General features: G+C 43.9%; 44 protein-coding genes. 37 read left to right on the top strand and 7 right to left on the bottom strand.

Annotated features, from left to right (window positions below; genetic code table 11):
• Positions 1-204: 204 nt before the first annotated feature.
• The 8 genes from hutI (at position 205) to KDU71_RS19740 (ending at position 12698) form a co-directional block, all read left to right on the top strand.
• Complete coding sequence (gene hutI, locus KDU71_RS19775) at positions 205-1452, top strand: imidazolonepropionase (RefSeq protein ID WP_212192843.1); 1248 nt, start codon at positions 205-207, stop codon at positions 1450-1452.
• Between the two features lie 101 nt (positions 1453-1553).
• Complete coding sequence (gene ftcD, locus KDU71_RS19770) at positions 1554-3242, top strand: glutamate formimidoyltransferase (protein ID WP_212192842.1); 1689 nt, start codon at positions 1554-1556, stop codon at positions 3240-3242.
• 136 nt (positions 3243-3378) lie between these two features.
• A complete protein-coding gene (locus KDU71_RS19765; RefSeq protein ID WP_212192841.1) occupies positions 3379-3732 on the top strand; it encodes a hypothetical protein in 354 nt (117 codons plus the stop codon).
• 200 nt (positions 3733-3932) lie between these two features.
• Positions 3933-6731, top strand: coding sequence for a SprB repeat-containing protein (locus KDU71_RS19760; RefSeq protein WP_212192840.1), 2799 nt, complete (start codon positions 3933-3935; stop codon positions 6729-6731).
• Between the two features lie 213 nt (positions 6732-6944).
• Entirely contained in the window at positions 6945-7445 is a 501-nt protein-coding gene (locus tag KDU71_RS19755; RefSeq protein ID WP_212192839.1) for an outer membrane beta-barrel protein, read from the top strand.
• 168 nt (positions 7446-7613) lie between these two features.
• Positions 7614-9914 carry a glycoside hydrolase family 20 protein gene (locus KDU71_RS19750; RefSeq protein WP_212192838.1) on the top strand — a complete coding sequence of 767 codons (2301 nt, stop codon included), beginning with the start codon at positions 7614-7616 and terminating at the stop codon, positions 9912-9914.
• A gap of 191 nt (positions 9915-10105) precedes the next feature.
• Entirely contained in the window at positions 10106-11143 is a 1038-nt protein-coding gene (gene asnA, locus KDU71_RS19745; protein ID WP_212192837.1) for an aspartate--ammonia ligase, read from the top strand.
• A 145-nt stretch (positions 11144-11288) separates the two neighbouring features.
• On the top strand, positions 11289-12698 hold the full coding sequence (locus KDU71_RS19740) for a M64 family metallopeptidase (RefSeq protein ID WP_212192836.1): 1410 nt from the start codon (positions 11289-11291) through the stop codon (positions 12696-12698).
• 90 nt (positions 12699-12788) lie between these two features.
• Here the strand turns inward: KDU71_RS19740 and KDU71_RS19735 are convergent, their stop codons facing one another.
• The gene (locus KDU71_RS19735) at positions 12789-13994 is read right to left on the bottom strand and encodes a phytase (RefSeq protein ID WP_212192835.1); all 1206 of its coding nucleotides are present in this window, start codon (positions 13992-13994) and stop codon (positions 12789-12791) included.
• A gap of 2 nt (positions 13995-13996) precedes the next feature.
• A complete protein-coding gene (locus tag KDU71_RS19730) occupies positions 13997-16729 on the bottom strand; it encodes a TonB-dependent receptor (protein WP_212192834.1) in 2733 nt (910 codons plus the stop codon).
• A 244-nt stretch (positions 16730-16973) separates the two neighbouring features.
• On the opposite strand from KDU71_RS19730, the gene KDU71_RS19725 reads away from it, so the two are divergent.
• The 9 genes from KDU71_RS19725 to KDU71_RS19685 all read left to right on the top strand — a co-directional run bounded on the left by KDU71_RS19725 (position 16974) and on the right by KDU71_RS19685 (position 26352).
• Positions 16974-18194 carry a glycoside hydrolase family protein gene (locus tag KDU71_RS19725; protein ID WP_212192833.1) on the top strand — a complete coding sequence of 407 codons (1221 nt, stop codon included), beginning with the start codon at positions 16974-16976 and terminating at the stop codon, positions 18192-18194.
• Positions 18195-18288: 94 nt separating this feature from the next.
• The gene (locus KDU71_RS19720) at positions 18289-19698 is read left to right on the top strand and encodes an alpha/beta hydrolase (RefSeq protein WP_212192832.1); all 1410 of its coding nucleotides are present in this window, start codon (positions 18289-18291) and stop codon (positions 19696-19698) included.
• Positions 19695-20375, top strand: coding sequence for a deiodinase-like protein (locus KDU71_RS19715; protein ID WP_212192831.1), 681 nt, complete (start codon positions 19695-19697; stop codon positions 20373-20375). Before KDU71_RS19720 ends, KDU71_RS19715 begins: the two co-directional genes overlap by 4 nt.
• 6 nt (positions 20376-20381) lie before the next feature.
• Positions 20382-21161: a hypothetical protein gene (locus tag KDU71_RS19710; RefSeq protein ID WP_212192830.1), complete on the top strand. Its 780-nt coding sequence runs from the start codon at positions 20382-20384 to the stop codon at positions 21159-21161.
• Between the two features lie 11 nt (positions 21162-21172).
• Positions 21173-21814: a SanA/YdcF family protein gene (locus KDU71_RS19705; protein WP_244828614.1), complete on the top strand. Its 642-nt coding sequence runs from the start codon at positions 21173-21175 to the stop codon at positions 21812-21814.
• 20 nt (positions 21815-21834) lie between these two features.
• Positions 21835-22824 carry a TolB-like translocation protein gene (locus KDU71_RS19700; protein WP_212192829.1) on the top strand — a complete coding sequence of 330 codons (990 nt, stop codon included), beginning with the start codon at positions 21835-21837 and terminating at the stop codon, positions 22822-22824.
• Positions 22825-23270: 446 nt separating this feature from the next.
• Positions 23271-24416 (top strand): iron-containing alcohol dehydrogenase, encoded by a 1146-nt coding sequence (locus tag KDU71_RS19695; RefSeq protein WP_212192828.1) that lies wholly within the window; start codon positions 23271-23273, stop codon positions 24414-24416.
• A 307-nt stretch (positions 24417-24723) separates the two neighbouring features.
• Positions 24724-25272: an NAD-dependent epimerase/dehydratase family protein gene (locus KDU71_RS19690; protein ID WP_212192827.1), complete on the top strand. Its 549-nt coding sequence runs from the start codon at positions 24724-24726 to the stop codon at positions 25270-25272.
• A gap of 162 nt (positions 25273-25434) precedes the next feature.
• Positions 25435-26352, top strand: a complete 918-nt coding sequence (locus tag KDU71_RS19685) for a helix-turn-helix domain-containing protein (protein WP_244828612.1) — start codon at positions 25435-25437, stop codon at positions 26350-26352.
• Here KDU71_RS19685 and KDU71_RS19680 read toward each other — a convergent pair.
• Together KDU71_RS19680 and KDU71_RS19675 are read right to left on the bottom strand one after the other, a co-directional pair.
• A complete protein-coding gene (locus tag KDU71_RS19680; RefSeq protein WP_212192826.1) occupies positions 26349-27452 on the bottom strand; it encodes an acyltransferase family protein in 1104 nt (367 codons plus the stop codon). The two genes, KDU71_RS19685 and KDU71_RS19680, sit on opposite strands and share 4 nt — an antisense overlap.
• Positions 27453-27477: 25 nt before the next feature.
• Positions 27478-28056, bottom strand: a complete 579-nt coding sequence (locus KDU71_RS19675; RefSeq protein WP_212192825.1) for an ankyrin repeat domain-containing protein — start codon at positions 28054-28056, stop codon at positions 27478-27480.
• A gap of 330 nt (positions 28057-28386) precedes the next feature.
• On the opposite strand from KDU71_RS19675, the gene KDU71_RS19670 reads away from it, so the two are divergent.
• Positions 28387-30423 (top strand): helix-turn-helix domain-containing protein, encoded by a 2037-nt coding sequence (locus KDU71_RS19670; protein WP_212192824.1) that lies wholly within the window; start codon positions 28387-28389, stop codon positions 30421-30423.
• Positions 30424-30574: 151 nt separating this feature from the next.
• Here the strand turns inward: KDU71_RS19670 and KDU71_RS19665 are convergent, their stop codons facing one another.
• A complete protein-coding gene (locus KDU71_RS19665) occupies positions 30575-31414 on the bottom strand; it encodes a DUF4382 domain-containing protein (RefSeq protein WP_212192823.1) in 840 nt (279 codons plus the stop codon).
• A gap of 207 nt (positions 31415-31621) precedes the next feature.
• Here KDU71_RS19665 and KDU71_RS19660 point away from each other — a divergent pair, with 207 nt between their 5' ends.
• The gene (locus KDU71_RS19660) at positions 31622-32110 is read left to right on the top strand and encodes a hypothetical protein (RefSeq protein WP_212192822.1); all 489 of its coding nucleotides are present in this window, start codon (positions 31622-31624) and stop codon (positions 32108-32110) included.
• Positions 32111-32183: 73 nt separating this feature from the next.
• Here the strand turns inward: KDU71_RS19660 and KDU71_RS19655 are convergent, their stop codons facing one another.
• Positions 32184-32849, bottom strand: coding sequence for a Crp/Fnr family transcriptional regulator (locus tag KDU71_RS19655; RefSeq protein ID WP_212192821.1), 666 nt, complete (start codon positions 32847-32849; stop codon positions 32184-32186).
• 125 nt (positions 32850-32974) lie between these two features.
• On the opposite strand from KDU71_RS19655, the gene KDU71_RS19650 reads away from it, so the two are divergent.
• The 7 genes from KDU71_RS19650 to KDU71_RS19620 all read left to right on the top strand — a co-directional run bounded on the left by KDU71_RS19650 (position 32975) and on the right by KDU71_RS19620 (position 38618).
• A complete protein-coding gene (locus KDU71_RS19650; RefSeq protein WP_244828610.1) occupies positions 32975-33424 on the top strand; it encodes an OsmC family protein in 450 nt (149 codons plus the stop codon).
• Positions 33425-33951: 527 nt separating this feature from the next.
• Complete coding sequence (locus tag KDU71_RS19645; protein WP_212192820.1) at positions 33952-34626, top strand: hypothetical protein; 675 nt, start codon at positions 33952-33954, stop codon at positions 34624-34626.
• Between the two features lie 218 nt (positions 34627-34844).
• Entirely contained in the window at positions 34845-35336 is a 492-nt protein-coding gene (locus KDU71_RS19640; RefSeq protein WP_212192819.1) for a hypothetical protein, read from the top strand.
• A gap of 64 nt (positions 35337-35400) precedes the next feature.
• On the top strand, positions 35401-36102 hold the full coding sequence (locus tag KDU71_RS19635) for a Bax inhibitor-1/YccA family protein (protein WP_212192818.1): 702 nt from the start codon (positions 35401-35403) through the stop codon (positions 36100-36102).
• 99 nt (positions 36103-36201) lie between these two features.
• Positions 36202-37530 (top strand): rhomboid family intramembrane serine protease, encoded by a 1329-nt coding sequence (locus tag KDU71_RS19630; RefSeq protein WP_212192817.1) that lies wholly within the window; start codon positions 36202-36204, stop codon positions 37528-37530.
• A 32-nt stretch (positions 37531-37562) separates the two neighbouring features.
• Positions 37563-38075: a hypothetical protein gene (locus tag KDU71_RS19625; RefSeq protein ID WP_212192816.1), complete on the top strand. Its 513-nt coding sequence runs from the start codon at positions 37563-37565 to the stop codon at positions 38073-38075.
• Between the two features lie 12 nt (positions 38076-38087).
• Positions 38088-38618 (top strand): GNAT family N-acetyltransferase, encoded by a 531-nt coding sequence (locus KDU71_RS19620; RefSeq protein ID WP_212192815.1) that lies wholly within the window; start codon positions 38088-38090, stop codon positions 38616-38618.
• 16 nt (positions 38619-38634) lie between these two features.
• Here the strand turns inward: KDU71_RS19620 and KDU71_RS19615 are convergent, their stop codons facing one another.
• Positions 38635-39165: a hypothetical protein gene (locus tag KDU71_RS19615; RefSeq protein ID WP_212192814.1), complete on the bottom strand. Its 531-nt coding sequence runs from the start codon at positions 39163-39165 to the stop codon at positions 38635-38637.
• A gap of 236 nt (positions 39166-39401) precedes the next feature.
• Here KDU71_RS19615 and KDU71_RS19610 point away from each other — a divergent pair, with 236 nt between their 5' ends.
• The 11 genes from KDU71_RS19610 to KDU71_RS19560 all read left to right on the top strand — a co-directional run bounded on the left by KDU71_RS19610 (position 39402) and on the right by KDU71_RS19560 (position 49274).
• Positions 39402-39770 carry a DUF2200 domain-containing protein gene (locus KDU71_RS19610; RefSeq protein ID WP_212192813.1) on the top strand — a complete coding sequence of 123 codons (369 nt, stop codon included), beginning with the start codon at positions 39402-39404 and terminating at the stop codon, positions 39768-39770.
• A gap of 224 nt (positions 39771-39994) precedes the next feature.
• Positions 39995-40591 (top strand): outer membrane beta-barrel protein, encoded by a 597-nt coding sequence (locus KDU71_RS19605; RefSeq protein WP_212192812.1) that lies wholly within the window; start codon positions 39995-39997, stop codon positions 40589-40591.
• Between the two features lie 213 nt (positions 40592-40804).
• Entirely contained in the window at positions 40805-41134 is a 330-nt protein-coding gene (locus KDU71_RS19600; protein ID WP_212192811.1) for a DMT family transporter, read from the top strand.
• A 29-nt stretch (positions 41135-41163) separates the two neighbouring features.
• The gene (locus KDU71_RS19595) at positions 41164-41799 is read left to right on the top strand and encodes a hypothetical protein (protein WP_212192810.1); all 636 of its coding nucleotides are present in this window, start codon (positions 41164-41166) and stop codon (positions 41797-41799) included.
• Positions 41799-42575 carry a hypothetical protein gene (locus tag KDU71_RS19590; protein ID WP_212192809.1) on the top strand — a complete coding sequence of 259 codons (777 nt, stop codon included), beginning with the start codon at positions 41799-41801 and terminating at the stop codon, positions 42573-42575. Before KDU71_RS19595 ends, KDU71_RS19590 begins: the two co-directional genes overlap by 1 nt.
• Positions 42526-43029, top strand: a complete 504-nt coding sequence (locus KDU71_RS19585; RefSeq protein ID WP_212192808.1) for a hypothetical protein — start codon at positions 42526-42528, stop codon at positions 43027-43029. The genes KDU71_RS19590 and KDU71_RS19585 overlap by 50 nt, the downstream gene beginning before the upstream one ends.
• A gap of 226 nt (positions 43030-43255) precedes the next feature.
• Positions 43256-45508 carry a catalase/peroxidase HPI gene (gene katG, locus KDU71_RS19580; protein WP_317195175.1) on the top strand — a complete coding sequence of 751 codons (2253 nt, stop codon included), beginning with the start codon at positions 43256-43258 and terminating at the stop codon, positions 45506-45508.
• A 184-nt stretch (positions 45509-45692) separates the two neighbouring features.
• Positions 45693-46580 carry a LysR family transcriptional regulator gene (locus KDU71_RS19575; protein ID WP_212192807.1) on the top strand — a complete coding sequence of 296 codons (888 nt, stop codon included), beginning with the start codon at positions 45693-45695 and terminating at the stop codon, positions 46578-46580.
• Between the two features lie 72 nt (positions 46581-46652).
• Positions 46653-47576, top strand: a complete 924-nt coding sequence (locus KDU71_RS19570; protein ID WP_212192806.1) for a YeiH family protein — start codon at positions 46653-46655, stop codon at positions 47574-47576.
• A gap of 3 nt (positions 47577-47579) precedes the next feature.
• Positions 47580-48302, top strand: a complete 723-nt coding sequence (locus KDU71_RS19565; protein WP_212192805.1) for a sulfite exporter TauE/SafE family protein — start codon at positions 47580-47582, stop codon at positions 48300-48302.
• Positions 48303-48473: 171 nt separating this feature from the next.
• Complete coding sequence (locus tag KDU71_RS19560; RefSeq protein WP_212192804.1) at positions 48474-49274, top strand: YybH family protein; 801 nt, start codon at positions 48474-48476, stop codon at positions 49272-49274.
• Positions 49275-49885: the final 611 nt, after the last annotated feature.

The following is a 49885-nucleotide window of genomic DNA, read 5'->3' as shown; positions in this document are numbered from 1 at the left end:
CGAACTTCGGACTACGGACTCGGCCATCCGTCCCCGGTCTTCTTACCTCTCACTTCTCATCGCTTTTCTCTTTTTTCTTCTGCCTAACTACTGACCACTGACTAATCACTACTGACTTAAAAAAACCAATTGATTAAAATCATAGACATGCATGGCACAATTATTCTACTTTTAAATCCGTAAAAAGCAGATAAATCGTTTTACATGAAACAGCTACTAATCAAGAATATAAAACAACTGGTTCAGGTTGAAAAGGAGAACCAGCCCTATATTGCCGGTGCACAAATGGCCCAGCTACCATCCATTGATAATGCCTACCTGCTGATTAAAGGGGCTTACATCAGTGCGTATGGGCCCATGAGTGAACTCAACGAAGCGGCTTTGCCTGCCGATGTAGAGGTGATAGACGCCACCGACCGCCTGGTGCTGCCGGCCTGGTGCGACTCGCACACCCACCTGGTGTATCCCAAGAGCCGCGATGTGGAGTATGTGGATAAGATTAAAGGCCTGAGCTACGAAGAGATTGCTGCCCGTGGTGGTGGTATCCTTAATTCGGCCAAGCTGATGCAGACGGCCAGCGAGGACCAGCTGTTTGACGATGCCATGGTGCGCCTGCAGGAAATCATTACCTGGGGAACGGGTGCGGTGGAAATCAAAAGCGGTTATGGCCTTACACTGGATAGTGAGCTGAAGATGCTGCGCGTGATTAAACGTTTGAAGGAAGCCAGCCCGCTGACCATTAAATCAACCTTCCTGGGGGCGCACTCTATTCCTATGGAGTACCGTGGCCAGCAAGAGAAATATGTGGATTTGGTGATTAACGAGATGCTGCCTGCCGTGGCCAAAGAAAAGCTGGCCGACTACGTGGATGTGTTCTGCGATGTGGGTTTCTTCACGGTGGAAGATACCGACCGCATACTGAATGCGGCTGCTAAATATGGCCTCACGCCTAAGATACATGCCAATGAGCTGGACTACTCCGGCGGCATACAGGTGGGCGTTAAATACAACGCTCTTTCGGTGGATCACCTTGAGTTTACCGGCGAAGAAGAGATGAAAGCCCTGAAAGACTCAGGTACCATGCCTACCATATTGCCGGGTGCGGCTTTCTTCCTGAACATGGCCTATGCACCAGCGCGTCAGATGATGGCAGCCGGCCTGCCAGTAGCACTGGCGTCCGACTTTAACCCGGGCTCGTCGCCCTCGGGTAATATGCAGCTGATTATGGCCATGGGAAGCGTATTGTACCGCATGCTGCCCGAAGAGGTGATTCATGCCGTTACCAAAAACACGGCCTATGCCATGGGAGTTGATAAAGAGCTGGGTTCTATCTGCGTGGGTAAGAAAGCCAATGTGGTAATCACCAAGCCTATCCCGGGCATTGAGTACCTGCCTTATGCCTATGGCGAGAACAAGGTGGAGACGACGATATTGAATGGAGCTGTTAGCTGATAGCTGTTGGCCATTAGCTTTCTTCCGGACTTAATAAATAAAACAAGCACGGTGCACAAGGCACTGAGCACTATATATTAAATCGACAAAAACTAAATAACATGCAACAACTAATCGAATGCGTTCCTAATTTCAGTGAGGGATGCGATATGACCATCATCGATAAGATTACCGATGAGATAAAGAAGGTAGACGGCGTTAAGCTGATTGATGTGGACCCGGGCAAAGCCACTAACCGCACGGTAGTAACCATTGTGGGTACACCCGACGAGGTATGTGAGGCAGCTTTCCAGGCCGTGAAGAAAGCCCAGGAGCTGATTGACATGCGTCACCACAAAGGAGCGCACCCACGCTTTGGTGCTACCGATGTGTGTCCGCTGGTACCTGTTGCCAACATCACCATGGAAGAAACGGTTGAGTATGCTCATAAACTGGCTGAGCGCATTGGTACGGAGCTGAACATTCCTATCTACTGCTACGAATTTGCTGCTAAAGAAGATAAGCGCAAGAACCTGGCTACTTGTCGCGAAGGTGAATACGAAGCCATACCTAAGCGTATTGGTACCGCCGAATGGAAACCGGATTTTGGTCCTGCTGAGTGGAACGAGAGCGTGGCTAAATCAGGTGTAACAGCCGTTGGTGCCCGTAATTTCCTGATTGCTTATAACGTGAACCTGAACACCACTTCTACCCGTCGTGCCAACGCCATTGCATTTGACGTGCGCGAGCGTGGCCGTGTGAAGCGTGAAGGCAACCCTGTTACCGGTAAAATTGTGAAAGACGAAAACGGCAACCCGGTGAATGTACCAGGTATGCTGAAGTCGGTGAAAGGTATTGGCTGGTACATTGAAGAGTATGGTGTGGCGCAGATCTCCATGAACCTGACTGATATTACAGTAACATCGTTACACAAAGCATATGAGGCGGTTTACGAGCGTGCCAATGCACGTGGTATTCGTGTAACCGGTTCGGAAATGGTGGGCGTGGTGCCATTGCAGGCCATGCTGGATGCCGGTAAATACTTCCTGCGCAAGCAAGAGCGTTCAACAGGTATTCCTGAGCGTGAGATCATCAAGATTGCGGTTAAATCGATGGGTCTGGATGAGTTGTATCCATTCGATCCTGATAAGAAAATTATTGAGTACATCCTGAAAGAGGACAAGAAGCAGCTGATTGACATGAACCTGACTGAGTTTGCCGATGAGACGGCTTCTGAGTCTCCGGCTCCGGGTGGTGGTTCTATCTCGGCTTACGTGGGCTCATTGGGCGCTGCCCTGGGTACCATGGTGGCTAACCTGTCGGCGCACAAGCGTGGCTGGGACGAGCGTTGGGAAGAGTTCAGCAACTGGGCCGAGAAAGGCATGGCTGTGGAAAAAGAGCTGTTGAGCCTGGTGGATGAAGATACCAATGCCTTCAACCGCATTATGGATGCCTTTGGCCTGCCAAAATCAACCGATGCTGAGAAAGCAGCCCGTAAACAAGCCATTGACGATGCTACTAAATATGCCATTGAAGTGCCTTTCCGCGTGATGAAAGTGGCTTTCAAAGGTTTTGAAGTGATTCGTGCCATGGCTGAGGTGGGTAACCCTAACTCGGTAACCGACGCTGGTGTGGGTGCTTTATGTGCACGTACAGCTGTAATGGGTGCATTCCTGAATGTGAAAATCAATGCTGCCGGACTGGACGATAAAGCCTTTGTTGAAGGCATCCTGGCCGAAGGTAAAGCCATTGAAGACAAAGCTATTCAGGAAGAAAAAGAGATTCTGGAGATTGTAAATGGCAAAATTTAAGCTGAAAGCTGACTACTATTTACAGGACATAAAAAAACGGCTACCTTTGCGGTAGTCGTTTATAACTCAGGTGAACAGACGGAACATAACACGATAGGTAAAGAATCAACAATTAACTATTTAAAAACAAATCAGTATGAAACATTTATTTTTAATAGCTCTTTGTGTGAGCTTATTTACGAGTGTTACTTTCGCCCAGAGTTCAGATTCAAAGGTTGGTGTGGGTGACGTTTTCACCATTGGTGAAGTAGAAAATAACCACTACGAACACATTAACTTCCCTAAGAACAATTTCATTGTTAAAAAAGGGGGCGTGGCTGATTACCAGGCGCTGGTAGGCGAAAAGGTTGAAATCACATCGCTTAAAGAAAAGAAAGATGGTATGCTGGTAGCCACTATCAAACTGGCTTCTGACAAAAAATTCTTTATGAGCCATAAGTACCTTACTGTGGACATTAACGAGGCCATCAGCTCAAAAGAGTTATTGTAAGCTTACAATAAAACAAAAACCAACGGCTGCTAATTATATTAGTGGCCGTTTTTTTTGCCTGTATCCGTGGTTCCCCGTTCTTTCTAAATGACCTCTTTTCTCAGGCTTCAACCATTTTTTGATTAAGCCTAAATATTTCATGATAAACGCAACATTTGGCCTGATAAAAAGTATAAGCCATACACCCAAACACGTTACACATGAAATCTGGTTACATCAAAAGAAAACACAGTACATTGCTACTGTTTTTATTAGCCATATACCTACACACCCCTCTGTCAGTAGCATACGGACAATCGGCTGACGCCAATTGCGACGAGTGTTTCAATACTGAAATCATTTCCTTTAATGAGTCTGACAATTACCTGACTGTTGAGCTGCAAGTAAATGCCGATGGCTGCTCTGCTGCTCTATCGCACTTCACCGTTGAGATACCTTGTGGCACAGTGACTGAAGCAACCAATTCGGGCAACTGGCCGATGGAAATTAACAGCACTGATCCTACTACCAACATTTATGGCCTGAAGGTGGATGATATACAAGGTTTTGGTGAGGATGGGCAGGCCGCAGCATTCACACTGAAGTACACCATTCAGTACGATGATGATGCCTGCCTGGAGCAATTAAAAAGTAAGCTGTTTAAGGTAGCTTACAAAGCAGGTACCTGCATAGCTATTGACGAAGAAGAACTGGTCAGCAACAAGCTGCAAGCCAGCATTGATGCATCGCCGATTATTTGTTATGGCAGTAATGATGGACAGGCAACAGTGACCGTTACCAATGGCACACCGCCTTATGAGTGCGTCTGGAGCAATGGGGCAACAACTGAAACAATCAGCAACCTGTCGCCAGGTGCTTACACAGTCACCATTAGCGATGCGAATAATGAAACAGTCACACTGGAGGCCATTATTACACAACCAGAATCCCTCAAGGCCACTGCCCAAGTGATTAATACGACCTGCGGTCAGGCTGATGGCGCCATTAGCACGGAGGTCAGCGGCGGCATTGAGCCCTATAGCTTCTCATGGAATACAGGAGCCACAACAGCATCTATCGAAAACCTTAGTGAAGGCAGTTACACGCTGACACTGACAGATGCCAGCGGCTGTATAAAGACATTCAACTACACCATTGCAGCAGAAACAGATTTAAGGGCCAACATCAGTTCCAGCTATCTTGAGTGCTACGAGGAAGGAAAAGGCACTCTTACAGTAGAAGTGAGTGGCGGAACACCTCCCTATTCATACCTGTGGGACAATGGCGAAACAACGGCCACCATCAGCGAACTGAACAGTGGTACTCACCAGGTAACCATTACAGATGCCAATGGCTGTTCCATCACACAAAAAGGATATGTGGTTATCAAGAAACTGAATATTATCTCAAACGTTAATAACCCGGTATGCTACGGCGATAACAGTGGCTCTATCAGCATTGACATCACCAATGGTACCGAACCCTATGACATTGTTTGGGATAATGGCGAAACAACGGCCACCATTGATGGCCTGGCTGGTGATTGGTATTCGGTAACGGTTACCGATGCCATGGGATGCACGCGCAGTAAATACATCAAGGTGAGCGAGCCTGCTCAGATAAACTTAAGCGCACAGGTGAATCGCGTAAGCTGTGATGAAGCCGATTCATCAATGAGCGTTAGCCTTACGGCATCGGGTGGCACACCACCATACCAAATTTACCACAACAACGAGTTGGTGGACGAATTTGTGGTTGACAAAGCAGGCTACTATGAGTTTACAGCAGTGGATGCCAATGGCTGTAGCGTCACTCAACAAATCCTAATCGAACGTCCGGATACCGGACTGGATGCTACTGTCAATATTCAGCAACCAAGCTGTAGCGATGCCTTAGGAAGTGTTAGCATTAGCGTTGAACAGGGCACCGAGCCATTCAATGCCCTATGGTCGGATGGATACAGCGGGCTGCAACGTACTGAGCTGAAACCGGGTGAATACATCATTACCATAGAAGATGCTGCGGGTTGCTCTGTCAGCAAAGCAATAACCATTAACAAAGTTAATCAGCCAAGTGTCACCATTGTGGCACCACAACAGCAACCGGTATGCAACAGCACTGATAATACCTTATGGGCTGTAGTAGAGGGAGCAACGCAATACACCTGGTCAATCACTGACGCCAGCAACACCTGGACCATTCAGCAAGAGCAGATGGAAGAGCTGCTATACAGTGCCGGCGAAGGACAGGTCAGCATCAGCCTGTTGGTTGAGAACGCTGAAGGCTGTCAGGCACAGGATATGATTATTTTAAGCTGTACTGAAGCACCAACAGATGGCGGCGAAGAGGATAATGGCAACGAAGAGACAACAGACTGCGAAAACACCTGCTTTGACATACAAGCTGTTGAATGGACTAAAAACGACAATGGTTGCTATACCTACAAGGCGAAAGTTAGCACAGACGGTAGCTGTCAGCATGATCTATCGCATTTAACCATTCAGGTTGATAACGGCTATGTACAAACGGTGAATAACTCCAGCAACTGGACTACAGAGCTTAATTTAACAGATCCTACAACTGGTCTTTACGGTTTTAAGGTGGATGATATCACTGGCTTTGGCCATTCGACTGATGCATTTGAGCTTGAATTTACCATTTGCAACAGCAACGAACCACAGCTAGCCTTTATAGTAGCCTACAAAGCCGCACAGTGCATTATGCGCGACACTTTGCAATACAATGCGCCGGCTCAATCGCTATCATCGTTAAGCTATCCCAACCCCTTTGTGGATCAAACCAGCATTACCTTCACACCCGCAGAGGATGCCCACGCCATCCTTAACATCTATGGCGTTGGTGGCGAGCTGATTGATTGCATTTATGAAGGGCCTGTGAATGCCGATACCAAATACAACTTTGATTTCAGAAGCCGTTCAACTGGCAGCAACATCTATTTCTATCAACTGAAATGTGGCAACCAAATTATCAATGGTAAGCTAATACAAACGGGCTACTGATAAACTCATAATTGTAACATTATACCAAACGGTTACTTGCTTGCAGGTAACCGTTTCTTTTGAACCCTCGTTTATCATTGCTTCAAAGCTTATTTAATACAAGGGGTATTAATGCCTACACCACACATGTCTAAGGCCGTAGTAAGGAGAAATCAATATAATTATTTACATTTGACTTGTTATAAATAAACCTAAACAATAAAATTAATTAACATGAAAAAGAGCATTGTATTAGTTTTTGCCTTGATCCTTTCTTGCAACCTGTTTGCACAATCGTTTGACTCTTCAAAAATCAGAGCCGGAGCAGGATTAGTATATGCAAGTGAAATTGGCAATATTGGTATCACACTTAATGGTGTATATTCTTTTACAGACAAGTGGGAAGGTGCATTTGGCTACTCTCACATTTTTGAAAAAGACTATGTTAGCTACAACATCTTCGATTTTGATGCGCACTATGTATTTCATCAGCAGGATGATAAAATGAACTTCTATGGTATTGGTGGATTAAACATCACATCAGTAAAGGTTGATATTCCTGATTTAGGATTTGGCATTGGCGGTTCTGCCTCTGATTCAAGTGTTGGCATTAACCTGGGTGTTGGTATGAACTACAAGCTATCTGATAAATTAAACCTGGCTCCTGAAGCCCGTTTCACCATTGTTGAAGATACTTACTTCAGAATTGGTGCCAGCTTACAGTATATGTTCTAAGCAAGCATATCACCTAATATTATAGCGACTGCCGGTTAACCGGTGGTCGTTTTTTTATGTCATACTTATTCCGCTTAACGTCTGCCACAATAATTGAACAATTATCCCCCACTCCTGTCCAGATAATCAGACTGGTTTACTCTAATTTAGTTGCAAACAAACTCAGTTATGATTCAACTAAGAACACTTGTACCGTTTCTAATTATTTTACTGACCGCAGGCTGTCATCAAAAAGAAACAATATCCCCATCTGTTATTCCTGAACCTCTGCATGTAGCATTGAGTGGCAATAGTTCTTTTCTAATAAAACCGTCAACACCGGTTGTTATTGAGGATTCGAGTATGCTGCCAGCCGTTACTTTACTTAGCGAGATAAGCCATATTGACTTTAACCTTAGCTTTGGAGATCCGAAAGGCACCTCACATCCGGCCATTGTACTGGCTTTCGACCATCGCCTTGACAGCTTAAGCCAGGAAGGTTATGTACTGGACATCAACCAGCAAACACTAACAATTAAAGCTGCCGGGCCACAAGGTCTGTTTTATGCCGTTGAAACCATCAGGCAACTGCTGCCTGCTGATGTTGCTAATTCGGGCAGTGAATTGGCCCTGCCAGCGGGTCATATTATTGATCGTCCACGATTTGAGTGGCGCGGCATGCACCTGGATGTATCACGCCACTTTATGCCCACGGCATTTATTAAGAAATACATCGATTACCTGGCCATGCACAAACTTAACGTGTTTCACTGGCACCTGGTGGACGGTATCGGGTGGCGCATCGAAATCAAATCGCACCCCGAGCTGACAGATATTGGAGCCTGGCGTAAAGTAAAACCCAATCTTCAACCCTGGCAGGAATTTGAAGTTTGGCGCGATGGCGACGAAGCACCCAAATATGGTGGCTACTACACCCAGGATGAAATACGGGAAATAGTGGCTTATGCTGCCGAACGCTTTATTACAGTGGTACCGGAAATAGAACTTCCCGGTCATTCTGAGGTGGTTTTCCAGTGTTACCCACACTTATGTTGTAAAGATGCAACTGGTAAATTTATTAAAAACAGTGGCGTGTATTGTGCCAGCAACCCGGCTGCCTACCAATTGCTTGAAGATGTATTGGATGAAGTCATTGAGCTGTTTCCTTCCAATTACATACACATTGGTGGCGACGAAGTAAGCAAAACCAACTGGAACAATTGTCCCGACTGCCAACAGTTGATGCAACGCAAAGCTTATGATGCCTATGAGCTTCAGAGCCATTTTATCAATCACTTTGATACCTACCTGAAAAGCAAAGGTCGTCAACTTATAGGCTGGCACGAAATATTGGAAGGCGAATTATCGCCCACCGCTACAGTTATGTACTGGGGAGCCGAAACCGGTGTGACAGACTGTTTAAAAGAAGGGCACCCAACTGTTTTAACCACCGGCTCGCACCTGTATTTCGATCATTATCAGAGCCTGAGCAAACAGGAGCCTAAAGCCTTTGGCGGTTATGCTCCACTCAAAAAAGTGTATGATTACGAGCCTGTTCCTGATGGGCTGGACCAGAAACATCTTAACCAGCTGTTGGGTGTTCAGGCTAACATATGGACAGAATACATGCCCAACGAAAAACATGTGGAGTACATGCTGTTTCCACGCATCGCGGCTTTATCAGAAGTAGCCTGGCAAAAAAAGGGCACAAAAAACTGGGAGCATTTCAGGTACAAAATGAACCAAATGCTGAAGCACTATGAGGCCATGGATATTAACTATGCGTATAGCGCTTTGCGACCAACTGTTCAGGTTGAGCTGCTTAATGCGCAGCAACTAAAAGTAAGCCTTAGTACCGAATTGGAGGCTGATATCTATTACACCACAGATGGCACTGAACCCAATTCGGAGAGTGCTACTTTATACAAACAACCATTTATGCTCAGCGAGTCAGCCACTATCAAAACCATTGCCTACAAAGATGGCCAAGCAACAGGTAAAGCAGAGAGCCGGGAAGCCATTCTGCACAAAGCAGCTGGAGCCGAAGTAACGCTGCACTCAGCACCCGAAGCTAAATACGCATCCAATGGCCCTGCCACACTCACTGACACCGACTTTGGTGGCGACAAATGGGGCAATGGCAAATGGCTGGGCATATTGGATAAAGACTTTGAAGCAAGTATCCAACTGAGCGAACCAAAACAGATTAACTCTCTCAAATTGAGCTGTATTGAAGAGAATGGCGCGGGCATCTTTTACCCTTCATCCATTGAAGTATCGGTTTCAGACAATGGTGAAGACTATAAGCCAGTTGGAACCTGGGATAATAAGGTTAATTATCAGCCCCCCTGGTCATCAGCAGTTAGCAACACCCAGTTTCCTGTTACGTTTGAACCATTAACAACACAGTTTATCAGGGTAAAAGCAAGCTATCCAAAGATTAAAGGCATGGGGGTATTCCTGTTTATTGATGAAGTAGTAATTGAGTAATTCTTTGACACAATTCGGTTAGTTCACCGGTCAAATGTTACTATCATTAAAGCTGAAAAAGATATAGAACTATTTCAATTTAAAACTATCAAGTGGATATTTTTTATTGTTTTAATATTTTAACAACTCATAAAGTTTCTATTTGATAGTTTTTACTACATTTGCCTAACAAATCACTAATTAAATTTGAGATGGCAAAACTATTTATACCTAAAAACTACGAACCACAACTTGATCTGAAACAAACGGAACATGCAATTAAAACCGTTAAAGATCATTTTCAAACAGCTCTTTCTGCTGAGCTGCGCCTGCGCAGAGTAACAGCCCCTTTATTTGTAATGAAAGGTACTGGAATTAACGACGACCTGAACGGTACTGAACGCCCGGTAGCTTTTCCTATTAAAGAGTTCAACGATGAGCAGGCTGAAGTGGTACATTCGCTGGCCAAGTGGAAACGCATGATGCTGGCAGACTACGAAATTGAGCAGGGCTACGGACTGTATACCGATATGAACGCCATTCGCCCAGATGAAGAGCTTTCAAATATTCACTCGCTGTATGTTGATCAATGGGACTGGGAACGTCACATTGGTAAAGAGGAATATAATCTGGACTATTTGAAGCACATTGTTCGAAAAATTTACGAAGTGATGAAGCGTACTGAGTTTGTGGTATTTGAGCGCTACCCATCTATTCAGCCTATTTTACCAGAGGAAATAACCTTTATTCAGGCACAAGATCTGTTAGACAAATACCCGGATCTAACATCTAAGGAACGTGAGGATGCAGCTGCTAAAGAGCACGGAGCTATCTTTATTATTGGCATCGGCAGTAAGCTGTCCAATGGCGAAAAACATGATGGCAGGGCGCCTGACTACGATGACTGGAGTACTCCAACCGCGGATAGCTACAAAGGTTTAAATGGTGATATCGTGGTATGGAATCCCATCCTTGAACGCTCATTCGAAATATCATCAATGGGTATCCGTGTGAGCCCTGAGGTACTGAGCAAACAGCTCGACATGGAAGGTTGTCCGGAACGCAAAGAACTGCTGTTTCACCAGCGCCTGTTAGATGGCGAATTACCATTATCTATTGGTGGTGGTATTGGCCAATCGCGCCTGTGTATGTTCTTCCTGCGTAAAGCACACATTGGTGAAATCCAGTCGAGCATATGGCCGGCCGATATGCGACAAACATGTAAGGAAAACAAAATCATTCTGGTATAAACAACCCATCACTCCCTAAGTATCTGCTATGAGCTTAGGGAGTTTTTTCTGCACCAACCCCGCCAAACTGGTAATGACAAAAAACACTTTTTCCCTCCCGTAGATTCATTAACTTGCATACCATTAAACTCAAAACTATAATCGTATGCATCGTAAATATCTATTATCACTTGTAGCACTGCTGTCATCCATTATAGCTTCGGCACAGTACGAACAATACTTCACAACTGCCACCATGCGCCTCGACTACAACCATGTTGGTACTGCCAGTGAAGAACATTTTGCCTTTGACCAGATGGTGAACGATGGCCACTGGGCCGGTAGTAAAACAGTACTTATCGATGAGCTTCGACTGGGTAAATACTTCTTTGAAGTGAAGGAGCCCGAAACTCAAAAAGTACTTTACTCAAGAGGCTACTCCAGCATTTATGGCGAGTGGGAGACCACACCTGATGCTAAGGACAACTGGGGCAGTTTCCATGAATCGGTTCGCTTCCCATGGCCTAAAGCTGAAGTGGATGTGACTATTTATAAACGCAACCGCCTGAATGGTTTCGATCCGGTATGGACCTACCGTGTTAATCCGAAACACCACCGGGCATTTACAGCACCTGTTGAACAGCACTACAATACCTTTGATGTTGTTGTGAATGGTGCACCTGAAAAGCAGGTGGATATAGTGGTATTAGGCGAAGGCTATGCCAAAGAGGATATGGATAAGTTCCATCAAGATGCGCAACGCTTTGCCGACGTACTGCTGAATACTGAGCCATTTGCGTCTTTCAAAGAGAAATTCTCCATCCGTGCCGTTGAAACGCCCTCGCCCCATTCGGGTGTCAACCATCCTCACCAGGATATTCACACGCGCTCGGCCATATCGGTTACTTACGGTGCCTTCGACTCTGAGCGCTATGCTTTAGGGTATGATAACAAAACCATACGCAATGCCTCAGCTGCAGTACCCTATGAGTTTACTGCCATTCTGATGAACGACTCTATCTATGGTGGTGGCGGTATTTATAACCTGTATATCACAGCAGCTGTTAACAATGCTTTCCAGGAGTACCTGTTTGTGCATGAGTTTGGCCATCACTTTGCCGACCTGGCCGATGAATACTACACCTCAGCCACGGCTTATGAGATGGATGCTGAACACCTGGAGCCATGGGAATTAAATGTAACAGCCAATCCCGATTCGGAAACTATTAAGTGGAAAGACATTGTAACACCGGGCACTCCTATCCCAACACCCTGGGAGAAAGAGAAGTATGACAAGCATAGCATTGAAGTACAAAAGAAGCGCGTGGAAATGCGCAAAGCCAAGGTAGATGAAAAGGTGATGGAAGATTTCTTCCTGGATAAAAAAGCCTGGGATGATAAGCTACTGGCTAATATGAAATACAGCGGGAAAGTAGGTGCTTTTGAGGGTGCTCAATACAAAGCCACCGGCATGTACCGCAGTGCGGCCAACTGCATCATGTTTACGCGCCACGACCATTTCTGTCCGGCCTGCCAGCGTGGTATTAAACTCATTATTGATCAGTATACCAGGTAAAAACAGCTAGTAAACCATTGTTTATAAAAGCTATAAAGAAGCCATCTTTTAATATTAATGGCTTCTTTTGAGTTGTTTTGATGGTCTGGCCTATTCCCACCAAATATGAGAAGGAGCCACTTTTAAAGGTTCATTGTATTGCTTGGCAATAGCGTTCCAGTCAAGCAGTTTAAAATTTTGCGGCTGATCACTATCCCCTTCTGTATTAAAACCGTCCTGTACCACCAGCATCCCACTGGGATAGGCGGCGCCTAGTGCCAGGTTAGTAACGGCTAATCCATCGGTTTCTTCAACACCATCAATGGTTTCGCTTGCTTTTATAATAAAATTCCCCAGGTAACGGTTGTCTTTTTCCTTCTCAAAAATAGCATAGGAAAAGTTTCCTTGTACCGAAGCAATCAAGTAGCCCTTATTTTCTCCAGCATAAAATATATCCAGTCCTTCAAGATCATAGGCAATGTTAGTATTCAGACTATCGCTATTGGCCAGTAAAACCCTGGAATTATCTGCATCCTCTTCGGCGCTTAATTTCCAGATACCATGCCCCTCTTCTGCTACATACAAGATCCCTTCTTCATCATCAGCCACCATGCCTTCACATTGCGAAGCAAAGGTGATTTGCCTGACAACGGACGCTTCTATCTGATCATTCGCATTAGAAATCAACCACTGCTGAACCTGACCATTTTTACCTCCCACAAAGGCATAGTAACGATTTTTAACGGCACTATAATACATACAACATCCGTAGGCATCATCAATAATCGCTGAATCCAAAGGAACAGGTGACTTTTGTAAAGCAATCAGGCTATCGGCAGTAACCCGATAAAGTACCAGCGCATTGGCATTACGTTCTGTGGCAGCTGCCAAAGCTATCTTTTCATTACCCATCGGGAAGTTGTAGCGCAGATCCACATTATTGACACGGCCGGTAGGGTGAAAAAACACCAGTTTGCCCTTCAAATCATACAAACCAAGGCCTGCTTGCTTGTCTGTACCCAGAATGCGGGATTCGCCGGGGTTATCTGCATTGTACCAGATGGCCGGATCGTCAGCGGCATCCACTCCGCTCTCCTGATCAACAGCTTGTGTTTGGCCACTGGGGTGCACCACTCTGGTAATCTGTGATTGCAGTTGCAGGGCATTGGCCTTTTTGGCAGAATCTTCAATCGCTTCCAAACGACCATCCATCTTTTCCGATGCAATGCTTGTTTCGGTAGTTAAGGTGCCTGCTTTATGCCGACATCCTGCAGCCAAACCAATTGTTATGGCAAGTAATATTGTTAGTTTTCTCATAATTAAAAGTTAAAACGAATACCTCCCTGCATACGCACACCATAATATTCAGCTTGCATGGTGTATTGCTCATCGCCCTGATAGTAACGTAACGGTTGATCCAATAAGTTATTGACCTCTGCAAATATTTTCAGGTTTTTACTCAAGTCGTATGAGCCACTCAGGTCAACATGTGTTGCTTTGTCGTAATAACGATCCTCAAAGGCCTCACTCCCGTATTCATCCAGAAAATCACTGGCATAGTTCAACGATGCCCTCAATGTCAACTTCTTGCTTTCGTAGAATAGGGAGGCATTTAAGGTGTGCTCTGGTGTACCGGGTAATTCTAGTTCCTCGTTTTCACGGTCTTCAAGCTTAACATTATTCACCTTGCTATAATTGTAGCTATAATTGGCATATAATCCTATATTCTTCAAGAAACCAGGCAAGAAATTAAACTGGCGCTGAAAAGCAGCTTCGAAGCCAAATAAATCGGCATCCCCGGCATTAATAGGCTGGTAAACCCGCCATTCACTGCCGTCAATCATCTCATTGGTTCTTTGATTAGCAATGTAATCAGAAATTCCTTTGTAATACAAACCTGCCGAAACAACTCCGATTGATTGGAAATAATGCTCCAGCATCAGGTCGAAATTCATTGAACTGGTGGCATTAAGCTTCGAATTACCAACAGCCAGCTCTTCGTCTTCGCGGTTGTAGATTTCATAGGGTACCAGGTCGAAATAACGCGGACGAGCCAGTGTATTGGTCCAGGCAGCCTTAAGCTTGGTTAGCTCAGAAATGTCGTATTTCAATAATACACTGGGCAGCAGATTGGCATAATCACTGGTTTGAGTGCCAGTAGGAATGCCTTCACCAATTCCGTCCGGATCAAATATAAAGCCAGCATATTCAACATTGGTATACTCATATCGGATACCGGCAACAGCCGTTAATTGCGAAGTAATGGTTTGATCCCAGCGGAAGTATCCTGCATATACGTCTTCTTTGGCATTGAAATTACCGGCAGTTTCTTCCTTGTTTTCTTCACCTTCAAAATCGGCCCCATCCAGAGTCAGACCTCCCACAAATTCTTTGGTAACAAAGCTGCCAGCGGTATAATCACCTGCTCTGAAATTATCTCTGGTTTCATCAGCTATATTGGCTCCGCTGGTAGCCTGGGCAATAAACGCATCTTCATCAACAGGCTCGTACTCGTAAAATTTATTGTCGCGCTTCTTCTCCTTACTCTTATACTTAAAACCAAATTTCAGGTTGGAGCTACCGGTTGTTGGTAGTTCAAAATTTGTACTGAATGTTTTATCAATATCATCGGTGAACTGAAACTCCTCCGTCAGTTCTTTAAATCCCCAGTTACTATTCAAATCTTTGGCTTCAGGTGTATTCACCATTACATTAGGCTTTTTAGTATCGCCCAGCTCCTGTTCAATGCTTGCATCTTTGTAACGCATGCTCAAATAGCGCTCATTGGGCCGCTCCTCCTTGGCTTTGGAGTATGCCGCTTTCCAATCGGCCGTTAGTATACCAAAATGGTGTTCGCCACCCAATGAAAAGTTCATTGTCGTTTGATCTTCAAGGCGGGCATATTTATTATCTGAAGTACCCGCCTTCGTCTGACGTCGAATTTCACTTACCCAATTACCATTATCATCCTGTTCAATATCCTTATAACGCAGTCGATAACGGTTTTCCCAGTCTTTACGACGGTTGTATATACCTTTCAGGTCTAGCGAATGCTTATCGTTAATGTTAAAATCAAACGAAGCAGAGTAACTCTGGCGCTCCCTTTGCACCTCGTATGTGCGTATCTGAAAATCTTTCATATTGCCATCATCTTCCCACTCAGCCTCAATATTGTCGGAGCCCAGCTGATGGTTAAAATAAGAGCCTGAAAGAACCATACCCAGCTTATTGTTAATAAAACGATCGCCATACACAATAGATCCTACTGCCATGGGTTTCTGGGACAAAAAGTTATAGCCACTACCAACTGTTCCGGAAATTCGTCTGTCGACGGGCTTTGAACGGGTCACCAAGTTAACCGAACCGCCAATGGCATCGCCTTCCATATCCGCTGTAACAACTTTACTTACTTCAATCGACTGCACCATATCGGCAGGAATCAGGTCAAGCTGAACCGAGCGTGTTTCAGCTTCAGCGGATGGAATTCGTTCGCCATTAATAGTTACCGAATTTAAGTCGGGTGCTGTACCACGTATATTTCCAAAGCGGGCTTCACCCTGATCGTACTGCACATTAATACCAGGTATTCGCTTCAATGCATCTCCTATGTTTGAATCGGGAAACCGTTCAACCTGATCAGATGCAATAACATTTGTAATCTTAATACTGTTCTTTTGCTGATTCAGGGCTTTGGTTTGTCCTTGCAGCTGCCCGTTAATTTTGATTTCTTGTAGTTCAATACCTTCATTCAATATAAAATTGGCTTCGGCCCCCTCTCCATTGGCAATGGTTATGGCAGCAACAGCTTCTTTAAAACCAATGTAATTGACTTTAATCGTGTAATCACCATCCTTGAGGTTCTTGATACGATAAAACCCATTAATATCAGTTATAGTACCTATTTCCGCATGGTTATGCAAATAGACGGCAGCACCCGGTAAGGGGTAGTTTTTTGAATCGGTGATGCGGCCATGAACATAACCGCTTTGTGCTAAGGCCGAAAGATTGATTAGCGATATCGCCAGTATGGCGAACCATTTGATTGTTCTCATTATTGTTGTAGGTTAAAAAATTTGATGGCAAATATAGAGTGGCGCCAGGGGGAAGACTTTAACACCAAGTGAAGTTTACATAACCAAAATCAATAGTTAATGTTATCATATTAAGATAACGTTAACTATGAGTTGAGAAAATCACCCCTCTACCAGTTAAATCATCTGATGATAGAATCTATCAGAAAATTTGGTCGTATTTTGGTAGAAAGGAAGGTGAAGAAATACTTAACCACAAAGCTACATGTTAAAACAAATCAGTACGTTAACTATAATGACTATAGTATCCTGCATATGTTGGAGCTGTAGTACACCCGAACAACAAAGCATCCAAATACACCCTTTGCCTGTTGATGCATTTATTGATGGCGATATCCTTAAGGGGCCATCTGCATTAAACGATCCCAACCGTTTCATATGGGGAGGCAGTGTACTTAAAGGTGATGATGGCCGATACCATATGATTTATAACACCTGGGAATGTGGTGACTCCATCCCACAGTTTACTGACTCATGGGTATTGCACTCAAAGCTGGGCTATGCAGTTTCGGACTATCCAGATAAAGGCTTTGAGTTTCAAAAGATCATCCTGCAAGGCAGACGGTTTGGAGGCGACACCGATGCCTGGGATGCACAAATGGTGACCAATCCTCACCTCAAAAAGTTTAACGGTAAGTACTACCTGTATTATGTTGGTTCAAAGGAGCCGGGGGTACAGCCCGAGGGCTCGAAAGGGGAAAACCTCAATCAGCGTAACCGTGTTCAACAGATGCAATGCATTGGTGTAATTGAGTTTGATTGTTTCGAAGACCTGTTAGCCAGTAATTTCAAACGCCCAAACACCCCGATACTCAGTCCTCGCACCCGCGTTAAAGCCGATAATGTGGTAAATCCATCGCCAGAAGGTACAGTGGCTAAACCTGATAATATTATTGTGGTGAACCCATCGGTGGTGCAACGTCCCTCCGACGGTAAATACCTTTTGTATTTTAAAGGCAATATCTTTGATCCCCACTGGAAAGGAGTTCACGGAGTAGCTATTGCAGATAGTCCCCTGGGACCATTTCAACCCAGCGACAATGTGATTTTTGAAGTTATGATGGACGATGGTAAAATTGCCTCAGCCGAAGATCCGTTTGTTTGGTACCACCAGAGAAGCGAACGTTTCTATGCTGTTATCAAAGACTTTTCAGGGCAAATAACTGGTGTAGAGCCCGGGCTGGCCATGCTTGAATCGAAGGATGGCATTAACTGGCCCCAACCAGCCAATCCTTTCTTTATGAAAAAGGAATTGCAGCTAAAGAGTGGCGAAATGGTGAAAGTAAACCGACTGGAGCGCCCCCAGCTACTGCTGGATGAAGCCGGCAATCCAATGGTATTATATGCAGCCTGCTCACTGGTTAACATCAACCCACGCCAGGACGGCGCCTCATTTAACATCCAGATACCACTTAACATTAAGTAGAATCAAGAATAAATGAAAAATAACATTCATGACTGTCCTGGCTTTACAGCACAACTATTTTTCAGTCAGGATGGTTATAGTATAAAACTGAATAATGACAATCAGACTAAAACAGTATCCCATTTTAATACTAGTGCTGCTTATGGTAGCCTTATCATGCAAGCGTCAGTCCACAGTTATCACCTTTGAACTGGATATGCGACCGGCCATTGCTGAAGGATGGTTTAGTACAGATAATGACCAGGTTGGATTACGAGGTGACCAGCAACCCCTTAGCTGGTCAGAGACCTATCTGGCTAATGCCACTAATGCAGATGGTATCTATTCACTTAAAATACCTTTCTCAATAGCGGGCGATAGCCTTGAACTCAGTTACAAAATAAAAACTGAAGGAGCAGGACACCCTGAAGAAGGATGGCAAACCGGCCACAATCATCGTTTAGTGTTATATAAAGGCCAACAACAAACTGTTAAACTATCATGGGATACTCAGGCTCCTCAACCTTCTTCGAGCATCACAGGCAATGTAGACATATTGCGTCAATTTGATAGTGGAGAACTAGCCAGGCGGGATATTTTTATATACCTGCCGCCTGGCTATCAAAGCTCAAACCAACATTACGATGTATTGTATATGCACGATGGCCAGAACCTGTTTGATGCCGCCAGCACTGGTCAGGAATGGGGATTAGATGAAGTAGCTGAGGATCTGATAACTTCTGGCAAGATAGCTCCATTAATCATCGTGGGTATTGGTAACACCTCCAATCGCATGGATGAATACACGCCAACCCGTCAGCACTGGTCATATAACTTCATAAAAGTTGACAATAAGAATGAAGTAGCTGGCCATTACCAGACTGATACCGGCGAGGCACTTCAAGTAAAAACACAATCAGACACCTTACTGGTTATCATTCCGGGAAGTGATGAATGGCAGCGACTGGAAGCCCGGTCTGACACATCGTATTACCTGCCGCGAGCCGGTATTCACTTTACGTTTCAACAAGATAAACAAGGCTCCACTATTCATGCCAGCAAGCCTCCAATGGGTGGAAAAGGACCGTTATACGAAAACTTTATTCTGAATCAACTAAAACCATATATCGACAGTACTTATCGCACCAATCCATCTGCTGAACACACCTCATTGGGTGGCTCCTCACTAGGTGGTCTCATCAGTCTTTACGCCGGATTACGCCATCCCGAAACATTTCAAAACTTGCTGATTCTTTCTCCTTCACTCTGGTGGGATAACAAAATGATGTTTGATTGGGTGAATACCATTGAACCTTCCTCTCACCAAAGAATTTGGTTATATATTGGTGGAGCTGAAGGCGAAGAAACTGTTAGCAATGTGAGAGCCATGAAGCAACTACTGATTGATAACGGTTGGCAATTGCAATATAAAGAAGCCGAGCACGAGCAACACAATGAAACAGCCTGGAAGAAACAGGCTGCTAACATCCTTCACTTCGTGGCGGGCAATAACAAGGCGCAATGAAAAAAGACGATTTAACAAAGGAACTGAGAAGAGAGTTATTATCGAAAGACATGGCAGCTTTTGAAGAAGCCATTGGTTTTACCGAAGAGGAGTGGCATCAAATAAAAAACGGACTCAACCAGCGGGAAGTCGGCATGAAGGCGACACTGAATTCGCAAGCTCCGGCCTTTTCTGTGACAATGATGAATACGGAAGGTGAGATAAGCGGGTCAACCGTGTCACTGGCCGACTATAAAGGTCGTCCCCTGGCACTGGTTTTGGGCAGCTACACCTGCCCCGTGTTTCGCAGACACAACAGCCGGATAAACGCCATCTATGAAGCTTACCATAACAAGGCGGCCTTTCTGCACATTTACGTATACGAAATGCATCCGGTCAATAGCTGGTTCATACCCATTAATCTGCAGGATGATGTGGTGTATGACCAACCAACCACACTTGCCGGGCGTGCTGCTGTAGCAAGAGACTGGATTAAAGCACAAAACATACACATGCCAGTGGCTTTGGATGATATGCACAATACCGTGGATGAACTCTATGCCGGCTCGCCGGAGCGGCTATATGTGATTGACAGCGATGGCATCATCCGATTCCGGTCCTCACAAGGCCCCTTCGACGACCATGAGGTTGACCAGTGGGAAGCAACTCTTCAACAACTAACCAGTCACACTATTTAAAGCACCATGAAAAAGCTCTTTTCACTGATAATCCTAATGGTAGCGTGGCCTACTTTGAAGGCACAAGACTGTTATGAAGATAAAACAATAGAGTACCTCAGGCATGATTTCTCAGAAATCTGGCTCCATAAAACCTTTCAGGGTACAATAGGTGACAACAACCAGCGGATACAAGTGCGTTTCACGGCTATCACACAGCTTAATGACTCCACCTATCAGGCCATTGGAAAATCAAAAGTACACTCAAATATTTGTGATTTTAAAGGTTACCTGCAGCTTTCGAAAATTAAGATTGTTAAAGCAGCGTGCGACGAGCCCTACAACTCGTATGGCATCATAACGGCCACTTATGAACTCAACGAAGATTCCACCCAAAACCACGTGGGACGATTTACAGGTACGCTGCAAAGCATGTTTGACAAAACCGATGAGGGTTTTCAACAGTTTCCTGGCTGGTATAGCGACGAAGGGGTAAATGTGTTTAAGGGCACCTGGCAGGAATACGGAAAGACAGCACCTAAATATTGCAGCTGGGGACTGCAAATCCCCCCCTGCCCTCGTAATGACTTATTCAGGCATCTGGAAAACGAGTTCTACCTCTTCAATAACAAGTATATCAACCAAGGATGGCACTCATATGTACTGACTCACCTCAACACCTTCATTGTTGTACCCAAATCTTTCAATAGCAACATATCCGCATATCCTAAAGAAACCATTACCTTCAGCGAAGAAGAAATAAGCCAGAGCCAGGCCATTGAGAATGAGCAATGGTGGAATCATTAAAATACACAAATATGCCCTACCTGTTAACAGTCATCAAAATGGCCATCATCATAGCCATCCTTAGTCTCCTAAGCATCTTTGGTGCCAACTGGCTGGTGGAGCATTCAGCAAAGGATAAATTGTACAACGCAAGCAACGAAATCCCACACAATAAAGTGGGACTACTGCTGGGTACCGGCAAAGTGCTTTCCAATGGCCACACCAACCTTTACTACACCTATCGTATTGAGGCGGCCGTGCGTCTTTACAAGGCTCAAAAGGTAGATTATATTCTGGTGAGTGGTGACAACTCGCGTTCAACATACGACGAACCTACCACCATTAAAAACGACCTGATTACCAAAGGTATCCCGGCCGATAAAATTATTCTGGATTACGCCGGTTTCCGCACCCTGGATTCGGTGGTGCGCTGTAAAGAAATATTTGGGCAAACCAGTATTACAGTCATTTCGCAGCAGTTTCATAACGAACGCGCCATTTATCTGGCCAAGCACAATGGCATCACTGCCGTAGGATATAATGCCAAAGATGTCAGCCGGCGATATGGTTTTAAAACCAAGCTGCGAGAGCGTTTGGCGCGGGTTAAGCTGCTGCTGGACCTAGCCTTTGGCAAAAAGCCGAAGTTCCTGGGCGAACCCATTGAAATAAAATAGTAATCACCAACCCATATTACATGCATTCACACATTAAACTCCTGCTTCTTCTGTGCCTGGCCCTCATAAGTTGCCAGCAACAGTCTGATACGGTCAATCAAACTATAGTCGATATTAACTCAGCACCCGACACTCTCAGCCTATTGGGTGAAGGCATTATCTCCACGTCGCTTTATGAACGCGACATCGCCATATCACCCCAAGGTGATGAAATTATTTACACCTTAGGCGATTATAAGCAAACGCGCCGTGGACTAGTAATACTCACCAAAAAGAGCGAACAGTGGTCTGAACCTGCCCTGATGAGTATTTCAGGCGAATACATGGATATTGAACCCTTCTACAGTCACGATGGTCAGCGCCTGTTTTTTGCATCCAACAGACCTATCTTTAACGACACCACGCGCAAGGATTATAACATCTGGTATAGTGACAGGCTGAATAATGGCTGGTCGGCACCGGTGGCGATCGATTCGCTTATTAACACGCGTGCCGATGAGTTTTATCCCTCGCTGAGCCGCAATGGCAACCTGTATTTCACAGCAACAAGGCCCAATGGCATAGGGCGTGAAGATATTTTTATGTCGGAACTGATTGATGGCCATTACCAGACTCCAAAGCCCCTGCCAGCAGAAGTCAATTCGGCCCTGTATGAGTTTAACGCTTTTATCAGTCCCAATGAGGATTACCTGCTGTTTGGCTCCTTTGGCCGCAGTGATGGATTGGGCGGTGGTGACATTTACATCAGCGAGAAGGACAGCTTAGGCCACTGGACACAAGCCCGCAACCTGGGAAGCCCCATCAACTCAGATAAACTGGATTTCTGCCCATTTGTGGATACTGCCTCCCGCAATTTTTATTTTACAAGCGAACGAAGCGGCAACCAGAAAAGTCCAATAAAAAGCATAGCTGAACTAAAGTCTTCTGCCAACAGTCCACTTAATGGCTTTGGCAATATCTATAAAATAAGCTTCGAAGCCTTGGGCATCAAAACAGCTATAAATAACTAAACAATGAAAATAAGCGCAACATCGCTTTAGTGATAAATACACCTTGCTACTTGCTCAATAGACTAACCTTTATTCGTTGTTTTATGCATCTGTTTTTAAAACATGCTGATGTTTGTGAAAAAACGTAGTGACGTTTTACTTAAAACATAAGCACGTTTTGATCAAAACGTAGGCATGTTTTTCCAGCTTATTAATCACCATTGAAGATCAATAACTTGCAACTATTAAGAATCCTCCTGTTTTACCGCTTATAAATCACCTCCAAAAACACCTCAATACGTTGGATAATCATTTACCACCAGCCCAGAAGATATTTATTCACCTCAATTCAAGAAAGATACATCATCAGTAAAATGTATACATCAATCAGTAATATATTTCAATTATTGTATTGACAGTGCTCTACTTTTGAATTATCAATTGCATAACACTTAAAAGACACAATAATGAAAGATTTTACATTTTACAATCCCACTCGCATAGAGTTTGGACAGGGTAAAGAAAATAACATTGGCCAATATGTCGCCGAATATGGCGTCAGTAAGGTATTAATCGTTTACGGTTCGGAGCGCATTAAAAAATCCGGCTTGTTCGACCGTGTGGTGGCTTCATTACAAGAAAAAGGCATAAGTTACGAAGAGCTGGGCGGCGTTGTGAGCAATCCGGTGTTGAGCAAAGTGCACGAGGGCATTCAGCTGGCCAAAGAGAAACAGGTGGATGGCATACTAGCTGTTGGCGGTGGTTCGGTACTCGACTCTGTTAAGGCCATTGCGGCCGGTGCCAAATACGATGGCGATGTGTGGGATTTCTTTGTATTTAAGGCTTTTGTACAGGAAGCTCTGCCACTCTTCTCCATTATTACCCTGGCCGCCACTGGTAGCGAAATGAACAATGGCGGAGTGGTAATGAACGAAGCCACCAAAGAGAAATTTGCCCTGATGGCTCCAAGCTTATTCCCCAAAGTATCGGTTATTAGTCCTGAACTGCAATCAACGGTTACGCGTGAGTACCTGGTATATTCAGCCGCTGATATATTTGCCCACTGCCTCGACCTGTATTTCTCGGCTTCCTATATACCCACATTCATAAAAGGTCATATCGAGAATATATTAAGGACCGTTATCAGAACAACCGAAATATTACTTGAAGAGCCGGATAATTATGAAGCCCGCGGCGAATTTGCCTGGGCGGCCACACAGGCCTTAAACGGTTCAACCTTTACAGGTGTTGAGGGCAACTCTTACGATACGCATATTGTGGAGCATGCCATGTCGGCCTTGTTTAATATTGCCCACGGTGCCGGCTTGTCAATTGTATTGCCAGCCTGGATGAAGTGGCACAAACAGCAAAACGTGGCTCAATACGAACGCTTTGCTAAAGAAGTATTTGGCGTGGAAGGTGCCGACGCAGGTATACAAGCGCTGGAGGACTGGTTTAAAAAGATTGGTACGCCCGTTAAGCTGGAAGAAGGCAACATACCACGCAACGCCATTGCCGATTTGGCTGAAAATGCCCATGGACTGGCTACCAACTGGGGTGTTGGCGAAAAGTATACAACACAAGTCATCACCGAAATATTGGAGCTAGCCTAAGCACTGCTAGTTATGAAGAACTTGTCCGAAAATTAAGATAGGCAATTTCAAAACTAACATTATCACCTCATCCCGGCCTTTCCGCTTTGGCGGAATAAATCCTCCTCAAGGAGAAAGTGACATTATCGAAAAGGCAACTATCTCTAATGTAAGATTATATTTTCGTTAAGTAGCGGCTTCCTCTCCTTGTAGGAGAGGATTGAGGTGGAGTGTTTTCTTACGAATTACAAGTTTACAATTGTCTTTTTAACGTTCCTGACACCCGTTTTTAAAAATCAACTAAGAACAGTATCAAACTAAAAAAGCAATGAAAGTAATTATAACCGGTTCAACTGGTATGGTGGGTAAAGGTGCCCTACTGGAGTGCCTCGACAGCCCTGTGGTGAACAAGATACTGGTCATTAACCGAAGCAGTGTTTACATTCATCACCCTAAACTGGAAGAAATCATCCACAAGGATTTCAGCGATTTATCGGCAATAAAAGATAGGCTGGCCAGCTATGATGCCTGTTTCCATTGCATGGGTATTTCGGCATTAGGCCTAAGTGAAGCACAGTATACCGAGATAACCTACACCATGACCAAAGAACTGGCAGACACCCTCTACAGCCTCAACCCACAGATGGTTTTCAGCTATGTATCGGGTGCCGGTACCGATAGCAGCGAAAAGGGCCGGGTGATGTGGGCCCGTGTTAAAGGCAAAACCGAAAACATGATTCTGAATAAGGGCTTTAAAGACGCGTATGCATTCAGGCCGTGTGCCATACTCCCCGAAAAAGGTATTAGTCGCGCACCAGTTGGTATAATGCTTTCTACCTGTTTTTCCGTCCGTTTTTCCCCTTGCTCCGAAAGATGAATTCCGTAACTTCAACCACAAAAATCGGAATAGCCATGATTCAGCTTGTGCAGCAGGCCAGCGATAAAAAAATACTGGAGAATAAGGACATCAATAGTATTGTTGCATAATATAAAGGCTATCGACTGGAAGCTCATCAACCACTGACTATTTACACGCATCATGAAAGATATTATCCACATAAACAGCATCGCCGAAGTCCACCAGCACATGGGACTTGAAGCCCCCAGGCATCCATTGGTAAGCATTTATAAACATGATGAAATAACGCCCAACCATGAGTTTGCGGGGAAGAATCTTTCGATTAATTTGTACCAGGTGATGTTTAAGATGTGTAAGTCAGGCTCCCTCTCCTATGGCCGCAGCAGCTATGACTATCATGAGGGAACTTTAATATTTATGGCACCGGGTCAGGTCGTTAATTTTGGTCATGAAGAAGAGTGGGACAGGAATGAGATGAAGGGTGGCTGGTCGCTCAACTTTCATCCGGATTTGATACGCCGCTCGCACCTGGGGCAGCACATCGATGATTACAGTTTCTTTTCGTACGAGGTAAATGAAGCCTTGCACCTGTCGGATATGGAGAAACAAACCATTGGCGAGATACGGGATAAAATCATCCACGAATACAGGGCCAATATAGATAAGCACAGTCAAAAGCTGATTATCTCCAACATTGAGCTGATGCTGGATTACTGCACCCGCTTCTATGACCGACAGTTTTACACACGCGAGAATTTAAATAAGGATACCATCAGCCGTTTCGAAAGGCTCTTAAAAGAATACTATGCCTCGGACAAACCGCTTGAAACAGGTCTGCCCACAGTCAAATACTGCGGGGCAGAGCTTAACCTGTCGGCCAATTACCTCAGTGACCTGCTGAAAAAGGAAACCGGGAGAAATACCCAGGAGCACATTCATAATTTCATTGTTGACAGGGCCAAAACAAACCTCCTAAACACCACCGAGCCGGTGAGCCAGATTGCCTACTCACTGGGCTTTGAGTATCCACAGCATTTCAGCAAAGTGTTTAAGAAGAAAACAGGTGTAAGCCCCGCAGAGTATCGCCACAGTAATTAGTTGCCTTCAGAGCTGATGCAGGGTGCTGGTACCTTATAATTATTTACTGGCCGACGCCTGCATCCAAACAGAACACCTATTAACCAGGTACGGCGAATAAACAACTCAAACACTAAAAGGCTGCCCAATAAACTAATAAGTGTAACAACTAAAAATTTTATCAATAGCGGCACATCCATTGGCAAAACAAACGTCGCACCCATATACAAAAACACCATGTGCAATATATAAACCGGGTAAGCGGCCTTACTGAGATACTTGAGTACCTGGCCAGGGCGGTTCAGATAACGGTACCCAAACGCGAACACCGTATATATCCAGGCCGTTGTTTCTATGGGAAACAAGTAAAGTGGTGGTTGTAGTTCAAACACCAGCCAGCGAACACCAAACAGAATGCCTGCCGATGCCAGGTACAACCAACGCCATTTTAGAATGCTATCCCAGAATGGCTGCCCCACCCAAACCATTAGAAAGCCAAATAAAAAAGCTAATAAACCCATGTAGAACCCGTGCCAGGTGTGGGCATAGAGCTCATACGATTGTGGACTAACCAATATGGTTTCGAGCATGATAAGCAGCGCCACCATAAGCGCCCCTGCCGGGTGAGTCATCACCTTTCTTATGAAACGCACAGCCAAACTATCTGGCTTACGCAGAAGGTAATAGAACACCGGCAACAACAGCACCACATAGCAGAAGATATTTCCCAAAAACCATAAATGTCCACGACCCGGCATATAGCTGATAGCCTGACTGTAATAATCCTGCCATATAAACTGGTGCAAGGGCACTATCGCCAGCATACCAAATATAAAAGGCAGCAATATGCGCCAGCTGCGCTCGGTGAGCAACTGTTTCCACGAGCGCTTGCGCATTGAAAAGTATACACCCATACCCGATACAAAAAACAGAAGCGGTATTCGCCATACATTCAGCATTGACATTGGTATCCATAAACTGTCCATACTATCATTGCTTTGAATAAAACCGATGAATACACCCCAGGGCTGAAACACAATGGCTGCGTGATAAATAAGCAGCAAGCCTATCGCAATTACCCTCAACCAGTCAATATCATATCTTCGTGCTGTTGTTTCCATGGCTATATTGTTTTTTACTAATCCACTATTTCAATAATTCAGCAATCTTTGGCCGAGTGGCTTCCAGCTCCTCGTAATCTAGTCGCAGCCCCAAAGGTCCCAGGTCGCGGTTGATTTGTTCATAGATAGGCTTAACCTCAGCGAATGCACCGGCTACCGATTGCAATGGCGTAGAACCATAGCTGTCAGTCAGGTTTTTATCGACTCCATTGTCCAGTAAATATTCTACAATTTCGGTACGGCAAAAGAAAGCGGCCACATGCAAAGGCGTTGATCCATCCTTACTTTTAAGATTCAGGTCAGCCTTACCATCAATGAGTGCTTTTGCTGCCTCCACCCTGTTGAAGGTAGTGGCAATAATCAGAGGTGTTGAACCATATTCGTCCTTTTGATTTAGATCAGTTCCTGCTTTAATATGGTAGTTGATGGCCTTTACATCACCCATAAATGCAGCAGCATGAATATCCATTACCTTAGCTGGTTTTTCAGCTTGTTCTGAGACCTTATTGCTTTGTCCTTTTGAAGTGCATGCACTCATTAAAATAAAACTTAATACCATCATCCTTGATACCATTAATAGATTAAGATTCTTGTTCGTTTTCATAGCTCAAAATTTTATCCCTCAACGGAGGTGATTTGTAAATCAATTTGACAATGTAAAGTTGCCACAAGATGCGACGCAAAGCCTATCAGCCATGCAGCCAATTACATAAGCTTTGCCGCACACATGTAAACTATGACGCACGGGTATTGATTATGATGCAAAAGAGTGATTTGGGTTAAAAAAGATTGCACAATACGCCCCTGAATTTTGATCAGGAATTGTGGGATTCAACCAAAGCTTACCTCCAGTTTAAAACAATCCGTTTGGAACTGCACCTCCTACATATTAATTTGTATCTTGCCTGCTGTTGTAACTAAACACCACCCTATAATGGACGAAGCCTTTATCAATCAACTGAAGGAGCTGGTGATGGCCAACCTGTCGGATGAGCACTTTGGGGTATCCGAACTGGCTGCCGAAGCCGGCATGAGCCGTTCCAATCTGCTTCGTCGGATACAAAAAGAGCAAGGCTGCTCAGCCAGTCAGTTTATTCGCAACATACGCCTGGAAGAGGGCATGAACCTCTTGCTGACAGAGAGCAAAACCGTTTCGGAAGTAACGTATATGGTTGGCTTCAACAGCACTTCCTATTTCATTAAATGTTTCAGGGAACAGTACGGCTATCCACCGGGTGAAGCCGGTCAGCACCAAGTGGAAACCGGGTCCTCAGCCACTCTTCCAACTAAACCATCGCGCACCTGGATATGGATTACAGCCACTGTGGCATTGTTAACAGTGGCATTCATCCTTTTTACACCTCGCCAAAAGCAACTTATCGGTGATAAATCCATTGCAGTACTGCCGTTTATCAACGACAGTAACGACTCAAGCAATGTGTATGTTGTCAATGGCCTTATGGAGTCTATCCTGAATAAGCTGCAGGCATTGCAGGGCTTAAAGGTGGTGAGTCGCACCTCGGTAGAGAAGTATCGTAATAGTGAACTCACGCTACCTGAGATAGCCAGTGAACTGGGGGTGCGCTACATACTGGAAGGCAGCGGACAGAAGCAGGGGAACGAGATACTGCTGAGTGTTCAGCTAATTGATGCCACTACTGATGACCATTTATGGGCCGAACAATACAACCAGCAAATGGACAACATATTTGCGCTGCAACTGGAGGTAGCCGAAAAAATCACCTCAGCCATTGAACTAACCATCAGTCCTGAGGAACAGGAACGACTGAACCAGGCACCCACCAGTAACCTGGTGGCCTACGACTATTACCTGAAAGGGCTTGACCAGCTGCACAAGGAAACCAACGATGGATTAAATAATGGCATTGCCCTGCTGCGAAAGGCGGTGAATGAGGATGAGTACTTTGCACTTGCTCATGGCGTGTTGTCCATTGCCTATTACTACAAAGACCGCTATGTGCCCAACACAACACTGGGCGATTCACTTATCTATTACGCCGACAAAGCCCTGCTGCTCAACCCTCAGCTGGCGCCCGCCCTTACCGGGAAAGCCCTCTATTACCTGCAAAACAACGATGTACACCAGGCGCTGGAGTACCTCGAAAAGGCACTGGAGTATAATCCCAATTCGGCTACTGTCATCAACACCCTGTCGGACATTTACACCAATCATATCCCCAACACCGGCAAATACCTGGAGTATGCGCTAATGGGCATTAACCTTGATATACATGCCAACGACTCCAACACGGCCAGCTATATTTACCTGCACCTGAGCAATGCATTGGTGCAAAACGGCTTTGTGGATGAAGCCATTAAAAGCATCAACAAATCATTGAGTTACAACCCTGACAACAGCATTTCAGAGTATGTAAAAGCCTACATTGTATATGCTAAAAACCAGGACATCAAGGAAACAGAGGCCATGCTGCATAAAGCACTTGGTAATGACAGCACCCGCTTCGACATACTGATTGAGCTGGGCAACGTTAACTTCTACCAACGTAACTGGGAGGAAGCCCGAAGCTATTTCGATCGCTACCTGCAGATATGCCACCACCTCAGGATGGACCCCTATCCGCATAAAAACATTGACATGGCCTATACCTACCGCCAGCTGGGACAGACAGACAAAGCCGATGAGTTAGTGACACGCTTCAAAGCATTTATTGAACAGGACCAGTCAGTGTATCGTCACCTCTTTTGGGCCAGCTACTATGCCTATCTGAACCAGAACAGCAAGGCTATTGAGCAGCTTCAGCAGTTTACCCAGCAAGAGCAACTGCAAATATGGGTGCCTCTGTTTACGCCTCACGACCCCCTGTTTGATAATATCCGGTACATGCCCGAATTTAAAACCTGCATGCGGGAGATAGATACTCGCTTCTGGCAAAATCATAAAAAACTAAAGAAGCAATTAAACAGTAAGCACCTGTTGGATAATATTTAATCAGAAGGTTCAGCTAAATACCTCTGGCAAAAAAGTATGAGAATACAACTGGGTTTTTCTAAACCATTACAGATAAATAAAGTACTCATACAACAAAACAGGGAATCCTGTTGGATTCCCCGTGTAATTTTTAAACCTAATAATGGTATCTCTACTCAGTAATCTCTACTGCTGCCACTTGTGCATCTACAGTTGTCTTATTTGCTGCAAATACCTCAGCTTCATCAGTGGTGATGGTCTGATAGCCTTCTTTCTCAAATACCAGGGTATACAATCCAGCATCAACACCTAATACAGCGTAATTACCTTCAGCATCAGTAAAGGTAGTGGTATACACTTCTTCACCGGACTTCACTGTTACCTGAACTCCCTCAACCGGTACATCTTCAGCATCTTTTACATACCCTACCAAACGACCAGTAGTTGACAGATTAGCAGCCTTAATAACCGGTGTGAAGTTAAAACCCTGAATTCCTTCCAGTGAACTCGCATCGCCATTAAGCACAAATGATTTGCTAACATCCAAATCGAGTAATAGCTCAGTTGTTAAGCCTCCTTTTACCACCAATGAAGGGCTAATAAATACCTTGATACCAGAATCGGCGCCACTCGGTATTTTGAGGGTGTACTCGCTGCCATCTTTCAGCTTGATGCCGGCATCGCTTACATACAGGCGTACCAGATCATATTCACCAGCCTCAATAGGCAAGTCTACCAGTCCGGCTGTTACGCCATTGGTCAAATCCAGCATGTTAAAGTCCATCACCTCTTCGCTTAAAGTGATAAACGGACTGCCTTGCGAATCATCTTTCTTCCTGATTTCAATTTTGTTAATCGTTACGTTCGCCTCGGTCACCAAGTCCGTTGGGAATGGTGCATCCGTCAGGTGAACCTTTAAGGTTCCGTTTGCAGGTACCTCATCACTGCTGCAGCTATAGAATAAGCCCGACAGTAAAATTGCCATGATGGCAATCAATTGTTTTCCGTCCATAAATTGTGAGATTTAAATTATGTTATCATTTCGCAAACGTTAAAAAAAGATCAAAGGTTTCATATTTTTACCTTAAATTTTCAACAGGCTTATGAACAAGCTCCAGAAATATCAATGCTATATGATGAGTAATAACACAATAGCAATACACAACAAATTGCCTGATTGAATGGTTAATAAGAGTAACCAGAACTAAAACACCTGAACATGATTAATAACCGCTATGTACTTATACTTTTACTACATTTAATACTATGGCAGGCCAGCGCCCAAAGTAATGAGCATGACGCACACCATCACCATCATCATATAAATGAGCTAGGCATAGCAAATGCTCCTGTGTATTTTATCAATGAAAAAGAGCTGGCTTACGGACTCCACCTGCATTACATACGTATGAAGCCTCACTCTCCCTTTGGCATTGGCCTCGGTTATGAGCGTATTTTCGACGACCATGGACACAATACCTTTGGCATTGTAGGTTCGTACCGACCTACGGATCGACTTGTTATCAATCTATCACCAGGCATCACTTTTGAAGACGGAGAGAGCGACCACAGCGCATTTGCCCTGCACTTTGAAACCTCGTATGAGTGGGAAATTAACAATCTACATATTGGCCCCGTGTTTGAAGTAGCCTACGATCCGGAAGATATACATATCAGCCTTGGCTTGCATGTAGGTATTGGCTTTTAATCGTAGTCAACTATACTATTCAGACCAAACCTGGCTACAACTTCTAACATCCGGAGGCTTACAATTATTTGCTTTAGCCATACACAGAAATATCCTGAAGACGGCTATAGTCCAGAATCGTTATCTTCTTCCCATCGCTTTCTACTATGCCTTGCTTTCTGAAGTCGGCCAGATTCTTTAACACACTTTCTTTCGAGAAGCCAATGACCCTGGCCATATCGCTCCTGGTGAGGGGAATTTCAAAAGTATGTTGCCCATAGTTTTTTACAAACTCACTTAACAAAAAGGCCAGTGCTCCTGCCGAATTACGTTCAGTGAGCTTCATGTGCCAGTTAAGAAAATTTTCATTCACCATGGATATGTACTGGATAAAAGACATGGAAAAGCGTGGGTTACTCTCCAGCAACCGGGTAAACAACTGATAATTGATGATGAGCACCTGGCAATCACTCAGCGCCCGGGCCGAGAAGCGATAATGCATGGTTGAGTAAGCACAGTTAACGCCTATAATTTCGCCAGAAAACAGCAGCATAAGCGACTGCCGGCTGTGCGTGTCGTCCAAAGCCAGCTCCACAGTACCCGTTTGCAAAAGGTACAGATCGTGCACCGGTGAGCCTTTTCGTATCACCACCTCGCCCGCTTTAAAGTTGAGCATTTGGGCCGAACCAAACAGTTCATCCTTTTCATCATGCTTAAGCTGTTCAATACAGCTGCTGCCCGTTGGATAGATTATTTCCATATGTGCCAATCGTTAAACAGGTGTAAAATTACACCCCTCATCATGGTTTAATACACAGCCTGCCTGAGCATGGCCTCCTACTAAACACATAGCTTTGCAAAAGTATTAAATTAAAAACTATTCAAATGGAAGTAATGGAAGTGCAAACCATCAATTTCAATGTGGAGTCAACAACCAAATCGGGTTCCCAGTCAGAAGTACAAGTTCGCCAGTTTAAGGTGTTGATTGATGAACCCAGCCAGTTGGGCGGTACCGACGAGGCACCCAACCCGGTAGAATACCTCTTGTGCGGTTTAAGCGGCTGCATGCATATTATGGCGTTCAAAGTAGCACAGGAACTGAATATGGAACTAAGCGACCTGAAGATAAAAATTACCGGTGACCTCAACCCCATGAAACTGTTTGGTATGCCCACCGATGACCGGGCCGGCTACCAGGGCATCACCATTGAGCTGCACCCCGTTTCCAGTGCCACTCCCGAAACACTTGAGCAATGGAAAACCATAATGGCACAGCGCAGTCCCGTATTGGATAACCTCATTAACAAAACACCTGTTGAAGTAAAAATAGGGTGAGATAAACGTTAGCACCAATATTTTATAACGCATTTAAAGCCCTGGCCTCGTGTTACTCTCCTCCATGGCCGGGCAACTTTTAGTCAGATAACAGGCAAAAGATACTAGGCCTAAGAAGTAAGCACCAGGCACTCATCCCAACCATTAAACAGAACTCGTAACCCGAAACCTCCAACTCATAATCCTTCGGACTTCAGACCACAAACTTCGGACTTACTAACCTTCTCTTTTCCTCCTTTCATCAATAAACCAACATAATTTATCAACTGCATAGGGCATGTTTAACTAAAAATTTTAATTTAGCATGCACTAATCGGAAAACAGCTGCCCCTCGCTGCCAGGTGAGGACGAGAATTGATAATAAGGGGCGGTGGAAATATAAGGGATAATTTTAGGGATGCACAGGTGTGCGCGGATTTTGCAAGGTGATGAATGATATAGTAAAGATGTCGTGCATAGATATGATGATAAATTAGTTATGGGCAATATCAACTAACGATAATTTTAAATTAATAAGTAAACCAGGTATGAGAAAAATACAAATTCTGTTTGTTCTTTTTGTACTAATATTAATACAATTCAAATCTTTAGCACAAGAAACAAAGTACATTGAAGTTATTAGTAGCGAAACCTTCATTTTGAAACCTAAATCATTTATTTACCAGATTAGCTTTGGACAACAAATGGAATTTATGGGTATGAATATTCCCATGAACAACGATACTGATATTCCACAGGCTTCTTTTACCGACATTGAGAATATGATTAAATCTGAGCAATTCAAATATATTGTCAATGATGATAATGACTTTTCAATCTCAATTCAAACAAAACATCCAACCATTGAAGTGGAGTTAGATAATCTTAAAGACCTAAAACGCCTTTACAATAAACTAAAACACGAAAAAGGAATAAGTGGCAAAATAATGAATGTCAATTATGAGTCTGAATCTTTGTCTCAAGATGAAAAGTTTAATCTTTTATATTCAAAAGCTCTTAAACAAGCACAGCAATTAGCATTGGTATCTGGCAACACAGTAGGACAACTATTCAATATTTCAGAGATTATCAATGAGAGCGACTCTCAAATGGAGTTATATAAAACCATGATGAAAAACATGCCTTTAGGACTATTAGGCTCTCAGAATACTTTGAATAAAGAAATACAAAGGCAATTCATGTTTAAGTTTGAACTAAAATAAGATACTACCTCCCACTCGGCTAAGTTTACAACTTCGTCGATAGTTAATAATAAAGTAGCTGGAAACCATCAACACTCAAAAGTTATATCACTAAATATGCCGGTGATAATCAACCTGCCATTACGAACAATCTATAAGGCCCATTGCCTTAATAAGTAAGAAATCAACAAATGAAGAAAGTTATTATTAAGTCTGGATTCACTTCACATCAGAGGTTCATGCTCATTCTATTTTTTATTTTCTCCTTTATTGTCGGAACAGGAGAGGTTATTGGAATCGCCATATCTGATTCATTGGATCTATATCCTGGCGATTATATTGCATTGCTTCTATTCATCATTTCACCAGGCATACTGATTTTATTATTAAGCAAAGAGGGTATACTAATAAGCAAAGACCAATTATACAACTCCCAATTCATATTTGGCAAACCTTATTTTAAAACGAAAATAGACCTGCAAAATATGAAAGACATTAGTATTCTGAACTATAATATGGCTCAACGATTGGTATTCATCTCTGCAGCCAATCCTAACTTCGCAGAAAAGATTCGAGTAAGTAAGGTTTTTCTTCTTAATGAAAATCATAGCCAGAAAAGACTTGTACTATCAACAAAAAGAATGGAACATGCTGAGCTACTCGTGAGAGAAATTGAAAATGCATTTGCTCTTAACCATACCGACTATAATCCACCAACACGAAGACGATGATAATAAAGAAATACTTGATACTCAACAAATTAATCTAATCCACCTCATCAATACGGAAAAACTCATGAAACAATCAATTTCATTCACCCAGGAAGCCGCCATCGCAGCCGAACAGCAACGATTTATGACAAAAGTTTATGGATGGATGTCCTTTGCTTTAATCATTACCGGACTCGTGGCCATGTGGACAGCCTCTACCCCACAGCTAATCAAACTGATTTTCAGCAATCAGTTTGTATTTATTGGCATAATAGTGCTTGAATTTATACTGGTTGCCCGCCTGGTTTCGGTTATTAAGAGAATATCGGCCCAGATGGCCACCATGCTGTTTATACTCTATGCCTTCCTCAACGGGATCACCTTGTCGGCTATTTTCATTGTATTTACAGAGGCATCCATTGCCACCACATTCTATGTAACAGCCGGTACCTTTGGCATAATGAGCCTCTACGGTTACTTTACCAAGTCGGACCTAAGCCGCTTTGGCAACCTGCTTTTTATGGCACTCATAGGCTTGATATTAGCATCAGTGGTGAATATGTTCCTGAATAACGAGATGCTATACTGGATTACCACCTATGTGGGTGTATTACTATTTGTTGGCCTAACAGCCTACGACACCCAGAAAATCAAAAAGATGAACATCATTGGTAACGAGGGGACAGAAGAAGATAAGAAAGAAGCCATCATTGGCGCACTAACCTTGTACCTCGATTTCATTAACCTGTTTTTATACCTGCTCAGAATATTCGGAAAAAGGAAGTAAGAACACTAAGCACCAATTGAAAAAGGATTAGACAACCCGATAGCGCAGAAGGTTAAGAACCCCCAATTGACTGTCACTGCCCTGCACTAATACATGGAAATGGAAAACATCTTTACAAAGAAAATGCTTGATAAATCAGATGCTGAGCTAAGAAACATCCTTGAAAACAGGGAGAACTACCAGGAAGAAGCCTATGAAGCTGCCCTGTATGAGCTTGAAAGAAGACGAAAAGCAGCCTTGAACACACCTCCTGCCAAAGTACAAGAGGTGGAAACTCCCGTTGAAGAAGAAGAGGAAACGAATAAACGAAAATCTTTTAGGGAAGTAGTGGAGGCTTTGATCCCTGACACCAACTATTACGTTACACCTATCATTATTTACCTGAATATACTGATTTACGTAGTGATGGTGCTGATGGGAGTTCACCCGGTAGAACCAAGCATTGAAGCATTAATCGACTGGGGCGGCAATCTGCGTGAGCTCACCCTGGTGGATGAGCAATGGCGCTTGCTAAGCAGCACCTTTTTGCACGGTGGTATCTTTCACCTTTTACTTAATATGTATGCCCTGCTGTTTATTGGAAAGGAAATTGAAACGCAGATTGGCAGTTCTAAATTCCTGTTTGCCTACTTGTTCACTGGTGTATTAGCCAGCGTAGCAAGTGTGGCTATTAACGACAATATCGTTTCTGTTGGGGCTTCCGGAGCCATATTTGGTATGTATGGCGTACTCATTTCTCTATTGTTACTAAAAGCAATTGAGTTACCACAGGAGACTCGTAAGAATTTTGTAACCAGCGTATTTTCCTTTGTCGGCTATAACCTGGCGTTTGGCTTTACCAAAGAAGGCATTGACAATGCTGCTCATATTGGTGGACTTGTAAGCGGACTAATTATTGGCGCCGCCTATTATGTCACAAACAACAAAACTCATGGTACAAAAGCCGTAATGACCACCAGCACCCTGGCTGTGGTTCTTTTAATAGCTGCATTGCCTGTTATCATCCCCAATCAACTGGGGAAATACAATGTATTAATGAATCAATTTGTTGAAACAGAGGAAAAAGCACTGAGCTTTAGCAATCTTCAATCAAATGCCGGCGACGACACCTATTTCAGAGTCATTACCGAAGAAGGCATTCCCAACTGGAAGAAATGTTTAAGCATTGTCAAACAGCTCGACTCCATTGATGACCTACCGGCAGATTACAAGGAACAAAACGCGCTATTGAAGCGCTATTGCCAGTATCGCCTCGAAAGCTTTGAGTTAATGGCCAAAACCATCTCGGAAGAAACCTATCAGTACAATGAGCTGCTCCAAAACTATAATAAAACCATTGAATTCATTGTTCAGAAACTTCAGGGCGAATCGGTGCCGGATAGTTTACTTGTAGTGCCATTGACAAATTCTTCTGGTGAAGATTTGTAGTCAATACCTTTGAAACTATAACAACAAGTCCTATGAAAAAAACATTACCCTTCCCTCTTATTCAGACCGTTACAATTATTGTATTAGTCTTGATTTCGGCAGGCATGCAAGCACAGTCACTGGTGGAACAGACTGGTGGAGTTAAAACAAGTTTTACCATCACCAGTTCAGGTATTGAACTGCCAATAACCGCCCAGGCAATGGTTAAACGGGGAATTTCAAAATATGATTATCGTAGCAGCTTCGACTCGGGCTATGGATATGGCTACGGCATGCAAACCTGGCGACTGGAATTTACTAGTACTTCAGGCATTAGCGAGAAGCATATTCCAAAAGAAGGTTCAAAAAAAAGGCGTTACTACCAGTGTAAACTTTATGATACTGATGATCAGTGCCTCCTGGATACACAACTTGAATTGGGCGATGTAATTATGGTAAGTAATGGCGATCTGCTACAAACCTATTCAATTAACCTGAATAGTATACCAATTATTCTGCTGGAGAAGACAAAAGAGGTTCAGATTGATAAAGTTTGGGAGAAATAAAATTAAAGAAACGTGATAATATTCGAAACGTCCAGACTCATCGCCAGGCATATCACCCAGGCAGATATGCATGAGCTGCTTACGATTTACAACAAGGAAGCCAACATGCGCTTTATCTCCAGCGGCAAACACCAATGGACGCATACAGAGTTGACAAAAAAGTACAGGCAGTCCAACCAAAACAATCATCCTGGTATCGGCATTTTTGCGTTGGTATTAAAGTCAGACAATTCAGTGATTGGAGAAGCCGGTTTGTTTAACTCTTTCGATAACCTCCATCAGTTGGAGCTGGGCTATATCATCGACTCGGGCCATTGGAAAAAAGGATTAGGTAAAGAAGTCTGTTCCGGCCTAATTCAATATGCTTTTCAAACATTGAACACCCAAACACTTATTGCACGCATGTATGCCAACAATAAGTCGTCTGTTGCCCTATCTGAGAAATGCGGGATGGCCAAAACCAATAGCGGCCACACTGATGATGGCAAAGAGTATTTCGTTTATTCCATTGATAACACCTGCCCTCAGAACGCTAAACCCTGAACTCTTAAACAGTCCACTAATGCATAATTTCCAGCTCTTTCAGCTGCAACTGTTCGGCATTCAAAATACTTTCCAGGCTATTTACATCAACATTACTTGCCTCTAAAAAGTCTGATGGTACTACCACCACCCTGAAGGTCTGATTCTGCGTGTATCCAGGCGGCAGTGTTGACAAATCCAGGTAACTATCCAGAAATACCGACATATCAATAATCTGGTTACTGGCTATATCGGCCGAAAAATCATAGTTATACTGAAAAGATGTTCCATTATTGAAATAAACTGTTTGCGGCAAAGGGCGCCAATAGTCAATACCTGCTGACTCCCATAAGACATAGGCCAATATCACATCCGATTCGTAGGGTATAAACCCATTTTGCCTGAAGTTAAATACCAACTGATAAGCATTTGAACGGTTAAAGCTACCTGTAAATTCAAATGTGGTTCCAATAAAATCGCCTCCCTGCGATGGCGGGTGTCCAATAGTATTATCGCATGACGATAAAAACAGGCTAAGCGTAAGGAGTATCAATGCTACGTATTTCATGAGATTGTTCTTTAATATACTTTAATTCAATATTCGTGCCGTAATACCTGCTAACCCAATTCGCTCATTAAGAGACAAACACTACTGACAACTATTAATAAACATCCATATCAACTGTTTAGCAACAATCAACCATATGCAGTACACGGCCAGTTTTTAAATATCCAGGAGCTTATAGGTACAATACACAAAGTATTTGTACTTTAAGCCAGATATAACCAATAATACCAAAAGCAATGAATACCAGCAGCAAGCAAGATGAGCGCATCGCTCGCATGACATTTGCCTCAGTTTATCCGCATTACCTTGCCAAAATCGAGAAGAAAGGCAGAACAGAAGCAGAACTACACCAGGTGATAGAATGGCTAACTGGTTTTGATGCCCCCAAACTACAGCAACTAATCGAGGACAAAGTCACATTCGAATCTTTTTTTCGGGAAGCGATTATTAATAAAAATGTACATCTTATCACGGGGGTCATTTGCGGCTACCGGGTTGAAGAGATTACTAACCCTTTGACACAACAAGTCAGATACCTTGATAAACTGGTAGACGAACTGGCTAAAGGAAAGAAAATGGAAAAGATTCTGAGAAGTAGCTTATAGCCTAAACTCCCATCAACTACTAATGCAATTATCCTTGGTCATCCTATCGAAGAGAAGCCCTAATAATAACCGCCAGCACTCATTAATCACTTGGTAATTTGACATCTACAGTCAACACCCTTAAATTGCAAAATTATTAAAAACCAGTCGAACAAGCACTTATATTACAACTAATAGTTTGTACAATTATATCTGGATTAATAATTTAACTAAATCAAGTAAACATGAGAAAGAAGAGAATGTCATTGGTATTATCCTTTATAGGATTAATGGGCTTTATTAGCTTTGGTTACTCTCAGGTTACTATCAAACCGGGAATCGGTATTAACATTACTAACTGGTCGAAAGACCCGGGCGGGGCAACAACAAGTGGAAATGTTGGCTGGCAAATTGGTGGTACAGTAGCTTTTGGCGAAAAACTTTTTTTTGAACCCGGCTTGTTTTATGTGGAGCAATCAACGGAAGTAGATGTCATTGATAGTGAGATGCCTGATAACTTCAAGTTCGACAACAAGATTACCTCACTCAGAATACCAGTCAACGTCGGTTATTCGATTCTTGGCAAAGAAGATGGCATGTTTTCGTTACACGTCTTTGGAGGACCAACAGCGTCTTTTGTGCTAGATGTGAAGGAAACTGACCTGCTTTCAAAGGATGATCACAAGAGTATTAACTGGGGTGTTCAGGCCGGTGCAGGCATCAACCTAACCATGTTTTATCTGGATGCATCATATGAGTGGGGGCTAAACGAATTTCTGGAGGATATGGATGAAAAAGTTAAATTACAAGGCTTTTATCTCACAGCCGGAATTAAATTTTAACCCACAATTTCCATTGGGCTATCTGGTTGCTCACATACAAGGCTGCCAGCGAATTATATTTGGTTAATATTAACAGAAATGGGTGTTCAGCAAATGATCACCCATTTCTTTTGATTTACCTGTTTGATGTGTTTAATATCCTGCAAACTTATCCACCAACTAACTAAAGTTTGTATCTTCGTTAAAGTCCAATAAATTCAGACTCTCTAATTAATGAACTGGATCATACTTACCATAGCCGGATTATTTGAAGTGACGTTTGCCTTTTGCCTGGGTAAAGCTAAAGAAACAACTGGTCAGCCCATGATAATGTGGTACACGGGTTTTATAGTGGCTCTTTTCCTGAGTATGGCCCTGCTGATTAAAGCCACACAAACTCTGCCCATAGGTACAGCCTATGCCGTATGGACCGGTATAGGGGCAGTAGGAACCGTATTGGTAGGTATCTTTGTATTTAAGGAACCAACCACTTTCCTGCGTCTGTTTTTCCTGACCACACTTATTGCCTCCATCATTGGCCTCAAAGCAGTATCGCAACATTAAAAAATCATACCAACCCAACACCAAACAAAATGGAACAAGCAACCAACATTGAAAAACTACAGGTTTTTGCTAAACGAACAGGCCGCGAGATATTCTTTACCGAAGATCAATACCCACTCCCTCCCTATCGGCAGATACCGCGCTATAAAAGAACCATTTACATCCCTTATAACGAAGAGAGACAACTGTTTTTTGTGCTCTTCAGCGATCCGTATTATAAGGCTGGCGAACACACCGTCTTTTGCGGCATTTACTTTAAAACCAACATACCGGCATCGGTCAGGCTAAATTTCAGGCCCAAAAATATTTTTGACAAGCTGAATCCCTTTTTATCGAAAAAAACACTTAAGATCGATGAGCGCTTATTCGATTCTAAAGTAGTCATAAGCGGTAACGATACGTCCACCATTAAGCGCTACTTCAAACACTCGGTGCTGCAACGCTTAATAATTGAGAAGCTCAACTCTAATATGTTCATGAAGTTCTCCATTAACGAAACACCGGTTGATTTTGTACCCGAGCTAAAGGACAACTCCCATTTTGCCCTCATTAATCCGCAGGAATGGGTGCTTGATGCCCAAACCATTGAGCAGTGGTTTAGCACCATGAAACAAATACATGCCATATTTCAAAAGAAAGAAGTAGAACATATCACCTACCTGTAATGGAAGAAAACGAACGCCTATTTTCACAAAAAGCCATCGCTCTGGCAACATTCTTTGGGGGACCAGCGGCTGCAGGCTACCTTATCAAAAAAAATTACGATGCATACGGTGAATTGAGTAAAGGAAAAAATGCTTTTGCCATTGGGGTGATAGCAACTATTCTTTTATTCGCAGGCATCTTTTCAATCCCTGAATACATCATCGATAAGATACCTAATGCCCTTATCCCAGCTGTTTATATAGGTATCATCTATCTCATTGTTGAAAAACTTCAGGGACAATGGCTGGAAGAGCACAGAGCCGCGGATGGTGAGTTCTACACAATGTGGCGTTCAGCTGGCATTGGGGTCATATTTACACTTATCATCCTGATTGGTGTTGGCGGAACGGCTTTTATCGCTGGTGATTTATCACAGCCTGACTACAATGCTGATTATTATAATACTGAATTCGATAAATTCATTAAAAATGAGAATACAGCACTTGCCATATTTGAAGTGATTGATGTAGCCGATCCTCAGTACAGTATTAAAGAACTTAGCAAAGGCGTTGTATTGTGGCAACTTAATAAGGAGATTATTAGCCACCTGGATACTATCAGTAACTTACCTGATGAACTAATCTCGCAAAACGATAAACTGAAAGAATATTGTGATCTGAGAGTTAGTTATAATGAAGTTATTATTAAAGCAATATCAGAAGAAACAGACCTCTACAATTCGGAGATTGACAAGATTGGTTCACATATTAACAAAGTACTCGAAGAGCTTAATTAACAGAATCAACATTCAAAGAGCCGTCCTGTTATATGCCCTGTTAACAATAAGCCTCCATATATCGGGCCAGTCATCCTGCCTGATAGATTGCTATGCCTCCGGTTGTGACGAAGAGCAGGAAACGGATAATTTTGACAACAGGTTGTCTGAACTGGTATTCAGGAACGACACCATATTAATCATTGTTCAGCTGGTTGATAACTGTGTCTATGCCAGTGAGCCACTTTATGCCGAAGCTCAATTCGTCAACGACACCATAGAACTGTCTTACTCGCTGGAGCCACAAATAACCGATACCCTTTATCAGGATGGACAAATCATTTATGAATTTACCTCCCCTTATTACGAGTGCGATTGTTGCTTTGAACTGACCTATCTGCTCAGAGACATTCCTCATCGTTCAATGCCCATCAGGTTAAACAATCAAATAATATACCACAGCAGCAAGCACTAACTCAAAGGCGTTATACAACACTCTATTGTGGCTCCTGACACGAAATCAAGGCGACATTATTCAAGCATCCTCAAAGCATTTATGCGATCAACTACCCACTAACATTACGTTAAGAGCCCTATACTCCATCAGCGTTAGTATTTAAAAACTAAATACTTAAGCTTAATTGTATTGATTCTAAATACGCTTATGTGTATCTTTTATTGATTCAATAAACACCTATGTCATGAAACAAATCATTGGTACACTACTCCTGCTCGCCCTCCTTTCAGGATGTACCCAAAAGCCAACAGAAACGCAAGCAGTTATGGAAACATCAAGTGAATGTCCTTTTCATAAAGGCGCCCAGATGAGTATGGACAATAAAGATTGGTGGCCCAATCAGGTTGACCTGAGCATTCTGCGACAACATTCAAGCCTATCTGACCCTATGGACGAAGGCTTTGACTACACAAAAGCCTTTAACAGCCTCGACTACTATGCCTTGAAAAAGGACATTAAGCAAGTAATGACTGAATCACAAGATTGGTGGCCAGCCGATTTTGGCAATTATGGCCCGCTATTTATCCGCATGGCCTGGCACAGTGCCGGTACTTATCGTGTTGGTGACGGACGCGGTGGTGGCAACCAGGGACAGCAGCGCTTTGCTCCTTTAAACAGCTGGCCAGACAACGCCAACCTTGACAAGGCCAGACGACTATTATGGCCCGTTAAGCAAAAGTATGGCAACAAAATATCATGGGCCGACCTGATGATACTAACAGGTAACGTGGCGCTCGAATCAATGGGATTTAAAACCATTGGATTTGCAGGTGGACGCAGTGATGTGTGGGAACCTGCCATGGAAGTTTACTGGGGCTCTGAAGGTAAATGGCTCGAAGACAAACGTTACTCGGGCGATCGTGAACTGGAAGATCCGCTGGCAGCTGTACAGATGGGACTTATTTACGTTAACCCGGAAGGACCTGACGGTAACCCCGACCCTGTGGCTGCGGCCATTGATATACGCGAAACCTTCGCTCGCATGGGTATGAACGATGAAGAAACCGTAGCATTGATTGCAGGTGGTCATACCCTTGGTAAATGCCATGGTGCCGGCGATGCTGCCCAGGTAGCAGCTGATCCTGAAGCGGCCCCCATGGAACAGCAGGGACTTGGCTGGAAAAGCAGCCACGGCTCAGGCAAAGGTGCCGATGCCATCACATCAGGACTGGAAGTCACCTGGACAATCACTCCAACCCAATGGAGTCATCAGTTCTTCCAGATTCTGTTTGATAACGAATGGGAACTCACCTTAAGTCCGGCTGGTGCCAAGCAATGGGTAGCCAAAGATTCACCAGAGATTATTCCGGATGCCTTTGATCCCGAAAAACGACACAAACCAACGATGCTCACCACTGATTTATCGTTACGCTTCGATCCTGCCTACGAAAAGATTTCACGTCGCTTCTATGAACACCCTGAAGAGTTTGACATGGCCTTTGCCAAGGCCTGGTTTAAGCTCACTCACCGCGATATGGGACCACGAGCCCTCTACCTGGGTCCTGAGGTGCCTGAGGAAGTATTTATCTGGCAAGATCCTATACCAGAGCTCAACCACAAACTGATCAGTAACGCCGATGTTAAAAAGCTTAAGGCTGCCATTCTGGATGCCGGCCTTACCACACAGGAACTGGTATCTACTGCCTGGGCATCGGCAAGTACCTTCCGTAATTCTGATAAAAAAGGAGGTGCCAATGGTGCACGCATCCGTCTGGAACCACAGAAAAACTGGGAAGCAAACAACCCTGCTCAGCTGAGTAAAGTGCTGACGGCACTTGAAAAGATACAGCAGGACTTCAATGCCTCATCGGGTAACAAGCAAGTATCGATGGCCGACCTGATTGTACTGGGAGGTTGCGCTGCTGTAGAGCAAGCAGCCAAGGCAGGTGGTTACAGCGTGGCAATTCCGTTTACACCGGGCCGTATGGATGCCACACAGGAACAAACCGATGTAACATCAATGGCTGTGCTGGAACCATTATCTGACGGTTTCCGCAACTACCAGAAGACCAAATACAAGATGTCAACAGAAGCCCTGTTGGTGGATAAAGCTCAACTACTTGGGCTGACAGCGCCTGAAATGACCGTATTAGTTGGTGGGTTGCGCACCCTGGATGCCAACTACAACCATTCTAAACACGGTGTATTTACCGATAAGCCCGGCACACTTAGCAACGATTTCTTTGTGAACCTACTGGACATGCGTACCGAGTGGAAGGCTACGTCGGAAGATGAAGAGCTATTTGAAGGCAAAGATCGTGCAAGTGGTGAAGTGAAATGGACAGCTACCCGGGCCGACCTGGTGTTTGGCTATAATTCCGAGTTAAGGGCGTTAGCCGAGGTATACGCCAGTAACGATGCCCGGGAGAAGTTTGTAAAAGATTTCATCAAGGTATGGGATAAGATTATGAACCTCGACCGATTTGATAGTCAGTAGATAAACGCATTACTTAAACCAACAAGTACAAATCACAGGGTTAGGTTCCGAAGGGAGCTTAACCCTTTTTTGCTTAAAGAATAATAACTCTATTTTGCTCATACTTCTTATCTGCATTCAATGACCACTTTGAACTCAGCTTAATTAATTACCTTTAGCACCAGTAACTCAATATGCTCGAACAATGGATTACCGGGATCAAGTATTTATTGCCGTAGCCGAACACCTTAGTTTTTCCAAAGCCGCCGAAGACCTCAACATCAGTCAGCCGGCGGTTACCAAGCATATTAAAGAGCTGGAAAACCGCTACGACATCAACCTGTTTGAGCGCAAAGGCAACAAAATATACTTAACCAGAGCCGGCAAGAAGGTGTACAATGCCTTTAAACAAATAGCCACCCAATACCGCGAGCTGGATTTTGAAGTGAGCCAGATGCATGATACGGTGGCAGGTGAATTCATCATAGGTGCCAGCTCAACCATATCGCAGTATGTTATTCCTCAAGTGATTGCTTCATTTCACAAGCGCTATCCCAAAATTCAGATACACCTGGTCAACGGCAATTCATTTGATATGGAAAAGCTGCTGCTGAATAACCAGGTGGACCTGGCACTGGTCGAAAACCAGGGGTCGCAGGCCGGCATCGGCTATCAAAGCTTTATGAATGACGAACTGATAGTGGTAACAGGGGCCAATAGTGTGTATGGCAAGCGCAAAACTATCAGCAAAGAAGACCTGATGCGCTTCCCCATCGTACTGAGGGAACAAGGCTCCGGCACATTAGAAGTCATTAAAAAGGCCTTCTCCGGGCAAAGTATCCCATTTGATAATCTTAACACCTTTATTCACCTGGGCAGCACCGAATCCATCAAAAACTTCCTGCTCGATTTCGATGGCATTGCCATCATCTCTGAAAAAGCGGCCTTAACAGAGCTATATATGAAAAGCCTGGTTAAACTGACAGTGAACGACTTTACCATTCCGCGCACATTCAGAATAGCTTTTAAACTGGGACACAAAAGCAGGCTGGTTGAGTTATTCGAGAATTTCCTATGCAGCTATAACTTTTAGTTATCCTTAATAAATATATAGTATTTGCTTTGGTTATAACTACTCAATACTTTTGTTGGAAAGTTTTGAGATATGAAAACAGAGCAAAACACTTTCAGATGGGTATATATAGCACTGGCTGGTGCCTGCTTCCTACCCTTTGTATCGCCAGCCATGGCGCTGGGCGCAGGTATTATTATTTCCCTGTTGGGCTATAGCCCCAAAAATGCTCACCAGTATACGTCAGTCATATTGCAGGCTTCCATTGTTTTAATGGGCTTTGGCATGAACCTGAATGAAGTGATAGCCGCCTCCAAAAATGGTTTTATTGAAACATTCGTATCGGTGATACTGGTTATGGCGCTGGGCCTGTTATTGGGGCGACTGCTTAAAGTAGAAAAAAACATTACTCTGCTGATAGCTGCCGGCACGGCCATATGTGGTGGTAGTGCCATTGCGGCTGTATCACCCATACTCAAAAGCAAGGATTATCAAAACTCATTCGCCCTCATTGTGGTGTTTGTGCTCAATGCGGTTGCCCTGTTGGTATTCCCCTTTATTGGCCATCAGTTGAACCTGAGCCAGGAGGTATTTGGCAACTGGGCAGCCATCGCCATACATGATACCAGTTCGGTGGTAGGCGCCGGGGCCGAATATGGCGAGCAAGCCTTACAGATTGCTACTACCGTGAAACTGATACGCGCCCTGTGGATCATCCCTCTCTCCATAGTGATTGCCCTGCTAAACAAAAACCAAAACACCCGTAAGGTAGCTGTACCCTGGTTCATTCTGCTGTTTGTGGCAGCAATTGTTTTTGCCTGGCTGTTCCCGGATTACACCCAGAGCTACGGACACCTGAACTGGCTGGGCAAGCGTGGCATGGTGCTGGCCCTGCTACTGATAGGTTCGAATATTTCCATCAGACAAATTAAACAATCAGGCACCAAAAGCTTTGTGCTGGGCCTCACCTTGTGGATAATTACCGGAGTTGTGTCATTAATTGCTTTAAACCACTAAGTCATGCCTAATATCTGGATTCTTTTAATTGTGGTGGCATCGAGCCTTATTAAAGGTATCACCGGTTTTGGTTTTGCCCTAATATCATTGCCTTTGCTCCTTTTCTGGTATCAGCCTGCCGAGATTATACCGGTGTTGATGATCTGTAATTTCATCGCCTCTGTGTTTATCATACTGCAAAAGAAGGAGCGCCGGCTGGTGAATAGACAGCAGCGTATGCTGATTATGGCTGGTGGTGTCTTCACCATTGCAGGTGTCATCCTCTTGAAGTCAATCAATCAGCAGCTACTGGTTCATGTTACCGGTGTGGCATTCATCATTATCACCCTCCTGTCGCTCAAACCACAAAGCAAACCACTGAAAAAGCTAAGGGATCTGAGCTACCTGGCTGCCGGCGCTGTTATAGGCATCATCACCGGATCCATATCGGTGAGTGGCCCTCCTTTGGCCCTGTTTCTGAACAAAGCACAGGTGGATAAAATGGCCTTTCGAGAGGTGTTTGCCTGGTTTAGTGTGGTAACAGCTTCCATTGCCATTATTGGCTATATACCGGCTGGTTTATTGTCGGTTGAAAGCCTGAAGCAAGTGGCTGTGTTTGTTCCCATCCTGCTCCTGGGAACTGTAGCTGGCAAGCGACTTAATCATCTGATTCCCGGCAATAACTTCAGACTCATCAATATTGTTATCACTTTACTGGCAAGTCTGATGCTTGTGATCGGGCAATAACGGCTTATCGTGATGTAGATAAGGTAGACTTAAGACATAAGATATTAGCCCTATGGAGCTATGAGTTACTGCCACCTGCAGCAAAGAGATTGACAAAAGTTGCCTGGCACTGTAACTTGCATGCCATTACCCGCTCAATCTTCGCGTTTCTTACCATTAAATTGTATCGCCATGAAAACAAAACTGTCAGTCAAGAGCAGCTTGTTTGTGCTGCTTGCATTAATTATCGCCAGTGCCTGCACCCCCGTTAAGCAAGATGTTACAGCCGAGATTGAAGAAATGAACATCGTGTATATGACAGCCATTAAAAACCAGGATGTGGAAACACTCACCAACCTGCACACTGCCGATGCGCTTGTGTTACCATCGAACCAGAGAATGATTGAGGGTAAAGATGCCATCCGACAGATGTGGAGCGAGGCCTTTGCCTACGGCATGGGCTACCTTAAACTAACCACTACCGAAGCCACAGCTTATGGCCCTGTAGCCCACGAAACAGGCATTTATAAGTACTACACACCCGATGATAAGCTGGTAGATGAAGGCAAATACATTGTGGTGTGGGAAAAAGCAGATAATACCTGGAAAATTGCCAAAGACATCTGGAACAGCTCAATGCCCATGCCGCCCAGAGCCACTGATAAAGATACTGTTGCCATGGTTATAACAGAGGTGGCCCCCGAAAAAATGGAGGCCCTCAACACCTTTGCCTCCGAGGTATTCCTGCCGGCTTTTGAGCAACATTTTGCCGAATCAAAAGCTACTGCCCGCCTGTTTAAGGTCATTAATGAATCTGAGGGCAATGCCAAAGTCATCTATTTTATCGACCCCATCAATAGCAATCATGTGCATGATGTCAAAACCATCCTGTCGATGCATTATAACGAGGAAGACACCGACCGGTACATGGAGGAGTTTAGAAACTACCTGATTAAGCAGGACGTGGTGTATGCCGTGCCTATGGGCTGGTAAAAGTGCTGTGAGATGAGGGTCTTCTCCCCGACATCAGCAACGCAGATAGTTCTGAAAGGATCGCATCATTATGTGTAAGTTGTCATTTAAGATGCAATCCTTTCCACGACCTGTTCCATATGTAAATGCCTTTCAGGCAATGAGTGATTGCGTGGAAACTATGATTCGATTTAGAAACAAAATAACACTTTGTGTTGCAGTCTGCCCCTAACATCAGCAGCGCAGATGAGATCCACTCATTGAGTGAAAGAAAGAAAGAAAGAAAGATTTGGAACACATAATATCCATCTCTTAGTCTTCATTTGCCTACAGCAAAAGGCCCTTCTTGTTTACTTCTTCTGGCTGCAGAGAAGAAGTAAAAGCCCGTCCGGCTCGAGGACAAAACAATCTATTCCTTTGGCATTACCCCAAAGGAAGCAAATCTCTGGCTGGAAAAATCCCCCATCGCCTGCGGCACTTCCCCAAGGGGAAGATGTGTGCATACAATGGTTGTCACGCCCCCGACCTCAGCAACGTAGATGGGGCACCCACTCATCGAAACGAAGCATAATGAGATTTGTTAACAAAGCTGTACATCTTTAAATCTCATGCGTAGTAAGGTGTAAGTGGGT

Origin of the sequence: Carboxylicivirga sediminis, from assembly GCF_018156225.1 — a bacterium.
In the GTDB taxonomy this organism is placed as follows: Bacteria; Bacteroidota; Bacteroidia; order Bacteroidales; family Marinilabiliaceae; genus Carboxylicivirga; species Carboxylicivirga sediminis.
Note: the sequence above shows the minus strand (reverse complement) of the source record. Positions and strands in the feature narration are given on the sequence as shown.

Coding starts and splice junctions, on each gene's coding strand:
- KDU71_RS19735 (WP_212192835.1), bottom strand. CDS start 13,994: ATGAGAAAACTAACAATATTACTTGCCATAACAATTGGTTTGGCTGCA.
- KDU71_RS19675 (WP_212192825.1), bottom strand. CDS start 28,056: ATGAAAACGAACAAGAATCTTAATCTATTAATGGTATCAAGGATGATG.
- KDU71_RS19705 (WP_244828614.1), top strand. CDS start 21,173: ATGCCCTACCTGTTAACAGTCATCAAAATGGCCATCATCATAGCCATC.
- KDU71_RS19660 (WP_212192822.1), top strand. CDS start 31,622: ATGATTAATAACCGCTATGTACTTATACTTTTACTACATTTAATACTA.
- KDU71_RS19650 (WP_244828610.1), top strand. CDS start 32,975: ATGGAAGTAATGGAAGTGCAAACCATCAATTTCAATGTGGAGTCAACA.
- KDU71_RS19645 (WP_212192820.1), top strand. CDS start 33,952: ATGAGAAAAATACAAATTCTGTTTGTTCTTTTTGTACTAATATTAATA.
- KDU71_RS19630 (WP_212192817.1), top strand. CDS start 36,202: ATGGAAAACATCTTTACAAAGAAAATGCTTGATAAATCAGATGCTGAG.
- KDU71_RS19710 (WP_212192830.1), top strand. CDS start 20,382: ATGAAAAAGCTCTTTTCACTGATAATCCTAATGGTAGCGTGGCCTACT.
- KDU71_RS19610 (WP_212192813.1), top strand. CDS start 39,402: ATGAATACCAGCAGCAAGCAAGATGAGCGCATCGCTCGCATGACATTT.
- KDU71_RS19730 (WP_212192834.1), bottom strand. CDS start 16,729: ATGAGAACAATCAAATGGTTCGCCATACTGGCGATATCGCTAATCAAT.
- KDU71_RS19690 (WP_212192827.1), top strand. CDS start 24,724: ATGAAAGTAATTATAACCGGTTCAACTGGTATGGTGGGTAAAGGTGCC.
- KDU71_RS19765 (WP_212192841.1), top strand. CDS start 3,379: ATGAAACATTTATTTTTAATAGCTCTTTGTGTGAGCTTATTTACGAGT.
- KDU71_RS19655 (WP_212192821.1), bottom strand. CDS start 32,849: ATGGAAATAATCTATCCAACGGGCAGCAGCTGTATTGAACAGCTTAAG.
- KDU71_RS19640 (WP_212192819.1), top strand. CDS start 34,845: ATGCTCATTCTATTTTTTATTTTCTCCTTTATTGTCGGAACAGGAGAG.
- KDU71_RS19665 (WP_212192823.1), bottom strand. CDS start 31,414: ATGGACGGAAAACAATTGATTGCCATCATGGCAATTTTACTGTCGGGC.
- KDU71_RS19635 (WP_212192818.1), top strand. CDS start 35,401: ATGAAACAATCAATTTCATTCACCCAGGAAGCCGCCATCGCAGCCGAA.
- asnA (WP_212192837.1), top strand. CDS start 10,106: ATGGCAAAACTATTTATACCTAAAAACTACGAACCACAACTTGATCTG.
- KDU71_RS19570 (WP_212192806.1), top strand. CDS start 46,653: ATGAAAACAGAGCAAAACACTTTCAGATGGGTATATATAGCACTGGCT.
- KDU71_RS19600 (WP_212192811.1), top strand. CDS start 40,805: ATGAACTGGATCATACTTACCATAGCCGGATTATTTGAAGTGACGTTT.
- KDU71_RS19670 (WP_212192824.1), top strand. CDS start 28,387: ATGGACGAAGCCTTTATCAATCAACTGAAGGAGCTGGTGATGGCCAAC.
- KDU71_RS19695 (WP_212192828.1), top strand. CDS start 23,271: ATGAAAGATTTTACATTTTACAATCCCACTCGCATAGAGTTTGGACAG.
- KDU71_RS19715 (WP_212192831.1), top strand. CDS start 19,695: ATGAAAAAAGACGATTTAACAAAGGAACTGAGAAGAGAGTTATTATCG.
- KDU71_RS19755 (WP_212192839.1), top strand. CDS start 6,945: ATGAAAAAGAGCATTGTATTAGTTTTTGCCTTGATCCTTTCTTGCAAC.
- KDU71_RS19590 (WP_212192809.1), top strand. CDS start 41,799: ATGGAAGAAAACGAACGCCTATTTTCACAAAAAGCCATCGCTCTGGCA.
- KDU71_RS19560 (WP_212192804.1), top strand. CDS start 48,474: ATGAAAACAAAACTGTCAGTCAAGAGCAGCTTGTTTGTGCTGCTTGCA.
- KDU71_RS19615 (WP_212192814.1), bottom strand. CDS start 39,165: ATGAAATACGTAGCATTGATACTCCTTACGCTTAGCCTGTTTTTATCG.
- KDU71_RS19680 (WP_212192826.1), bottom strand. CDS start 27,452: ATGGAAACAACAGCACGAAGATATGATATTGACTGGTTGAGGGTAATT.
- KDU71_RS19700 (WP_212192829.1), top strand. CDS start 21,835: ATGCATTCACACATTAAACTCCTGCTTCTTCTGTGCCTGGCCCTCATA.
- katG (WP_317195175.1), top strand. CDS start 43,256: ATGAAACAAATCATTGGTACACTACTCCTGCTCGCCCTCCTTTCAGGA.
- KDU71_RS19750 (WP_212192838.1), top strand. CDS start 7,614: ATGATTCAACTAAGAACACTTGTACCGTTTCTAATTATTTTACTGACC.
- KDU71_RS19625 (WP_212192816.1), top strand. CDS start 37,563: ATGAAAAAAACATTACCCTTCCCTCTTATTCAGACCGTTACAATTATT.
- KDU71_RS19725 (WP_212192833.1), top strand. CDS start 16,974: ATGTTAAAACAAATCAGTACGTTAACTATAATGACTATAGTATCCTGC.
- KDU71_RS19595 (WP_212192810.1), top strand. CDS start 41,164: ATGGAACAAGCAACCAACATTGAAAAACTACAGGTTTTTGCTAAACGA.
- KDU71_RS19575 (WP_212192807.1), top strand. CDS start 45,693: ATGGATTACCGGGATCAAGTATTTATTGCCGTAGCCGAACACCTTAGT.
- KDU71_RS19760 (WP_212192840.1), top strand. CDS start 3,933: ATGAAATCTGGTTACATCAAAAGAAAACACAGTACATTGCTACTGTTT.
- KDU71_RS19740 (WP_212192836.1), top strand. CDS start 11,289: ATGCATCGTAAATATCTATTATCACTTGTAGCACTGCTGTCATCCATT.
- KDU71_RS19685 (WP_244828612.1), top strand. CDS start 25,435: ATGAAAGATATTATCCACATAAACAGCATCGCCGAAGTCCACCAGCAC.
- KDU71_RS19720 (WP_212192832.1), top strand. CDS start 18,289: ATGACAATCAGACTAAAACAGTATCCCATTTTAATACTAGTGCTGCTT.
- hutI (WP_212192843.1), top strand. CDS start 205: ATGAAACAGCTACTAATCAAGAATATAAAACAACTGGTTCAGGTTGAA.
- KDU71_RS19565 (WP_212192805.1), top strand. CDS start 47,580: ATGCCTAATATCTGGATTCTTTTAATTGTGGTGGCATCGAGCCTTATT.
- KDU71_RS19605 (WP_212192812.1), top strand. CDS start 39,995: ATGAGAAAGAAGAGAATGTCATTGGTATTATCCTTTATAGGATTAATG.
- ftcD (WP_212192842.1), top strand. CDS start 1,554: ATGCAACAACTAATCGAATGCGTTCCTAATTTCAGTGAGGGATGCGAT.